General features: G+C 67.1%; 37 protein-coding genes and 1 pseudogene (2 of these 38 only partly in view). 24 read left to right on the forward strand and 14 right to left on the reverse strand.

What is annotated here, in order from left to right:
- On the reverse strand, positions 1-221 hold the 5' end (the start) of the coding sequence (locus tag ULB03_RS21810; RefSeq protein ID WP_322485170.1) for a M24 family metallopeptidase. The gene continues 955 nt to the left of window position 1, outside the view; only the first 221 of its 1176 coding nucleotides appear in the window; the start codon lies at positions 219-221; its stop codon lies off the left edge, out of view.
- Between the two features lie 11 nt (positions 222-232).
- Positions 233-1969: an N-acyl-D-amino-acid deacylase family protein gene (locus ULB03_RS21815; protein ID WP_322485171.1), complete on the reverse strand. Its 1737-nt coding sequence runs from the start codon at positions 1967-1969 to the stop codon at positions 233-235.
- A 483-nt stretch (positions 1970-2452) separates the two neighbouring features.
- Between ULB03_RS21815 and ULB03_RS21820 the strand changes: the two genes are divergently transcribed.
- The 6 genes from ULB03_RS21820 to ULB03_RS21845 all read left to right on the forward strand — a co-directional run bounded on the left by ULB03_RS21820 (position 2453) and on the right by ULB03_RS21845 (position 11936).
- Positions 2453-3805: an LLM class flavin-dependent oxidoreductase gene (locus ULB03_RS21820; RefSeq protein ID WP_322485172.1), complete on the forward strand. Its 1353-nt coding sequence runs from the start codon at positions 2453-2455 to the stop codon at positions 3803-3805.
- Positions 3806-4093: 288 nt separating this feature from the next.
- Positions 4094-4828 (forward strand): hypothetical protein, encoded by a 735-nt coding sequence (locus tag ULB03_RS21825; protein ID WP_322485173.1) that lies wholly within the window; start codon positions 4094-4096, stop codon positions 4826-4828.
- Between the two features lie 230 nt (positions 4829-5058).
- The gene (locus tag ULB03_RS21830) at positions 5059-6228 is read left to right on the forward strand and encodes a porin (protein WP_322485174.1); all 1170 of its coding nucleotides are present in this window, start codon (positions 5059-5061) and stop codon (positions 6226-6228) included.
- Between the two features lie 180 nt (positions 6229-6408).
- On the forward strand, positions 6409-9864 hold the full coding sequence (locus tag ULB03_RS21835) for a hybrid sensor histidine kinase/response regulator (protein ID WP_322485175.1): 3456 nt from the start codon (positions 6409-6411) through the stop codon (positions 9862-9864).
- Entirely contained in the window at positions 9857-10807 is a 951-nt protein-coding gene (locus ULB03_RS21840) for a response regulator transcription factor (RefSeq protein ID WP_322485176.1), read from the forward strand. Before ULB03_RS21835 ends, ULB03_RS21840 begins: the two co-directional genes overlap by 8 nt.
- Positions 10808-11117: 310 nt before the next feature.
- Positions 11118-11936, forward strand: a complete 819-nt coding sequence (locus ULB03_RS21845) for an SDH family Clp fold serine proteinase (RefSeq protein WP_322485247.1) — start codon at positions 11118-11120, stop codon at positions 11934-11936.
- A gap of 263 nt (positions 11937-12199) precedes the next feature.
- Here the strand turns inward: ULB03_RS21845 and urtE are convergent, their stop codons facing one another.
- From urtE to urtA, 6 genes are all read right to left on the reverse strand, one after another.
- Positions 12200-12922, reverse strand: a complete 723-nt coding sequence (urtE, locus tag ULB03_RS21850) for an urea ABC transporter ATP-binding subunit UrtE (RefSeq protein ID WP_322485177.1) — start codon at positions 12920-12922, stop codon at positions 12200-12202.
- Positions 12915-13724, reverse strand: a complete 810-nt coding sequence (gene urtD, locus ULB03_RS21855; RefSeq protein ID WP_322485178.1) for an urea ABC transporter ATP-binding protein UrtD — start codon at positions 13722-13724, stop codon at positions 12915-12917. The genes urtE and urtD overlap by 8 nt, the downstream gene beginning before the upstream one ends.
- Positions 13721-14623, reverse strand: coding sequence for an urea ABC transporter permease subunit UrtC (gene urtC / locus ULB03_RS21860; RefSeq protein WP_322485179.1), 903 nt, complete (start codon positions 14621-14623; stop codon positions 13721-13723). The genes urtD and urtC overlap by 4 nt, the downstream gene beginning before the upstream one ends.
- Positions 14617-14850, reverse strand: coding sequence for a hypothetical protein (locus tag ULB03_RS21865; RefSeq protein ID WP_322485180.1), 234 nt, complete (start codon positions 14848-14850; stop codon positions 14617-14619). The genes urtC and ULB03_RS21865 overlap by 7 nt, the downstream gene beginning before the upstream one ends.
- A 29-nt stretch (positions 14851-14879) precedes the next feature.
- Positions 14880-15788, reverse strand: a complete 909-nt coding sequence (gene urtB / locus ULB03_RS21870; protein WP_322485181.1) for an urea ABC transporter permease subunit UrtB — start codon at positions 15786-15788, stop codon at positions 14880-14882.
- A 153-nt stretch (positions 15789-15941) separates the two neighbouring features.
- Positions 15942-17147: an urea ABC transporter substrate-binding protein gene (gene urtA, locus ULB03_RS21875; protein WP_322485182.1), complete on the reverse strand. Its 1206-nt coding sequence runs from the start codon at positions 17145-17147 to the stop codon at positions 15942-15944.
- A gap of 594 nt (positions 17148-17741) precedes the next feature.
- Between urtA and ULB03_RS21880 the strand changes: the two genes are divergently transcribed.
- The 10 genes from ULB03_RS21880 to ULB03_RS21925 all read left to right on the forward strand — a co-directional run bounded on the left by ULB03_RS21880 (position 17742) and on the right by ULB03_RS21925 (position 39997).
- Positions 17742-28925, forward strand: coding sequence for a beta strand repeat-containing protein (locus ULB03_RS21880; RefSeq protein WP_322485183.1), 11184 nt, complete (start codon positions 17742-17744; stop codon positions 28923-28925).
- 8 nt (positions 28926-28933) lie between these two features.
- Positions 28934-30754, forward strand: a complete 1821-nt coding sequence (locus tag ULB03_RS21885; protein WP_322485184.1) for a ShlB/FhaC/HecB family hemolysin secretion/activation protein — start codon at positions 28934-28936, stop codon at positions 30752-30754.
- 531 nt (positions 30755-31285) lie between these two features.
- Positions 31286-32230, forward strand: coding sequence for a radical SAM/SPASM domain-containing protein (locus ULB03_RS21890; protein ID WP_322485185.1), 945 nt, complete (start codon positions 31286-31288; stop codon positions 32228-32230).
- Positions 32231-32232: 2 nt separating this feature from the next.
- Positions 32233-34248, forward strand: a complete 2016-nt coding sequence (locus ULB03_RS21895; protein WP_322485186.1) for a fatty acyl-AMP ligase — start codon at positions 32233-32235, stop codon at positions 34246-34248.
- The gene (locus tag ULB03_RS21900) at positions 34215-35282 is read left to right on the forward strand and encodes a cytochrome P450 (protein WP_322485187.1); all 1068 of its coding nucleotides are present in this window, start codon (positions 34215-34217) and stop codon (positions 35280-35282) included. Before ULB03_RS21895 ends, ULB03_RS21900 begins: the two co-directional genes overlap by 34 nt.
- A 141-nt stretch (positions 35283-35423) precedes the next feature.
- Positions 35424-35672: an acyl carrier protein gene (locus ULB03_RS21905; protein ID WP_322485188.1), complete on the forward strand. Its 249-nt coding sequence runs from the start codon at positions 35424-35426 to the stop codon at positions 35670-35672.
- On the forward strand, positions 35669-36217 hold the full coding sequence (locus ULB03_RS21910) for a glycosyltransferase family 2 protein (protein ID WP_322485189.1): 549 nt from the start codon (positions 35669-35671) through the stop codon (positions 36215-36217). The genes ULB03_RS21905 and ULB03_RS21910 overlap by 4 nt, the downstream gene beginning before the upstream one ends.
- 139 nt (positions 36218-36356) lie before the next feature.
- Complete coding sequence (locus tag ULB03_RS21915; protein WP_322485190.1) at positions 36357-37433, forward strand: TylF/MycF/NovP-related O-methyltransferase; 1077 nt, start codon at positions 36357-36359, stop codon at positions 37431-37433.
- A gap of 21 nt (positions 37434-37454) precedes the next feature.
- A complete protein-coding gene (locus ULB03_RS21920) occupies positions 37455-38903 on the forward strand; it encodes a CmcI family methyltransferase (RefSeq protein WP_322485191.1) in 1449 nt (482 codons plus the stop codon).
- On the forward strand, positions 38900-39997 hold the full coding sequence (locus tag ULB03_RS21925) for a hypothetical protein (RefSeq protein ID WP_322485192.1): 1098 nt from the start codon (positions 38900-38902) through the stop codon (positions 39995-39997). Before ULB03_RS21920 ends, ULB03_RS21925 begins: the two co-directional genes overlap by 4 nt.
- A 59-nt stretch (positions 39998-40056) precedes the next feature.
- Here the strand turns inward: ULB03_RS21925 and ULB03_RS27525 are convergent, their stop codons facing one another.
- Complete coding sequence (locus ULB03_RS27525) at positions 40057-40206, reverse strand: hypothetical protein (protein ID WP_416211167.1); 150 nt, start codon at positions 40204-40206, stop codon at positions 40057-40059.
- Between the two features lie 1146 nt (positions 40207-41352).
- On the opposite strand from ULB03_RS27525, the gene ULB03_RS21935 reads away from it, so the two are divergent.
- The gene (locus ULB03_RS21935; RefSeq protein WP_322485194.1) at positions 41353-41919 is read left to right on the forward strand and encodes a DUF3833 domain-containing protein; all 567 of its coding nucleotides are present in this window, start codon (positions 41353-41355) and stop codon (positions 41917-41919) included.
- Positions 41920-41979: 60 nt separating this feature from the next.
- Here the strand turns inward: ULB03_RS21935 and ULB03_RS21940 are convergent.
- The 5 genes and pseudogenes from ULB03_RS21940 to ULB03_RS21960 all read right to left on the reverse strand — a co-directional run.
- A pseudogene (locus tag ULB03_RS21940) lies at positions 41980-43641 on the reverse strand (methyl-accepting chemotaxis protein); the annotation flags it as partial.
- A gap of 244 nt (positions 43642-43885) precedes the next feature.
- Positions 43886-44539: a PqiC family protein gene (locus tag ULB03_RS21945; protein ID WP_322485196.1), complete on the reverse strand. Its 654-nt coding sequence runs from the start codon at positions 44537-44539 to the stop codon at positions 43886-43888.
- Positions 44536-46245, reverse strand: a complete 1710-nt coding sequence (locus ULB03_RS21950) for a PqiB family protein (RefSeq protein ID WP_322485197.1) — start codon at positions 46243-46245, stop codon at positions 44536-44538. Before ULB03_RS21950 ends, ULB03_RS21945 begins: the two co-directional genes overlap by 4 nt.
- Positions 46223-46987, reverse strand: a complete 765-nt coding sequence (locus tag ULB03_RS21955; protein ID WP_322485198.1) for a paraquat-inducible protein A — start codon at positions 46985-46987, stop codon at positions 46223-46225. Before ULB03_RS21955 ends, ULB03_RS21950 begins: the two co-directional genes overlap by 23 nt.
- Positions 46984-47634, reverse strand: a complete 651-nt coding sequence (locus ULB03_RS21960; RefSeq protein WP_322485199.1) for a paraquat-inducible protein A — start codon at positions 47632-47634, stop codon at positions 46984-46986. Before ULB03_RS21960 ends, ULB03_RS21955 begins: the two co-directional genes overlap by 4 nt.
- 341 nt (positions 47635-47975) lie before the next feature.
- Between ULB03_RS21960 and ULB03_RS21965 the strand changes: the two genes are divergently transcribed.
- From ULB03_RS21965 to ULB03_RS21995, 7 genes are all read left to right on the forward strand, one after another.
- Positions 47976-50822, forward strand: coding sequence for a M16 family metallopeptidase (locus ULB03_RS21965; protein ID WP_322485200.1), 2847 nt, complete (start codon positions 47976-47978; stop codon positions 50820-50822).
- Positions 50823-51022: 200 nt separating this feature from the next.
- Positions 51023-51610: a hypothetical protein gene (locus tag ULB03_RS21970; protein ID WP_322485201.1), complete on the forward strand. Its 588-nt coding sequence runs from the start codon at positions 51023-51025 to the stop codon at positions 51608-51610.
- 572 nt (positions 51611-52182) lie between these two features.
- Positions 52183-53271, forward strand: coding sequence for an ATP-binding protein (locus ULB03_RS21975; RefSeq protein WP_416211177.1), 1089 nt, complete (start codon positions 52183-52185; stop codon positions 53269-53271).
- 160 nt (positions 53272-53431) lie between these two features.
- Positions 53432-54730 carry a pentapeptide repeat-containing protein gene (locus tag ULB03_RS21980; RefSeq protein WP_322485202.1) on the forward strand — a complete coding sequence of 433 codons (1299 nt, stop codon included), beginning with the start codon at positions 53432-53434 and terminating at the stop codon, positions 54728-54730.
- Positions 54731-54921: 191 nt separating this feature from the next.
- Positions 54922-55164 carry a hypothetical protein gene (locus tag ULB03_RS21985; RefSeq protein ID WP_322485203.1) on the forward strand — a complete coding sequence of 81 codons (243 nt, stop codon included), beginning with the start codon at positions 54922-54924 and terminating at the stop codon, positions 55162-55164.
- A gap of 329 nt (positions 55165-55493) precedes the next feature.
- Positions 55494-57647, forward strand: coding sequence for a response regulator (locus tag ULB03_RS21990; protein WP_322485204.1), 2154 nt, complete (start codon positions 55494-55496; stop codon positions 57645-57647).
- Positions 57602-57671 carry the 5' end (the start) of an Hpt domain-containing protein gene (locus ULB03_RS21995; protein ID WP_322485205.1) on the forward strand. It continues 233 nt past the right edge of the window, so the window shows 70 of its 303 coding nt (coding positions 1-70); it begins with the start codon at positions 57602-57604; its stop codon lies off the right edge, out of view. Before ULB03_RS21990 ends, ULB03_RS21995 begins: the two co-directional genes overlap by 46 nt.

Genomic DNA, 57671 nt, shown 5'->3' on the forward strand with positions numbered 1-57671 from the left:
TGGCCCTGCTGCGGTTGGCCCATGTCCACCTCCACCGTCAGCACGGCGGCGTCGCGGTCATGGTCGCGGGGCAGGATGGCCAGCGCCAGATCACCGAAACCCCAACTGGCGTCCGTCGCCCAACTGCTGAGGTAGTAGGTGTTGATGGGGGTGGAGGCGACAATGGCGTCGACGCCGTCGCGGTCCATCAGGGCATCGGCCCGGTCACGGTTGATCAGCATTCTGCGACTCCTTAAGGGATCGAGGGTGTACCGCGACGGCCGCGCACCAGGCGGCCGGGCAGCGGGCCCGTGGGCTGGTCATCCCGTGCCGTCACGACGCCTGACACGATGGTGGCGGCATAGCCGCGCGCGGCCTGCGTCAGCCGCCGCCCGCCCGCCGGAAGGTCGAAGCTGGCGCGCGGTGGGTACAGGGCCAGGCGGTCGTAATCGATGATGTTAAGGTCGCCCTTGAAATGGGGTGCGATGACGCCGCGGTCGCCGAAGCCGCCGATGGCGGCGGTCCGCCCGGTCATGAGATGCACGGCCTGGGGGATGGACAGGCGGTCGCCCCGGCGATCGCGGGTCCAGTAGCTCAACATGAAGGTCTGCATGCTGCCGTCGCAAATGGCGCCAACGTGGGCACCGCCATCCCCGAGGCCCAGCACCGCGCCTTCGCGTCCCAGCATGTCGTGCACGGTTTCCAGATTGCAGTAGGTGTAGTTGCGGGCTGGGAAATACAGAATGCCCAGGCCGTCCTCGGCCAGCAGGGCATCGTAGGCGACCTCCTCCACGGTGCAACCGCGCCGCCTGGCCACATTGTCGAAGCGCTCGGATTCCGGCGGGGCGTAGTCGGGGTCGGCGCCCATGGCGTAGCACAGGCTGATGTCGCGCATGAACGCCGGGTATTTCCGGGGATCCAGCGGCAGGGTCATTTCCGCCAGGATGGCGGCGCGCACGTCCGGCCGGCGCATCTCCGCGGCACGCTGGGCGACCGGCAGGGGGTCGATGCGCTCATAAGTGGGGCAGCCGCGGAAGGGGTGCAGCGTCAATTGAAGGCCGTACAGCACGCCAACCGGCCGGCCCACAACCTGGCCGTAGATGTCGGCACCGCGCGCGCGCTCGATGGCGCAAGCGTCGGCGATCTCCCGCCAGCGTTCGGGCGCCTCATTGTACTGCAGTAACGGGAAGGTGACGGTCTGGCCCGAGGTCGCGGCGATGCGGGCCAGCATACGGAATTCCGAGGAGAAGCCATTGCCGGTATCGAATTCCGACGCCGACATGAACAGCGACTTGCCATGGGCCTTCATCGCCATGGCGATGGTCATCAACTCATCCTCGCTGGCGGTGGTGACCGGCAACTGGTCGCCACTGGCGGTGCGGTGGCCGATGACCCTGGTGGTGGAAAAGCCGAAGGCCCCGGCTTCCAAGCCGTCGCGCACCAAGGCGGCCATGGCCTGCATGTCGGCGCTGGTGGCGGGTTCGCGGTCGATGGCCCGTTGCCCCATGACGAAGACGCGCACGGGGATGTGGGGAATGGCGACGGCGAAGTCCGCGTCCATGGGGCGCCGTTCGATGGCGTCCAGATAGTCGGGAAAGCTTACCCAGTTCCAGGGCAGTCCTTCAGCCATGACGATGCCGGGGATATCCTCCACCCCCTCCATGACGTCGATCATCTGCGCGCGCTGCTCGGGCCGGCACGGGGCGAAGCCCACGCCGCAATTGCCCAGCAGCACCGTGGTGACGCCGTGGTTGGTGGAGGGCGAGAACCGCGTATCCCAGGTTACCTGGGCGTCGTAGTGGGTATGGATGTCCACGAAACCTGGGGTAACGAGCTTACCACGGGCGTCGATCTCTTCCCGGCCCTTGCCCGTGACCGTGCCGGTGGCGGCGATGCGCCCGCCGGTGATCGCGATGTCGCCGTCCCACAGATTGGCGCCGGTTCCGTCCGCGACAGTGCCGCCACGGATCACAAGATCGTAATCGCTCATCATCATATCCTGGAGGGGGCGGATTTCAGGGGGAGACGCGATCGCATCGAATGCCGGTGTGGCGTGGTGTCGATGCGCGTCAACGCGAAACAAAGGTGTCGCCCTTGTTCTTTGGAACCTTCCCTCTTTGTTTTGGCGTGAAGTAAAAGGGGCGTGCTACGCGCGGACATCGCCCCCTGATGCCGATTGAAATTGAACAGGTATTGAAGAAAGAAGCCCGTCGTTTCTTCCCTCGTTGACCGGCAGCCAATGATGTGCCGGATCAACTATCAACAGGTAACATTGGATATAGTTTTCCTGGAAATAAGTTCGTTTTATCACCCGTTAGGAAATCCTAGATGGTGCCGACGGCGAACTCATGCTGAATGGGGGCGGGTTACGCCGCCTTCAGTCAATGACACCGCCGCCGAAGCGGAAAAGGGGGCCGACGACCACAGGGAATCCCGGCCTAGCGGCCAGACGGAAGGGGGCTTCGATATCATCATGAAGTTGCTTGCGTTTCTCATGCAGACAGGCGGCCACATCGCCGGTTGGCGCCATCCCCGCGCCGCTGACAACGCCTTGTGCGACATTGATTATTTCCGCCACCTCGGTCAAACGGCGGAGCGTGGACTATTCGATGGTGTGTTCTTGGCTGATTACGTCGGCTACCACCCGGTCAAGGGGGCCGACGTTTTCAGCGGGATGGAAACGCCCAAGCTGGACCCGGCCCTGGTGCTGAGTACCATCGCCGCTTGCACCCGCCACGTCGGGCTGATTGGCACCGCGTCCACCACCTATTCCCATCCCTATGATTTGGCCCGGCGCTTCGCCAGCCTTGACCATCTCAGCCGGGGCAGGGCGGGATGGAACATCGTCACCTCGACCATGGAAAACGAGGCGCACAATTACGGTCGTCCGGCGCATATGGAACACGGCGAACGCTATGCCCGCGCCGCCGAGTTCGTGGAGGTGGCGCGCAAGCTGTGGGATAGCTGGCAGGACGGCGCCGTGCGGGCGGACAAGGCCAGCGGCCGCTACACCGATCCGTCGCGCATTTCCGCCGTCAACCATGTCGGTGCGGAATTCCGGGTCGCCGGCCCCCTGACTGTGCCGCGCTCGCCCCAGGGACACCCGGTGCTGGTGCAGGCGGGCGCCTCGGCGACGGGTCAGCGCTTCGCCGCCAGCTGCGCCGAGGTCATCTTTACCTCCCATCCGGGTATCGAGACAGCCAAAACCTTTCGCGCCGCCATGCACGCGCACTTGGCGGAATTCGGGCGTACGCCGGACACGCTGAAGATCATGCCCGCGGTCACCCCGGTCATCGGCCATACCAGGGCGGCGGCCGAGGCGTTGCAGCGGGAACTGGACAGTCTGATCCCCGCCGACATCGCCATAGCCAAATTGGGTTCCCTGCTGGGTAACATCGACCTATCGGCCTGTTCCCCCCACGAGCCGCTGCCCCCACTGCCTCCGAGCGCGCTGGAGGGGCAGAACTCCACCCGTGACCGCGTGCTGGAACTGGCGGCGCGCGAACGCCCGCCGTTGGCGGAACTGGCGCGGCGCGTGGCGGCCGGCCGCACAGGCCGGACTATCGTGGGGACCGCCACCGACGTGGCGGATGAACTGGCCGCTTGGGAGGCAGAGGGGGCGGCCGACGGCTTTGTCATCGCCGCGCCCTTCCTGCCCGGCGGCCTGGAGGACTTCGTTGATCAGGTGGTGCCCATCCTGCAGCAGCGCGGCCTGTTCCGTACCGCCTACGAGGGGAAGACGCTTCGTGAGAACCTGGGTTTGGCCCGGCCCGTGAACCGCTTCGAGGCCGATCCATCCTTGCGGCAGCATCCCGAAATTTGGTAGGCGGTTCTCTCTATGACGGTGGAAAAATAGTTTTATCACCCAAAGGAATTATTGGAATTGTCCAGGTCATGGCCCTGTGACAATTTTCTGTCGGATGGTTCGGGAAGGTGAGTTCCGCCTTCCTGGCGATCCACGGAAGTAATTCCAGTTTTTACTTCAGGAAAAACTTTTCACCGGGGCTGCGGGGAGCGTTGGCGCCGGTGAGAGAGCAGCTGTCCGTGGCTCTGGGCGCCCGTTGCTGCGGGCGGCTGCTCATTTTTTGACGCCAATCCTCAGGGATGGGGCGTCATGGCCAGCGCATGCGCGTCATTCCGGCCAAGCCATGCGCCGGAAGCGGTTCCCCATAATTTTAAAAAAGGGGCCTTTTTATTGCCTATTTTCATTGATCCATTTCGGGTTTTCACCTTTCTGCATGTTGTTCTCTTCGCCTATTGGCTGGGAACGGATCTGGGCGTGTTGATTACGGGCATGGCCGCCAATGCCGCGGACCTGACCGGCAACGCGCGTGAGCGGATACGCAAGGCCAGCGGCCGTATCGACATGGGGCCGCGTACCGCCATGGTGCTGATGGTTCCGGTTGGTCTGACCCTGGCATCAAACTGGGGCTTGCCCATCGGCCCCTTGGCACTGGTGGCGGCATGGGTTGGTGGGCTTGCTTGGCTGTGGCTGGTCTGGATGATCTATCTGCGCCAGGGCACGCGACTGGGTAAGCGGCTGTGGAAGATCGACCTGGGCATACGCATGCTCGCGACCATCGGCTTTGTCGGCACCGGCATCGTCTCACTCGCCACCGGCGCGCCCGTCGACAGCGGTTGGCTGGCCACCAAGATGCTACTGTTCGGCCTCCTTTTGCTGCTGGGCGTCGTCGTTCGCCTTCTGCTGCTGTGGAAGCCCCCGGTTCCCCCCAAGGCTGGCGCGCCTTTCGTGCCCGCGCCTTTTTGGAATCCCTTACGCATCACGGTATTCGCCATTTGGGCCCTGGTTCTGGCCATGGCCTTCCTGGGTGTCACCAAGCCATTTTAAAGGAATCGGTAAATCGGAAGGGATGCTTAAGTATGTCGCCTTGTTGGCCGTCCAATACGAAGGCCAAAATCCACCTCCATGACTTGAACAATAATCGGACACCAGCAAGCAAAGCATACGCAGTTTGACGTATTAGGATTTCCCACCACCGACCCCACCATTCCCCCCGAAACCGATACCGGGGCCTGAAGCCCGGGAAACATCATCGAACGGGATGGGGGAGTGGCATCATGACGGGGATTATCAAGGGTCCGCGGCGGCGGGCGACGGTGGCCTTGCGGGCTGGGTTGCTGGCCACGGCGCTGGTGGTGCCGGCCGCCGGTGCCGCCTGGGCGGGGGAGACCATCGCCGATGGCGACAAGTCCATCACCGTGGGGTTGGGCTTGCGCGCCAGTTTCACCAGCGTCGAGGATGGGGCGCCCGATGGCAAATCCCGCTCCGCCGATTTCAACCTGGACAGTGTGCGTCTGTACATCAGTGGGCAACTGACCCCCATCATCAAGGCCACCTTCAACACCGAGCGGGACAGCAATGGCCATGTCGAGGTGCTGGACGGTTATGCCCAGTTGGAGCCGATGGATGGTGTCAACCTGTGGGTGGGCCGCATGCTGCCACCCAGCGACCGCGCCAACCTGGACGGCCCCTATTACCTCAGCACCTGGAACTACCCGGGCACGGTATCGCAATATCCGGCCAAGTTCGCCGGCCGGGACGATGGCGCCACGGTTTGGGGCAAGCTGTTCGACAAGAAACTGGTCTATTCCGTCGGCGCGTTCGAAGGACACAACCGGATCAGCGGCGCCAGCAACCAGTCCGACAACCTGCTGTACGCCGGCCGTGTCGCCTATAACTTCCTCGATCCCGAGCCCGATCCGGCCTACTACACCAGCAGCACCTATTACGGGTCGGTCGACGTGCTGACCCTGGCCTTCGCCGGCCAGTACCAGAAGGATGGCGTCGGCACCGTGGGCCGCCACGGCGACTACGGCGCCTGGAACGTGGACGGCCTGTTCGAGAAAAAGCTGGAGGGCCTGGGCGTGGTGACGCTGGAAGGGGCCTACTACCAGTACGACACCGGCGGCGTGGCCGACGTCGCCCCCGGCTTCGGCGGGGCCGGCGCCTTCGACAACGTGGGCGGGCTGGTGCAGGGCAAGGCCTACCTGGTCAGCGGCGCCTTCCTGTTCCCGGCCAAGCTGGGCTGGGGCCAGTTGCAGCCGACGGTGCGCCATCAGCATTTCGACGCCGACCTCACCGGCATTTCCACCAGCCAGACGGACGTGGGCCTGAACTACATCATCTCCGGCCACAATGCCCGCGTCAGCGCCGACTACGTCATCACCGACACCACGGGTAAGCCGTCCGGCAACGCCGTCGTCCTGGGTCTTCAGGTCCAGTTCTGACGGCAGCGGCCGCCGGCCTCCCCGCCCGAGGCGCCATACGTCAAACGCCCCCTACGGTGGCGGGCGGCGGCCCGCTACCCTGGCCCTTGATTTGGCCGCCCCATCGTCCACACTTCCGGGCCTGCCACGGGACGGGAAGTGGGGCGGGTGGGGAACCAAGATGGGCGGGACGGCGGGGGCATGAGCGCGCGGCAACGGATCGTCAGGGAACGGCGGCAGTACAACCAACTGGCCGCCAGCCAGACGCTGGAGGACTACGCCCTGCGCTTCACTGCCACGCGGGCGCGGCGCTGGTCGTCGTTCCGCGTGGCCAACACCGCCTTCGGCGCCATCAGCTTCCTGGCGTGCGAGGCCATCGGCGGCAGCGCCACCCTGACCTACGGCTATGCCAACGCCAGCGCCGCCATCCTGGCCGTCGCCGTCCTGATGTTCCTGGTGGGCCTGCCCATCACCTATTACGCCGCCCGCTATGGCGTGGACATCGACCTGCTGACCCGGGGCGCCGGCTTCGGCTATCTCGGCTCCACGCTCACCTCCCTGATCTACGCCAGTTTCACCTTCCTGCTGTTCTCCATCGAGGCCAGCATCATGTCGGCGGCGCTGCAGATGGCGCTGGGCATCCCGCTGTGGCTGGCTCACATCGTCAGTTCCCTGGTGGTCATCCCCATCGCCGTCTACGGCATCCGCCTGATCAGCCGCATGCAGTTGCTGACCCAGCCCATCTGGCTACTGCTGCAACTGGCGCCCCTGGCCTATCTGGCGCTGAACCATAGGGCGGACCTGGCCGCCTGGCGGGAATTCCCCGGCGCGATGGGCCACGCCGACGGCCATATCGACCCGCTGCTGTTCAGCATGGCGGCCAGCATGCTCCTGTCCCTGCTGCCCCAGATCGGGGAGCAGGCGGACTATCTGCGCTTCCTGCCCACCCTGCGCAGGACCGGGCGCTGGGCTTGGTGGACGGCCCTGATCACCACCGGGCCGGGCTGGGTCGCCATGGGCGGTCTGAAGCTGCTGGCCGGGTCCTTCCTGGCGGTGGTGGCCTTGCGCCACGGCCTGTCGGCGGAACAGTCGACCCAGCCGACGGAGGTGTTCTACATCGCCTTCCAGGAGATGCTGTCGTCGCCCACCGCCGCCCTGGTGCTGACCGGCGTCTTTGTCGTCGTCTGCCAGATCAAGATCAACGTCACCAACGCCTATGCCGGGTCCATCGCCTGGTCCAACTTCTTCTCACGCCTGACGCACAGCCATCCCGGCCGCGTCGTCTGGTTGGTGTTCAACGTCATCCTGGCCCTGATGCTGATGGAGCTGGGCATCTTCCGCGTGATCGGCGGCATCCTGGGCCTGTACGCCAACTTCGCCGCCGGCTGGATCGGGGCGCTGACCGCGGACCTGGTGATCAACAAGCCCCTGGGCCTCAGCCCCCCGGGCATCGAGTTCAAGCGCGCCCACCTCTACGACATCAACCCGGTGGGCGTGGGCGCCATGGCCCTGTCGGTCGTGGCCTCCACCCTGGCGTCGCTGGGCGCCTTCGGGCCGCTGCTGGGCCCCTTGCCCCAGGCCATGGCGCCGTTCATCGGCCTGGGCGTGGCCTTCGTCACCGCCCCCCTGATCGCCAAGGCGACCCAGGGCCGCTATTACCTGGCGCGGCCCGACACCGACCTGCCCGCCGATGCGGCGGAGGCCCGCTGCGTCATCTGCGAGAACGTGTTCGAGCGGCGGGACATGGCCCATTGCCCCGCCTATGCCGGGGCCATCTGTTCCCTGTGCTGCACGCTGGACAGCCGCTGTCACGATGTCTGCAAGAAGGAAAGCCGCATCACCGACCAGCTGGCCCGCCTGATGGAGGCCCTGCTGCCCAGCCGCATGGCGGGTGGCGTGCGCACCCGCACCGCCCGTTTCCTGGGCGTCATGGCCGTCTTCACCCTGGTGAACGGCGGCCTGCTGTCCTTCATCGGCATGCAGTATGGCGCCGCCGTGCCGGAAGCGCGCGGCGTGGTCGCCACCACCCTGTGGATCGTCTTCTTCGCCCTGCTGATCGTCTCCGGCGTCGCCGCCTGGCTGCTGGTGCTGGCCCTGGAAAGCCGGCGGGTGGCGGAGGAGGAGACGGCGCGCCAGACCGGCATGCTGATGGAGGAGATCGAGGCGCATGAGCGCACCGACGCCGCCCTGCAAAAGGCCAAGGAGGTGGCGGAGGCCGCCAACGTGGCCAAGAGCCGCTACATCATCGGCATCAGCCATGAGATCCGCACGCCGCTGAACGCCATCTTCGGCTACGCCCAGTTGCTGGAACGCGACGCCAGCATCCGCAACCCGGACGGCGTGCGCGTCATCCGCCGCAGTGCGGAGCACCTGTCCAACCTCGTGGATGGCCTGCTGGACATCAGCAAAATCGAAAGCGGCCTGTTGCGCCTGACCCGCGACAAGGTGCGGCTGGTGGAGTTCCTGGACCAGATCGTGGACATGTTCCGCCTGCAGGCCGCCGCCAAGGGCATCCAATTTCACTACGACCGCCCGGCCTACCTGCCGGCCTTCGTCCATACCGACCAGAAGCGCCTGCGCCAGATCCTGATCAACCTGCTGTCCAACGCCCTGAAGTACACGGCGCAGGGCCATGCCACCCTGCGCGTGCGCTATCGCAGCCAGGTGGCGGAGTTCGAGGTGTCGGACACCGGCTTCGGCATCCTGCCCGAGGATAGGGAGCGCATCTTCGAACCGTTCGAGCGGGGGCGGATGGCCAACGCCCGCGCCGTGCCCGGCACCGGCCTGGGCCTGACCATCACCCGCCTGCTGACCCGCATCATGGGGGGCGAGATCGCGGTCGCCAGCACGCCGGGGCAGGGCAGCACCTTCACCGTGCGCCTGCTGCTGTCGGAAGCGCAGTCCGGCCCGGACGACCCGCCGGCGGCCCGGACCATCCACGGCTATGCCGGCCCGCGCCTGCGCGTGCTGGTGGCCGACGACGACCCCGACCATCTGGCGCTGATCCAGAACCTGCTGCGGCCGCTGGACTTCCTGCTGTTCGCCGCCCGCGACGGGCGGGAATGCGTGGACCTGGCGCGGGAGTGCCGGCCGGACCTGGCCTTGCTGGACATCTCCATGCCCCACATGACGGGGTGGGAGGCGGCGGCGGCCCTGCGCGACCTGGACCTGCCGCGCCTGAAGATCATGATGGTGTCGGCCAACGCCCACGACTACGCCCCCGGCCGCGCCGCCGCGGGCGGGGAGGATGGCGGCAGCGCCGTGCACGACGCCTTCGTCATCAAGCCGGTGGACATGGACGTGCTGCTGGAACGTATCGGCGCGCTGCTGGGCCTGGAATGGCTGTACGCCCCGGCCGCCCCCGCGCCGGCACCGGCCGCGACGTCGGACGCCGCGCCGACCGGGGCGCAGCCCCATCTGGAGGCGCTGTGGCAGTTGGGCCGCATCGGCCATGTGCGGGGCATTGAGGCCAAGCTGCGCGAGCTGGAAACGGAGGACGCGGCCACCGCCGCCTTCGCCGCCCAGCTGCGCACCCTGGTGCGCGCCTTCGATCTGAAGCGCTATATGGCGGTGCTGGAGGCGGCACGGACACAGGCGGGGGGGAATGATGGCGATACAGGCGATGGACAGGGCCGGGGGAAGCACGCCGATGACTGATGCCGTCCAGACCGCTCCCGGGCGCCGCGATACTGTGCTGGTGGTGGACGACACGCCGGAAACCCTGGGCTTCCTGACCGACGCCCTGGACCAGGCGGGCCTGACCGTGCTGGTGGCGACGGACGGCGAAAGCGCCCTGGCGCTGCTGGAGCAGGTGACACCGGACCTGGTGCTGATGGACGCCGTCATGCCCGGGCTGGACGGGTTCGAGACCTGCCGCCGGCTGAAGCGCGACCAGGCCCTGGCCCATTTGCCCGTCATCTTCATGACCGGCCTCAGCGAGACGGAGCACGTGGTGCAGGGCCTGCAGGCCGGCGGCGTCGACTATGTCACCAAGCCCATCGTGGTGGATGAGCTGATGGCCCGTATTCGCGTGCACCTGGCCAACGCCCGCGTGGCCTATGGCGCCCAGGTGGCCCTGGACACCACCGGCCGCTATCTGCTGGCCACCGACGCGCGCGGGCTCTTGCGCTGGTGCACCCCCCAGGCCCAGCGCCTGCTGGCGGCCTTCTTCCCCGATGATGGGTCCGGCGGGAATGTCCCTGACCGCCTGCCCCCGGTAGTGGCGGAGCGCCTGGCCCAGCTGCGCCGCGACGGCACACCCAACCAATCCATCCTGATCGACAGCCCCGATGCGCAGGACAGCCGCCGGCTGGAGGTCGCCTACCTCAGCCAGACGGAACCGGACGAGTTCCTGTTCCGCATCAGCGAATCCGGCGCCGGCCGCGCGGAACGCGCCCTGCAACAGGCCCTAGGCCTGACGGCGCGGGAGGCCGAGGTGCTGGTGTGGATCGCCCACGGCAAATCCAACCGCGACATAAGCGACATCCTGGGCATCAGCCCCCGCACGGTGAACAAGCACCTGGAACAGATCTTCGTAAAGCTGGGGGTGGAGAATAGAGCGTCAGCGGCCGCCGTGGCGGTGCGGGTGATGGCGGGGTGAATTTGCTAGGAAGCAGTGTTAATATATTAAATCAGGCATTAACCGAGTGGAACACGACTTCAATATTAAGTGTTCCCCGCTGTCTCATACTGCTTGACGATGTGTCCGAATCAGATGCACATTTCAGTCATTATACAATTATGCAGGGAGAGCGGTTAATGATTTAAGGTAAGCTAGCCCATAAAATATCTTCAAAAAAATATATATTCCGGAGGATTTATTTTGAGGGCGCCAAAATCTGATGACCTAATTCGTTCACAACTCCAAGTATGCAACCATAAAACTTGGCGAGCATTTTGATGCCGATTCCATTATAATCAGGTCTCCAATAAAGTTCGGATTGGATGACGCTATAAGGCAGGAAATAGAAAATCTGTATGACGATGAGAACGACAGAAAGAATACGCTAGTTGTTATACTAGAGACAACGGGTGGCTACATTGAGGTAGTTGAGCGCATATATAATGTATTTAGGAACCATTATCAACATGTAAGTTTTATTGTGCCAAACTATGCATATTCAGCGGGAACTGTGTTGGTTCTTTCTGGTGACGATATTTATATGGATTATTATTCTGTTCTGGGGCCAATAGACCCTCAAATGGAGTCTGAGAATGATAAGTTCGTATCGGGTCTCGGTTATTTAGCAAAATTTAAAGAGCTGCTAACAACCATTAATGCAGCGCCGAGTCCAGACTTGGCTCGGGCGGAACTCGCTTACCTTTTAAAGAAATTTGACCCAGCAGAGTTATTTGACTTAGAGCAAGCAAAAAATCATTCAGAAGATCTTTTGGAATCTTGGCTGTCTACGCACAAATTCAAAGACTGGGCGGAAACTGAAACCAGCAAAACCCCTGTATCCGAGACTGATCGCAGAGCTCGAGCAAAAAAGATTGCAGAAATATTAGGCAATCCTGAGCGCTGGCACTCTCACGGCCGAGGAATTGGCCTCAAGGAGCTTGTTAGCGATGAAATAAAACTAAAAATTGTAGATTTTGGTGCGCAGCCAGATCTGAATAAACTCGTTAGGTCGTATTACGAATTATTTATTGACTATTGTCGTAAACTTGGCGTAGCCTCAGGGGAGGCTACTGTAATCCACACCAGGAACGGAATAAGGAGAATATAAATGGCAGACCGGGCGCAAATTGACGCTCAGTGGGCCGACCTGTTTCGGCGCCTGAGGTCAGATGAAAAGTTAGCGCGCACCTTGGAATCGATCGAGTATTTGGAGCTTGGGCTCGAGGAGCATGCGCCTAAACAGCGTCTGAAAGTGCCTTATGCTAGCGCCGCCGCGATCGATTCCGATAAGCGGTGGTGTTAAGGTAAACTTACTTTAAAGGTGGCGCGCCACTCAAAAGCTGAATGTCTTTTGGGCTGCGCTTGAGTTGCTCAAATATTCACCAGGTGCGCCACCTCCGCCGCCGTCTCCTCGCGCGTGCTGCCGGCGCGGATGATGCGGCCGCGTTGCATGACGCGGTAGCTGTCGGCGAAGGACCAGGCGAAGTCCAGGTACTGCTCCACGATCAGGACGGTGACGCCCAGGTCGGCGCGGATGCGGCGCAGGGCGTCCTCGATCTGTTGGACGACGGAGGGTTGGATGCCTTCCGTCGGTTCGTCCAGCAGCAGCAGGCTGGGCTGGCCCGCCAGCGCGCGGCCGATGGCCAGTTGCTGTTGTTCGCCGCCGCTGAGCACGCCGCCCTTGCGGTTGATGATCTGCGCCAGCTTGGGGAACAGGTCGAAGATATGGTCGGGCACGCCCGCCTTCATCGCCCCACCGCCGCGGCCGGCCAGGGCGGATAGGCCGGTTTCCAGGTTCTCGCGCACCGTCAGGTGGGGGAAGATGTGGCGACCCTGGGGGACGTAGCCGATGCCGGCGCGGGCGCGCTGGTGGGGGCCCAAGGCGCTGACGTCGCGGCCTTGGAAGGTCATGCGGCCGGCGGTTAGGCGCTGGGCCCCGATGATGGTCTTCAGCAGGGTGGTCTTGCCCACGCCGTTGCGGCCGATCAGCGCCACGGCGCCGCCAGCGGGCACGTCCAGGTCGATGTCCCACAACACCTGGCTCTGGCCATAGGATGTCGCCGCCCCGGTGAGCGTCAGCAACGGTTCAGCCATGATGGGTGTCCTCCTTGGCGCGGCCCAGATAGACGGCGGCGACGTCCGCGTCGGCGCGGATGGCGGCCACGCTGCCTTCCTTCAGGAACTGGCCCTGGTGCATGACGGTGACGCGGGCGTCCAGTTGCTCCAGGAAACTCATGTCATGGTCGATGACCAGCACGGTGTGCTGCCCGACCAGGCGGCGGATCAGGGCCGCCGTCTGGCTGGTTTCCGCCGGGCCCATGCCGGCCGTGGGTTCATCCAGCAGCAGCAGGTCGGCGCGCGTCGCCACCACCATGCCGATCTCCAGCCACTGCTTCTCGCCATGCGCCAGTTGGCCGGCGGGGGCGGCGGCGCGGTCGGCCAGGCCGATGGTTTCCAGAATCTCGGCCACGCGGGCCCTTTCCTCCGCCGCCACGCCGTGGCGGAAGGTCGACCACCAGCGCCGGTCGCGCTGGGCGGCGATCATCAGGTTGTCCACCACCGACAGGCCGGGCAGCACGCCCGGCGTCTGGAACTTGCGGCAGATGCCCCGGCGCACGATCTCCTGCTCCGGCAGGTGGGTGATGTCCTGATCCTTGAAGATCACCCGGCCGCTGGTGGCCCGCACCCGGCCGATGATGGTGTCGCACAGGGTGGACTTGCCCGCCCCGTTGGGGCCGATCAGTACGCGCAGGGTGCCCCGGTCCAAGGTCAGGCTGAAGCCGTTCAGGGCCTTGAACCCGTCGAAGTCCACCGTCACCCCATCCACCGCCAGCAACAGGGGGCTGGCGGGCGCGGTGGTGCCGATGTGGTGGGCCGTGGGCGCCGTCGCGTTCATTTCGATCCTCCAACGACAAAGGATTTCAGGCGCTTTCCCCAGGGTGTGGCGGCGGTGTCGGCCACCAGGCCGGCCAGCCCGCCGGGCAGCAGGGTGACCACCAGCACGAACACCAGGCCCAGGGCGTAGAGCCACAGGTCGGGGAAGGCGCTGCTGACGCCGTCCTTGGCCAGGTTGACGGCCAGGGTGCCGGCGACGGCGCCGGCCAGGCTGTTGCGCCCGCCCACCGCCACCCAGATGACCATTTCGATGGAGGGCACCACGCCCACCAGGGCCGGGGACACCACGCCGGCGTGCAGGGTGAACAGCGCGCCGGCCAGGCCGGCCAGCACGGCGCCGATGGTGAAGGCCACCACCTTGAACGGCGTGGGGTCATAGCCCAGGAAGCGGATGCGGTTCTCCCCATCGCGGATGGCGCGCAGCAGCGTGCCGTAGCGCGACGCCATCAGGGCGCGCAGGGCCACGAACACCCCGACCACCAGGGCCAGGGTCAGCCAGTACAGACCATGGTTCGCCGCCGGCGTCCCCAGTTCCACGCCCGCCAGGGTCTGGAAATCCGTCAGGCCGTTGAAGCCGCCGGTGGAGGGTTGCTGGCTGATCAGCAGGGTGGCGAAGGCCAGCGCCAGCGCCTGGGTGATCAGGGCGAAATAGACGCCGCCCACCCGTCGCCGGAACACCGCCCAGGAGAACAGGGCCGCCACCACGCCCGGCACCAGCACCACGCCCAGGATGGCCACCAGGGGGCTTTTGAACGGCACCCACCACCAGGGCAGGGCGTCCAGGCCGCTCCACACCATGAAGTCGGGCAGGTCGCCGTCGCCCAGCGCCGCCAGCTTCATGTGCATGGCGATGGCATAGCCGCCCAGGCCGAAGAACACCCCCTGGCCCAGGCTCAGCACCCCCCCTGGCCCCACACCAGCACCAGGCCCATGGCCAGCAGCGCCATGGCCAGGAAGCGGGCCAGCAGGTTCAGCTCATAGGCCGAGACCAGCCAGGGGGCCAGCGCGGCCAGGGCCACCACCGCCAGCGACAGGGCCATGGGGACCAGGGGCCGGCCAATGGTGACTCTCGCCAGGGGCCCCGACACCAGGGCCCCCGACAGCGGCGTTTCTTTGCGCATGCTCATATCCATGCCGTCCTCCTTCATCTGGCCCCTCACGCGTCCAGCGCGCGGGACCGCACGGCCACCACCCCCTGGGGACGGAACTGGATGAACCCGATGACGAACAGCAGCAGCAGCACCTGCGCCAGGCTGACGTCGACCAGGATTTGCACCAGGGCCGAGAACAGCCCCACGATCAGCGAGGCGATGGCCGTGCCCTTCAGGCTTCCCAGGCCGCCCAGCACCACCACCAGGAAGGCCGGCACGACATAGCTTTGCCCGACATTGGGGGTGACGGGGCCCAGCAGGGCCAGCACCACGCCCGCCAGGCCGGCGATGCCGGTGCCCAGGCAGAACACCGAGAGGTCCACAGCCCGCACGTTGATACCCGCCGCCGCCGCCATGCCCCGATCCTGGTTCACCGCGCGGACCAGCAGGCCGATGCGCGTGCGCGCCAGCAGCAGGCTGAGCGCGCCCATGACGGCGAAGGCCACGGCCAGGATGAACAGGCGGGTGGCGGGGATGGTCAGGCCGGCGAACTGGCCAGAGGAAACCGTGTAGGCATGGTTCAGCCACTCCGGCGCCCGCACGTCCACGCCGATGGCGCCGAAGATGTTGCGGGCGGCCTGCTGCAGGATCAGGCTGACGCCCCAGGTGGCCAGCAGCGTGTCCAGCGGCCGGGCCGACAGCCGCTTGATCAGTGCCGTCTCCAGCACCGCGCCCACGGCGGCGGCACCCAGGAAGGCCACGGGCATGGCCGCCAGGATGCCCAGCGGCCCCGGCACCACCTGCAAGGTCAGGTAGGCGAGATAGCCGCCCAGCATCAGCATCTCGCCATGCGCCATGTTGATGACGCGCATAAGGCCGAAACTCAGCGCCAGGCCCAGGGCCGCCAGCACGTAAAGCGAGGCGACGCTGAACCCGTTGAAGACTTGGCCGGCGATCAAAGGCCAGTGGCTCATGGTTTTTGTTCCCTCAAACGCCGGGCGGCCACGTCCGTGGCCTTGGCTATCCTCGATTTCCAGTCCGCTGACGCTCCCCGGAAATCTCCGGCGGACGCGGTCGCGTCCTATAACGGCAAGGGGCAAGGCCCCTTGCCGTTGGCGCCGTCTGCATCAACTCGCTGGGCACTTCTTGCCCGGGAACACCAGCGGATCATAGGGATCGGGGTCGATGGTGCCCTTGGACTGCCAGATGATCTTGAACTGGCCGGTGGGGTCCAACTGGCCGATGTAGCCGGTCTGCACCAGGCTCTGGTTGGCGGCGAACTTCACCTTGCCCATGGCGGTGTCGAGATAGTCCAGCGTCACCGCCGCCGCGCGCACCTTCTCCGGATCGAAGCTGCCGGCCTTTTCCACCGCCGCCTTCCAGGCGTAGACGTCGACATAGCCATGGACCATGGGGTCGGTGACGGCCGCACCCGCCCCGAACTTGGCCTGGTAGGCGGTCACGAACTTCTTGTTGGCGGCGCTGTCCAGGCTCTGGAAGTAGTTCCAGGCGGCGTAGCTGCCCTCCACCAGGCTGGGGCCCATGGCCACGGCCTCCTGCTCGCCAATGCTGAAGGACATGACGGGCAGCTTGGCCGAGGGCAGGCCGGCGGCGGCCATCTGCTTGAAGAAGCTGACATTGCTGTCGCCGTTCAGGGTGCTGAAGATGATGTCCGGCTTGGCCGCCTGCACCTTGGCGATGACGGCGCTGAAATCGGTGCCGCCCAGGGGCACGTATTCCTCGCCCGCCACCTTCAGCTTATCGGCGTCGATATGCTTCTTCAGGATCAGGTTGGCGGTGCGGGGGAAGACATAGTCCGACCCGATCAGGAAATAGCTTTTGTAGCCCTTCTCCACCGCCCACTGCAGGGCCGGCAGGATCTGCTGGTTGGGCTGGGCGCCGGAATACATGATGTTGGGCGAGCACTCGTTGCCCTCGAACTGCACCGGATACCACAGCAGGCTCTTCAGCTTCTGAAACACCGGCAGCATGGCCTTGCGGCTGGCCGAGGTCCAACCGCCGAACACGGTGACCACGCCGCCGTCCTGTACCAGCTTTGTCGCCTTCTGGGCGAAGATGGCGGGGTCGGACGCCCCGTCCTCCACCACCGGCTCGATCTTCTTGCCCAGCACGCCGCCGCTGGCGTTGATCTCCTCGATGGCCAGGATCTCGGCGTTCTTCACCGTGACCTCGCTGATGGCCATGGTGCCGGTCAGCGATTGCAGCACGCCCACCTTCACCGTGTCGGCGGCCCGGGCCGTCACCGGCACCGACAGGCAGGTCGTCGCCAAGAGCACCGCCGCAACCCCGGCCAACGGGTACATCCCCCTCATCGCCATCCCCTTTTTCTCTCGCTGCGTTCCCGCGCCGCCCGGCGGGCGGCAGTCACGGAGGGCAGGCTAGGGCGGGGCGCCGGGGTGGGGTATGGGGTGTTTGACGTAGGGGGCAGGGGGGCGGCTTGGCCGCGGCGGTTCAGGCGCCGCACCTGCCCAGGTTGCATAGCCTTTAAGATATCAGGCCATTATCCTATGGGTGTGCGCCGCTAATCGCATCTACTACTTAGATATATTTACAGCATAACTGCCGTACACTTCTGATGTTTTCTATCAGCTGCGCGCGCAGGTTGCGTTATGGTCGCGCTGCCGGTTGATCCACCTAGTGTTGTCGGCCGGCGGCGTGGTCGCAACCGGGGCGGGCCGGGGTGCAGCGGACGCTTCGTCCCCTGCGTCTTGGCCCGGTGACGCTGAACCCCATGTTTCGACACGCCCAGGATAAAGCCATAGGTTCCAGGGGCATGCAGCATGGGTTCTCGGGTTGGGGCGGGGGTGCGGGGACGGGTCTTGCCGGATGGCGCGGCTCACTTCGAAGGGCGCGCTGATTCCGCACCGGGACCATCGCGGTATGCGCGGCGCGGCGGCCGGACGCTGTTGCTGGCCGGCACCGCCATGGCCCTGTTGGCCGCGACTGGAACGGTCCGCGCCGGTAATGGTCCCGCGCTGCCCACGGGCGGCACCTTCCAGGCGGGTTCGGGCAGCATCACCAGCGGCCCCGGCAGCCTGACCGTCAACCAGTCCAGCCAGCGCGCGATCATCGACTGGAAAAGCTTTTCCATCGGCCAGGGCGGCACCGTCAGCTTCAACAATGGCAGCGGGGCCACGCTGAACCGCGTCACCGGCGGCAACCTGTCCACCATCCTGGGTACGCTGAAGGCCACGGGCACGCTGTACGTCATCAACCCGGCGGGCGTGGTGGTGGGGGCCAGCGGCGTGGTGGTCACGGGCGGCAGCTTCACCGCCAGCACCCTGGACATCGCCAACGACGCCTTCATGGCCGGCGGCACCCTGCTGTTCAAGGGCGACACCGATGCCGAGGTCAAGAACCTGGGGAAGATTTCCGCCACCGGCGGTGACGTCTTCCTGATCGCGCGTAGCGTCACCAACGACGGCACCATCACCGCCCCCAACGGCACCGTGGGCCTGGCCGCCGGCCAGCAGGTGCTGCTGAAGGATGGCGATGCGGGTGAGCGGGTCTACGTCCAGGTCGGCGGCGGGGATGTCACGAACACGGGCGCCATCGCGGCGGCGCAGGCGGAGCTGAAGGCCGCCGGCGGCAACATCTATGCCCTGGCCGGTAACGGCGGCGGCGCCATCCGTGCCACCGGCACCACGGTGAAGGACGGGCATATCTGGCTGTCGGCCAGCGGGTCGACCGAGACGGCCACGGACCAGGGCGGCACCGTCACCGTCGCTGGCACGGTGGCCGCGACCAACGCCGACGGCACGGGCGGCACCGTCATCGCCACGGCCAAGTCGGTGGCCGTGCAGGCCGGAGCCGTGGTCGACGCCAGCGGCACCACCGGCGCCGGCGGCACCATCCTGCTGGGGGGCGACCGCCAGGGCGGCGCCGATGCCGCCACCAAGCTGGTCAAGCAAACGGTCGCCACGGCGGCGACCACCACCGTCGCGGCGGGCGCTACGCTGAAGGCCGACGCGGGTGCCACCGGCACCGGCGGCAGCGTCATCGTCTGGTCGGATCAGGAAACGCGTTTCGCCGGCGCGCTCAGCGCCAAGGGCGGGCCGCGGGCCGGCAAGGGCGGCTTTGCCGAAGTGTCCAGCCATAAGCTGCTGGACTTCATCGGCACGGTGGACCTGACCGCCCCGCTGGGCCAGGTCGGCCAATTGCTGCTGGACCCGGAAAACGTCACCATCAGCACCGGCAGCAATCTCAACAGCAGTCAGTCCGGCGGCACCTTCACCCCCACGGGCGCCAGCTCCGTCATCAACACCACGACGCTGCAGAACGCCCTGTCCACGGCCGACGTCACCATCACCACCGGCACCATCGGCAGCCAGGCGGGTGACATCACCATCGCCAACAACGTCACCTGGTCCGCCAGCCACAGCCTGACGCTGTCGGCCTATCGCAACATCGTCTTCAACGGCGGCACGCTGAGCCACACGGCCGGGTCCGGCGACGTCAGCCTGCGGGCCGACAACACCGGCACGGGCAGTGGCACCGTCACCTTCACCAGTGGCGGCGTCACCATGACCGGCAGCAGCGGGTCGGTGAACCTGTACTACAACCCCAGCGGCTACGCCTCGCCCACCAGCTATACCGGCAACGTCACGCTGGGCTCCGGCAGCCTGACCGCCTACATGCTGGTGAACAGCGCCAGCAATCTGCAGAATCTGTCGTCCAACCTGACGGGCACCTATGCCCTGGGCCGGGACATCGACGCCAGTATCACCAGGACGTGGAACAGCGGCGCCGGGTTCATTCCCATCAACAGCTTCGCCGGCACCCTGAATGGCCTGGGACATACCGTCACCGGGCTTACCATCAATCGCCCCACCACGGTCGCGGTCGGGCTGTTCGGCGACACAGCCACAGGCACCGGCCCCAAGGTCAGCAACCTGGGGCTGGAGAATGTCAACATCACCGGTTCCAACCGGGTGGGCGGTGTGGTTGGGCGCGCCAACGGCGGCGGTTCCCTCGACAACGTCTATGTCACCGGCTCGATCACCGGCTATGGCGACTTCGTCGGTGGCTTGATCGGCCAGGACGACCAGCAGTCGATCAGCAACAGCTGGACCGACGTCGCCATCACCGTTCCCAAGGGCTATAGCGGCTTCGGCGTCGGCGGCCTGGTCGGTTGGCAGCGTTTGGGCGCCCTGACCAACGTCTACGCCCTGGGCGACGTCTACGCCCCCGATTCCAGCCGGGTGGGCGGTCTGGTGGGAATCAACGGCTTCATCGGTGCCGGCCAGGGGGCCAGCGTCACCAACGCCTACGCCTCGGGCAAGGTCACCGGCAACGATTCCGTCGGCGGCCTGATCGGCATCTCCGAGGGCGGCAGCATCGCCACCAGCTACGCCACCGGCGCCGTCATCGGTGTCACCAGCGTGGGCGGCTTGGTCGGCATCAACGCCAACCCCATCACGACCAGTTGGGCCAGTGGCGCCGTCAGCCTCAGCAGCGGCAGCGCCACCAGCGTGGGCGGCCTGGTGGGCACCAACGGCGACAGCGTCAGCGCCGGCAGCATCGCCACCAGCTATTGGGACAGCTACAGCACGGGGCAGTCGACGGCCGTGGGCGCCGTGGTGGGCGCCAGCACGGCCAGCGCCACGGCCGTGACCAGCGACCCAGCACAAGCGGCCGCCGCCAACTACGCCTTCAAGGCTGGCGCCTATGGTTCCCTGAACTTCTCCACGGGCTGGACCACCGTCGGCGACGTCACCCGCCCCATGGGCCAGTGGGAATATTCCACCAGCATCAGCAGCCCGCACCAGCTGCAGCTCATGGCCATGGACACCACGGCGGCCTACACGCTGGCGCGGGACATCACGATGCCCACCAACAGTGTGTCCAGCGTCTGGGGTACCGCTGGCTTCTTCCCCATCGCCAGCGGTGGCAGCGGGTTCACCGGCAGCCTGGACGGCCAGCAACACACCGTCACCAACCTGACCATCAGCCGGTCGACACAAAACCAAGTCGGCCTGATCGGCTATCTAAGATCGGGCGGGACGGTCAGCAACCTGGGCTTGGTCAACGCCAGCGTCACCGGCCAGAACGACGTCGGCGCCCTGGCCGGCATCAGCGATGGCGCCATCAGCGGCAGTTACAGCACCGGCAGCGTCACCGGCGCCAGCCTGGTGGGCGGCCTGGTCGGTCTTCTAGGCAGCATCGGCACCCCCAGCCTGACCACCTCCTACAGCGGGGCCACCGTGTCCGTCGGCAGCGGGCTGACGGCCGGCGGCCTCGCCGGGTCCCTGCAGCATGGGTCCATCAGCGACAGCTACGCCACCGGTGCCGTCAGCGGCGCCGGCTATATCGGCGGCCTGGTCGGCGTGACGGGCAGCGCCATCAGCATTTCGAGCTCCTATGCCTCGGGCGCTGTGACCAGCGGGATCACCACCATGGGCGGCGGTCTCATCGGGGTGAATGCCGGCGGCACTTTCACCGATCTGTATTGGGACATCGGCACCACGGGGCAGGCCGCCGCGGCGGGCAGCGCCGGCACCGCCCCCAGCGGTGTCACCGGGCTGGCGACCTCCGCCGCCCGCACCCAGGGCAGCTACAACGGCTTCGACTTCACCAACACCTGGTACATCGTGGCGGGCAGCACCCGCCCCTTCCTGCGCAGCGAATATTCCACCACCATCCATACCGCGCATCAGTTGCAGCTGATCGCCACGGCGCTGACCGCCAACTATACGCTGGCCAATGACATCGACCTGTCGTCGCTGACCACCACCCCCAGTGACATATGGGCCGGCGGCACCTTCAGCCCCATCGGCAGCTTCAGCGGCAGCTTCAGCGGCGGAAACCACACCATCAGCGGCTTGACCCTCACGGGCTCGGCGAACAACCGGGGGCTGTTCAGCCAGACCAGCGGCGGCAGCCTGTCCGACCTGACGCTCAGCAACGTCTCCGTCTCCGGCGGCAACAACGTCGGCGGCCTGGTGGGGGCCGCCAGCGGCACCACCATCACCGACGTCACCGTTTCCGGCACGGTCAGCGGCGCCAGCCAGGTGGGCGGCGTCGTGGGCAGCGCCACTGCGGGAGCCATCCGCTTCTCCGGCATGTCGGGCACGATCAGCGCCACCGCCGACAGCATCGGCGGCGTGGTCGGTTTCACCAATGGCGCCATCTCGGACAGTTGGTCCACCGCCACGGTCAGCAGTTCGGGCACCAGCAGCCACGGCCTGTACGTGGGGGGACTGGCGGGGCAAAGCGCCGGTACCATCGACCGGTCCTGGGCATCGGGCGCCGTCAGCGGCTGGACCGACGTCGGCGGCTTGGTGGGCCTTGCCGCCGGCAACATCACCACCTCGGGCGCCAGCGGCACCGTCACCGGCGGCGGCAGCGTGATCGGCGGGCTGGTGGGCAACCTGTTTGGCGCCAACCTGACCAACACCTACGCCACCGGCGCCGTCTCCGGCTACCAGGAAGAGGGTGGTCTGGTCGGCATCATCCAGGCGGTGGGTAGCACCATCGCCAACAGCTACGCCAGCGGCCCGGTCAGCAGCACCAGCGGCAGCCCTTACACCGCTGGCCTGGTGGGCCTGACCGCCGTGTCGTTCACCGCCAGCAATTCGTTCTGGGACGTCACCACCACGGGGCAGAGCTACGGCTCGGTAACCGGCGGCGCCGGCCAGATCGTTCCTGGTTTCACCGGCATCACCGGCACCCAAGGGTTCACCAGCACCACGTTCAGCAACGCCGGCTGGGACCTGACCAACACCTGGTACATGGTCGACGGCGCCACCAGGCCGATGCTGAGGTCGGAGGCGTCGGTCACCCTGCGATCGGCACACCAGCTTCAGCTGGTGAACCTGAATCCCAATACGGGCTACACCCTGGCCAACGATATCGACCTGGGCGGTGCCCTGTCCGTCACCGGCGGGGTGTGGGGCAGCGGCGGTTTCTCCCCCATCGACAGCTTCGGCGGCACGTTCAATGGCGGCGGCCATACCATCAGCGGCCTGACCATCAACACCCCCAGCAGCACCGAGGTCGGCCTGTTCGGCGCCCTGGGCACGTCCTATGTGCATGACCTTACGCTCAGCAACGTCTCCATCACCGGCGGCAGCGACGTGGGCGCCCTGGCCGGCAACATCGGTGGCGGCGCCGTCAGCCATGTCACGGTGACCGGCAGCATCACGGGCGGCAGCACCCTGGGCGGCTTGATCGGCAGCGTCACCGGCGGCGCCCTGCTGCAGGACGCCAAGGCGGACATCCTGATCACCGCCAGCGGCGGCGATGTCGGTGGGCTGGTTGGCAACAGCAACGGCACCCTCCAGGACAGCTACGCCTTGGGCGGCATCCGCCTGACCGCCGCCGGCGGCGCCCAGTCCGTGGGCGGGCTGGTGGGCACGAATAGCGGCACCCTCACCGACGATTATGCGCAGGTGGCCCTGCTGGGCGCGGTCAGAAGCGGGTCCGCCGCCGGCGGTCTGGTGGGCACCAACAATGGCACGGTGGCCCGGACCTACAGCATCGGCGCCTTGACCCTGACCGGCACCACCATCCGGGGCGGCCTGGTGGGCACGAATATCGGCACCGTCAGCAGCAGCTTCTATGACACCGAAACCTCCGGCCTGTCGGTCGGCGTGGGGGGCGGCACCACCTCGGGCGTCACGGGCAAGACGACCGCCCAGATGCAGACGCGCAGCACCTTCACCGGTGCGGGCTGGGACTACACCACCCCCGTGTGGGGCATGATCGACGGCACCACGCTGCCCTATTTCACCTGGGAACATTCGGGCGGCGTCCAGATCGTCACCGGCACCGCCTACAGCGACGCCGCCGGCAGCAGTGCCGCCGCCGCTAACCGCGTCACGGCGCTGGCCAACGGCACCAACCTGGGCAGCGGCTTCGCCGGGGCCAACGGCTATTACTACATCCTGGCCGACGGCAGCCCCATCACCGGCGGCACCTTGCTTGCCTATCTGAACCCGGCGCTGGGCAACACCACGCTGGGCAACGCCGTCCACCTGACCACCAGCGGCGGCACCACCACCGGCCTGTCGGTGCTGGGCAATACCGTGCAGATGACCAGCGATGGCCCGGCCGCCAGCATCAGCGCCCTGGCCAGCGCCCGGCCGTCCGGCATCGATTCCAGCCTGCTCTACACCGTGTCGGGCGGCGCCATCACGCTGTCCGCCAACGCCAACCTGGATATCGAGGCCGGCAGCGCCGCGATCGCCATCGACAATGCCGTGACGCTGAGCGGCACGGGCACCCTGACGCTGGCCAGCACCGGTACCAGCACGCAGACGGCCGCCATCACCACGCCCAGCCTGCTGCTCACGGGCAGCGGCGGCGTCTGGCAGCTGGGCAGCCTGTCCGGTGGCAACAGCATCAACAGCATCGGCACGCTGGCGGCCAACACCGGCTCTATCCTCATCGGGTCCGGCAGCGCCCTGGCGGTGGGCACCGTGGGAACCACCAACGGCATCACCCTGACCGGTGGCCTGGGCTTCACCGGCGCCAGCACCAGCGTCACCCAGACCCAGGCGATCAGTGCCGGCGGCCTGGCGTTGGAGGGCGGCAGCTACACCCTGACCAACGCCGGCAACGCCTTCACCCATTTCACCGCCAACGGCGCCACGTTCAGCGTCGCGACCGCCGGTGCCGTCACCGTGGACACTGTGACCGCCGGCGGCGGCAGCTACGACGGCCTGACCTTGAGCGGCACGGGCGGCAACAGTCTGACGGCCGGCGGCAACCTGACGGTGGCGACCCCCACTAACACCGCCACCCTGGCGGCCGGTGGCACCCTGACCCTGACGGCCGGTGGCGACCTGACCGTCACCGACACCAGCCTGGCCGTCGGCTCCGGCAGCGGCACCAGCACCCTGACGCTGGTGGCCGGCAACAACGTCACCTTGCAGGGCACCTCCAGCGCCATCACGCTCAACGGCATCGTCGGCGCCGGGCTGAACCTGTCCCTCTATGCCGACAGCGACAACAGCGGTGCCGGCGGCATCACCCTCAGCCGCGTCAACGTCCTGACCAAGGGCGGCACCCTGGCCCTGGTGGGGGGTGCCGTCGTCAGCGACCCCACGACCGCGGGCAACGCCCACAGCACCGGCGCGAGTGCCACCGACGATACCGCCATCAGCATCACCAACAGCGCCCTCAGCCTGGAAGGCGGCACCGCCGTCCTGAAGGGCGACGGGCAGGCCAGCGTCACCGGCACCTCTTCCGGCATCGTGCTGACCAACAGCAGCCTCACCACGACCGGTACCGGCACCCTGGCGCTGACCGGCAGCGCCACGACCAGCACGGCCGCCGGCACGCATGCCGGCATCCAACTGGTGGGCAGCACGCTGCAGACGGCGGCCGGGGACATCACCCTGACCGGCACGGCGGCGGCCGGCCCCGGCGGCAATACCGGCCTGCTGGTCAACGGTGGCGGCGTGACCGCCACCACCGGCGGCATCACCCTGACTGGCACGGGCACGGGCGGCACCGGCCTGCGGATCTATGGCGAAACGCTCAGCACCACCAGCGGTGCCATCGCCCTGACGGGCAGCGGCACCACCGGCGCCGGCCTGGTGCTGGGCGACGGCGCCAGCACGGCTGCCAGCATCGGCAGTGGCACGCAGACCGGCGCCATCACGCTGACCAGCGACGATTTCGCCCTGTCCAGCGGTGCGGCGCCCACCATCACCACCACGGGCACCGTGACCCTGCGCCAGCAGTCAGCTGACCGCGCCCTGGCCCTGGGTGGCAGCGTGACGGGCGCCGATGTGCTGAGCGCCGCCGGCATCAACGGCGTCAGCGCCGGCACCCTGGTCATCGGCCGCACGGACATCAGCGAGACGGCCGGCTACACCATCGCCGGGGCCATCGCCCCCACCGCCGTCACCACCTTGTCGCTGGCGACGGGGGGCGCCATCACCCAGTCCAGCGGCGCCACCATCACCGCCACCAACCTAGCCGTGCGCGCCGCCGGCGCCATCGGCCTGGCCACAGCCACCAACAGCGTCGGCACCCTGGCGGCCAGCACCAGCGCCGGCAGCGTCAGCTTCAAGGACAGCGGCGCCCTGACCGTGGGCACGGTCGACGGTCTGAGCGGTGTCACCGCCACCACCACGGTGCAGCTGACGGCTGGGACCGGCGGCCTGCTAACGGCAAGCCAGGCGGTCAGCGGCGGCACCGGCGTCACGCTGACGGCCGACCGCATGGCCCTGGCCAGCACCGTCAGCGCCACCAGCAGCGGCACCGTCCAGTTAGGCACCGCCACCACCAGCGGCTGGAACGTTGACCTGGGCAGCACCAGCGATGCCACGGCCAGCACCCTGGAATTGTCCTCGGCTGAACTGAACCGCATCACCGCCAGCAGCCTGACGATTTCCGGTGCCGGCATCACCGCGAGCGGGGCCATCGCGCCCACCACCGTCGGCACGCTGACCCTGACGGCCACCGGCACCATCGGGCAGACCAGCGGCAGCACCCTGACGGTTACCAACCTGGGGCTCAGCGCCGGCGGCGCCGTCACCCTGGACCAGGCCAACAGCGTCGGCACCCTGGCCGCCAGCGCCACCGGTGCCGTGACCTTCAGCAACGGCGGCGCCCTGACCATCGGCACGGTGGGCGGCGTCACCGGGGTCAGCGGCACCACCATCGCCCTGACGTCGGGCGCCGGCAGCCTCATGACCATCTCCAGCGGGGTTTCCGGCACCGGTGTTACCCTGACCGCCGATCGCGTGAACCTGACCAGCAGTGTGACCGCGACCGGCACCGTCACCCTGGCCCCTGTCACCAGCGGCTGGTCCGTCAACCTGGGCAGCACCAGCGATGCCACCAGCGGCACGCTGGAGCTGTCGGCGGCGGAGTTGGACCGCGTCACCGCCGGCACCCTGGTGGTGGACCCGCCCGTGTCCGGTGACATCGTCATCAGCGCGGCCATCGCCCCGGCCCATGCCAGCACCCTGGTGCTGGAGGCCGGCGGCACCATCACCCAGGCCAGCGGCGCCACCATCACGGTGGGCAGCCTGGGACTGAACGCCGGCGGCGCCATCACCCTGAACGAGGCCAACAGCGTCGGCTCCCTGGCGGCCACCGCCGGCGGCGCCCTGGCCTTCACCAACGCCGGCGCCCTGACCATCGGCACCGTTGGCGGCATCAACGGCATCACCGCCACCGGTGGCGTGACCATCACCACCAGCGGAACGCTGACCTTGGCCAACGCGGTGACCAGCCAGGCCACCGGCGACGCCGTCACCCTGTCGACCACCGGCGCCTTTATCAACACGGCCGGGTCTGGCGCCATCACCGCGGCCAGTGGCCGTTGGCTGGTCTATTCGGCCACGTCGGCCGGCGACACCTTCGGTAATCTGGACAGCGGCAACACCGCCCTGTGGAACCGCACCCTGGCCTCCAGCGCCGTCACATCCAGTGGCAACCGGTATATCTTCGCGGAACAGCCCACCGTGGTAGTCACGGCTGACGACCTGGCCAAAACCTATGGTCAGGATGTCAGCGGCACGCTGACCTACACCGTGTCCGGTGGCGCCGCCGGTGTCACGCATGCCTATCTCGGGGGCGCCAGCCTCGGCACCGCCCCCACGCTCACCTCCACCGGGGCCGGCAGCGGCGCCACCGTTGGCGGCTACACCATCACGGCCAGCGGCGCCGCCACCACCGACGGCTCGGCCATCAGCTATGCCGCCGGCACGCTGACGGTGAACAAGGCGCCCCTGACCGTCACGGCCAACGACGCCACGGTGACCTATGGCCAGACGCCCAGCCTGGGCGCCAGCTACAGTGGCTTCGTCAACGGCGAGACCGCGTCCATCCTGGGCGGCAGCCTGACCATCGGTGGGGCGGGCACCAACGCCGGCAGCTACACCCTGACCCCGGCTGGCCTGACCAGCGGCAACTACGCCATCAACTATGTCGCGGGCACGTTGACGGTGAACAAGGCGGCGCTGACCGTCACGGCCAACGACGCCACGGTGACCTATGGCCAGAGCCCCAGCCTGGGCGCCAGCTATAGCGGCTTCGTCAATGGCGAGACCGCGTCCGTCCTGGGCGGCAGCCTGGCCATCGGCGGGGCGGGCACCAACGCCGGTAGCTACACCCTGACCCCGGCCGGCCTGACCAGCGGCAACTACGCTATCAACTATGTCGCGGGCACGTTGACGGTGAACAAGGCGGCCCTGACCGTCACGGCCAACGACGCCACGGTGACCTATGGCCAGAGCCCCAGCCTGGGCGCCAGCTATAGCGGCTTCGTCAATGGCGAGACCGCGTCCGTCCTGGGCGGAAGCCTGGCCATCGGCGGGGCTGGCACCAACGCCGGTAGCTACACCCTGACTCCTGGTGGTCTCACTAGCGCCAACTACGCCATCAGCTATGTCGCGGGCACGTTGACGGTGAACAAGGCGGCCCTGACCGTCACGGCCAACGACGCCACGGTGACCTATGGCCAGAGCCCCAGCCTGGGCGCCAGCTACAGCGGCTTCGTCAATGGCGAGACCGCGTCCGTCCTGGGCGGCAGCCTGACCATTGGCGGGGCAGGGACCAACGCCGGCAGCTACACCCTGACCCCCGGTGGCCTGAGCAGTGCCAACTACGCCATCAGCTATGCCGCCGGCACCCTGACCGTGAACCGGGCGCCCCTGACCGTCACCGCCAATGACGTCACGGTCGCCTTTGGCGGCACCCCCGCCTACGGTGCCACCTACACCGGCTTTGTGAACGGCGAAACCAGTGCCGTCCTGGGGGGCGGCCTGGTCTACAGCGGCGCCGGCACGGCCAGCGGCACCTACACGATCACGCCGGGCGGGCTGACCTCCAGCAACTATCTCATCACGTACGTTGCCGGAACGCTGACGGTGCAGGCCGATACCACGCCGGTCGTGATGCCCCAGGTGCCGTCGTCCACCCATTTCGTGGATCAGCCCTCTGGCAAGGTACCCTTCACCCCCACCCAGCCGCTGGTGGGCTCCGACTACTCCCAGGGTAGTTATCGCGTCATTTACCTGGCGCCCCCGGACACGGCCGGCAGCACCATCACCAACAGCTCGACCTTCTCCGCCGCCCATCAGGATGGGACGGATGAGACGGAGTTCGAGATCGCCAAGCGGTGGCGCTGACACCCGCCATGACCACCCCCTCCCAGCCGTCCGCCAACGCCTCCATGACCAGGAATTCCATGTCCGTTTCACCGGCTCGCGTCCTCTCGGCCCTGCTCTTGGCCGGCCTGTCCCTGACCGCCGTGCGGGCGCAGGCCCAAAGCTATGAGCGCATCGCGCCCAAGGAGCCGCCAGCCAAGGCGCCGGTGGACCAGGCGCCGCAACCGCCCATGCCCCCGGCGCCCGCACCCGAGTCAGACCGGGTGATCCTGCCCCAGCTTAAGGGGCTGGTCTTCGTACCCACGCCGGCGGCCATTGAACCCCGTGGCCGCGCGATTACCGGCGTGGACACCGGCCACATCGATATCCTGGACCGGCCCGGCTTCCGCCCCATCGCGGAGGCTTACATCGGCAAGCCGCTGCGCTTGGCCGACCTGAACGAACTGGCCCGCCAGATCGTCACCTTCTACCGCGACAACGACCATCCGCTGGTCGACGTGCTGGTGCCGGAGCAGGACATCGACAACGGCACCGTCCAGGTGGTGGTGCGCGAGTTCACCGTGGGCCAGGTGGCGGCCGAGGGTAATGAATGGTTCGATAGCGCCCTGCTGACCCGGCGCATCAGCGCCGGCCCGGGCGACCGGGTGGAGGGCGAGCGCCTGCTGCGCGAGGTCAACGGCCTGAACGAGAATCCCTTCCGCCAGGTGGACCTGGTCTACCGCCCGGGTACTGCCCCGGGCACCACAGACCTGGTCCTGTCCACCCGCGACCGTTTCCCCCTGCGCGTCTACGCCGGCTATGACAACAGCGGCGCGCCCAGCACGGGCCGTGATCGTTGGAACCTGGGTTTCAACTGGGGCAACGCCTTCTGGCAGGATGAGCAGCTGTCCTACCAGCTGACCACCAGCAACGATTTCTGGCACGATCGGCCGGGTGGGCGGAACGCGTCCTTCGTGGGCCATTCCCTCAGTTGGCTGGCGCCCTTGCCCTGGCAGGACCGCCTGATGATCTTCGGCAGCTATGAGGAAAGCGTGCCCAACGTGGGCAACGATTTCGGCCTGGTGGGCAAGAGCGGCCAGGCCAGCCTGCGCTATCAGATCCCGCTGAAGCGCACCGAGCAGTTCGCCCACCAGCTGGAATTCGGCTACGACTTCAAGACCACCAACAACAACCTGGCCTTCGGTGGCGTCCAGATCTCGCGCACGGCGACTGAGATCAACCAGTTCTCCGCCAACTACAACGCCACCCTGGGGGACAGCTGGGGCAGCACGGGGTGGAGCAATACCCTGGTGTGGAGCCCCGGCGGCCTGACCGGTGACAACACCAATGCCGCCTTCCAACCGGGGGACAACCAGTCCGGCCGGTTGGGCGCCAAGGCCAACTACCTCTATGTCCGCAGTGAACTGAACCGCTTGGTCAAGCTGCCGGAGGACGCGGTCTGGGCCACCCGCGTGGTGGGGCAGCTGAGCAACCGCGCCCTGCTGGACACCGAACAGCTGGGGGCCGGTGGCGCCGACATCCTGCGCGGCTATGATGAGCGCGCGGTGAACGGCGACCAGGGCGTGCTGATCAGCACGGAACTGCGCAGCCGCGCGTTCAAGCTGATACAGCGCGGCCCCGATGACGCCCTGCAGTTGCTGGCCTTCTTCGACTACGGCAGCCTGTGGAATCGCAACACCCCGGCGGGCGAAAGCGACAACGTCAATCTGGCCAGCACCGGCGTGGGCCTGGGCTACACCTACGGCACCTACCTGACCGTGAAGTTCGCCTACGGCTGGCAGTTGCGCAAGCTGCCCGGTGCTGCGGAAAAAGGCGAACTCAGCCACGTTTCCGTGACGCTGAGCTATTGACGCCGCGCCTCTCCTGCGATGGGCGCCCTCGCGGGATATGCGTTCTCGCGGGGACCCTCGCTCACAGGGGGGCCCCCTTTGGTTGCTGCGCTATGCCATCGCGTCAAGCCACCGGGCGTATTCTCCCTCAGGGCGTCTCAGGAATGAGATAAATTTAGGAGCTCTGTCCTATTTCGCCCTGGGCCCATGGCGGCCACCATTGCCCAAATTGATGTGCTTCCCGCAACAGCAGCGATTGTCACATTCAATCACAAAAAGCCACGCTGCATCGGTCGTCCCTAAATGCCTGGCGGGCGGACCTGATCCGCTAAATCCCAACTATTTCCCCGGGGACTGGCGATCACTTCATCAGATCGGGATGGTGGTCGAAGGATGACCATCTCTGCGCGTGCTTGACGCCTTCCGACGGCCTACAGTATTTAAATCCATGGCTTTTTATGAATGCACACGTGGTCAGAAAGGCCCGGTGATTCGATCAAGCCAGCTTCTGGCGACCCCAGGGAGCTTCATCTTTAGCGAGTGCGAAGGCCCATGCCAGAGTTGCCGAAATGGCCGTCAAATCATTCAGAGCTCAATCGGCTGCGGCAACGGCTTACCACGGTTCATTTTGATGTCGTCGGCGGCTGCCAACTGCGCTGCGTGGGCTGTCCCAATTCAGGTCTTGATCCCCGGCCCGAATTCATTGCGCCGGAACTGTTCCAGCGCTGTCTTGCGAACATAGATGTGCAGAAGATTACCTTGCTGCGCCTGTTCAACTATGGGGAACCGCTGCTGCACCCTCGGCTTGCAGAGCTTGGGCGCATCCTGCTCGACAGCCCGATCAGGATCCACTGGACGGAAATTTCCACCAACGCCCAGTGCAACGCGGAGGACAGGCTTGAGGCGCTGGTGGCCATGGGGGCGATCAATCTGCTGACCATCAGTTGCGACGGCGATGGCACCCCCGCCCAGTACGAGGCCCTGCGGCCACCGGCCAAATGGTCCAAGCTGATGTCCTTCCTATCTTTCGCCCGAGATTTGGCCGCCCGATATCCGAGACTTCGGTTGCAGGCGCGGTGCGTCATCGACAGCCCTGAGGATGAGGGACGCTGGCGTGAGGTGCTCAAGCCCTACGGCGTGCATCCGGAATTTCGCGGCTGGATTCAACTGCCCGACAGTCTCCGAGACCGATCCCGGGACACCGTTCCCATGGGCCAGGGGGTCTGCGCGATGGTCGCGGACCCAGGCAACCTGTATGTGGATCATCGGGGGAATATCGTTCCGTGTTGCTTCCACCCTGGCGCCGGTCTCTTGGGGAACCTCGGGGAAAGCCGGTACAGCGCCCTTTTCGCCGGTCCCAAGCGCGCCGACTTTCTTGAAAGCTTGGCCCTGCGCCGTGCCGAAATGAGGGTGTGCAGCCGCTGCGACGTGGGGGCTGACCCGGCCCTCAGCCCCTCGACCGAAGCGGTGGCGCGCTTCCAGCGCGGGGGGCTTTAACGGTGGACGCGAGCCTATCCGACGCCCGACCGGAACGCTCCGTCGGGAAACGACATGCCAGCCTGGGCCAGGTTCTGCGCCACCATGCGGACGCCGCTCCGGACAAGATCGCCTTGCGCTTCTTGGAGCGGGGCGAGGGCGATGGGGCCTGCCTGACGTATGCGGAGCTGGACCGCCAGGTCCAGGCCTTGGCGGCCCGACTGGTCCGCAAGGGGGCCCAGGGGCGGACCGTGCTGTTGGTCTATCCCGCCGGCATTTCGTTCATCGTCGGCTTTTACGCCTGCCTTTACGCTGGTGCCATCGCCGTTCCGACACCCTTCATCACCCCGTCCCGCTCGGCACACCGGATCGCGGCCATCGCCACCGACGCCAGCCCCTGCCTGGTTCTGACATGCGCCGCGCTGGCCGCCGATGAAGCGATTCGCGGCGCCTTTCCGGCGGGGCTGTCGGACATTCCCTGGATGGTGACCGATGGGGAAGAAAGTCCGGATGATACGCACCCCTGGACGCCGGTAGCCGTCCAGGCCGGGGACCCGGCGTTCCTGCAGTACACCTCCGGCTCGACCGCCAATCCCCGGGGCGTGGTCGTGACCCACGGCAATCTGTTGGCCACTATGGAGATGATCCGCGTCGCCTTTGGCCATGACGCCGACACGCGCATGGTGAGCTGGCTGCCCCTGTTCCATGACATGGGCCTGGTGGGCGGGCTGCTTCAGCCCTTGTACGTGGGTGGCCTGGCGGTGCTGATGTCGCCGCTTGATTTCATCCAACGGCCGTTGCGCTGGCTGCAGGCTATCGCCCGCCACGGCGCAACCAGCAGCGGCGGCCCCAATTTCGCCTATGCCCTGTGTGCCGACCGTATCCGGCCCGAGCAGGTGCGCGGGCTGGATTTGCGGTCCTGGCGCGTCGCCTTTTGCGGCGCCGAACCGGTACGGGCGGATGACCTGCGCCGCTTCGCCGAGGGGGTGGCCCCCGCCGGGTTTGATCCCAAGGCGCTTTTCCCATGCTATGGGCTGGCCGAAGCGACGCTGTTCGTCTCCGGCGGGCCTGTGGGCAGGGGGCTGGCCTGTGCGGCGGCCCCTGGCGCCTATCCACAGGCTGATGGGGCGGCCAATGGGATGGCCAAAGGGATAGGGCGTGTGATCTGTGGGCAGGGGGCCGATGGGCAGGTTTTGGCCATCGTCGATCCGGACAGCCGCCGCCGTGTGCCTGAAGGCCAGGTGGGCGAGGTTTGGGTGGCCGGTCCCCATGTGGGTGCGGGATACTGGCGGCAGTGGGACCAGTCCCAGGCGACGTTCCGGGCCCGCCTTTCCGATGATGCCGATGCCGGGCCGTTCCTGCGCACGGGGGACCTGGGGCTGATGCGGGGCCGCGACCTGGTCATCGTGGGGCGCCTCAAAGAGGTGGTCATCGTCCGGGGTGCCAAGCACCATCCGGAAGATATGGAGGCCGCCGCCTGCCGCGCCCATCCGGCCCTGGCGGGGACGGCCGCCGCCTTCGCCGTCGAGCATGGCGGGGCGGATGGGCTGGTCGTCCTTCAGGAGGTGAAGCGCGGCCATCTTGCCGATCCGGATCTGGAGCGCGCCCTGCAGGCCGTGTCGGCGGCGATTTGCGAGACCTTCGGCATGCGGCCCTTGGATGTCGTGCTGCTACGGCCGGGTGCCTTGCCCCGCACCACCAGCAACAAAATCCGCCGTGGCGCCTGCCGCGAGGCCTATCTCGCTGGTGATCTCGCGCCATTCCGCCTCGACCCGCCGCCGCGACCGGGAAATCCCGGGGGACTCCATCCAGGCCGCCGGTCCAGGGCGCACGCTCACTTCCCTCCTGCCTGCGGACGGGGCCAATGGTTGATCTTGCCTCCTTCAACAGCCTGGCGCCGATCCTGCGGGACGACCCCTATCCGGTCTATGCCACCCTGCGGGAGCGGGCGCCCATTTTCTGGACCGATACGGAGCAGGCCTGGGTCCTGCTGCGCCGCCGCGAGGTGGCGGAGGCTTTTGCCAATTCCGATCTCCTGACCCTTGATTTTGGGCAGTTCGTCGGGGATGTGTCCCGGGCCCTGGGGGACGAGCCGGTTGAGCTGCTTCGTCTTCTGGATATGGTCCTGTTCTTCCGCAACCCGCCCTCGCACGGGCCGTTGCGGTCCCTCGTCGCGCGCCTTATGGCCTTTCGCTCCCAAGCCAGTTGCGCCGCCGCGGTGGAGCGCATCGCCGACCGTCTCATCGCCCCGCTGATCCGCGACGGCGGCCTCGACCTGATGGCCGATTACGCCGACCCGTTGCCGCCGCTTTTCATGGGGTGGCTCTTCGGCTTTGCCGATGATGAGGCGCGCTGGCTTGCCGCCACGCTGGCCGGCGTGCCCATCATCCTCAACCGGGGATGCTCAATTCGAGACTACCGGTCGGCCAATGCCAGCCTGGAGAAAGCGCACGCCTTCCTGCGGGATCGCATCGCCGAGCGCCGGCGCAAACCGGCGGATGACGGCCTGTCGTTGCTGGTCGGTCTGAATGGCGACGCGGAGCTGCCCTTGGATGACGACCGGCTGGCCGCCCTGGCCAGCTTTGTGTTCATGGCCGGTTTTGAAACCACGGCGGCATTGATCGGCAATGGGCTGTGGCTGCTTCTACGCCATCCCGAACAGTATGACCGCCTTCTGGCCCATCCGGATTTGATCCCCGGCGCCGTGGACGAGGCGTTGCGGCTGGAGAGCCCCATCCAACAGGTTCGACGCCGGGCGATGGGGGACCAGGTGATCGCGGAGTGCACGATCAAGGCGGGCCAGCACGTCATCCTGATGATCGCCGCCGCCAACCGGGACCCCCGCGCCTATCCAGAACCCGACCGGTTCCTGCCGGGGCGGGCGGGTCAGCCGGTGTTGTCCTTCGGCGGCGGCTTGCATCACTGTTTGGGGGGATGGGTCGCCCGTATGGAGGCGGCGATCGCCCTGGGTGCCGTTCTCAAGGGACCGCGTCCCATCGTTGGATTGGAAAAGCCCGAGTGGCGCCCCCATCACAATCAGCGGCGCATGAGAAACCTTCCCGTGCGCCTTTAGAGCGGAACGCGATCAGGTGGAGCCATCTGGTCGTGTAAATCCGCTCTATCATGAGCAAGCTTAAGGGCAGGATTCGGTCATGACTGATCGCATCTTGCTCTAATCACCAATCGGTTTCCAAGATCATCAAGGCAGGGACTTATGTTGAAGTCAGATGCGGTCAGAACGTGGATCGTCGGTTTTCTTGTCTCCCTTCTCGACGTCAATGAATCCGAGATCAAAGGGGACACCCTGTTTCATGTCATGGGGTTGGATTCCGTGGACGCGGTCGTGATGGCGGGTGCTTTGGAAGAGCACTTCAACGTCGAGATCGAGGCCGCGCTGTTCCTGCGCAACTCCACCATCGATGGTCTGATCGCCGACTTGCAGGCCAACGGTATCGTCGAATGAGCGTCAAAAGTCCCGAACTGAGCTTGATCGTCATCAGTTACGAGATGGCGCGGGAACTGCCGCGCACGCTGTACAGCCTGTCGCCGCGCTACCAGCAGGGCATCGCGGCCGCGGATTACGAAGTCATCGTCATCGACAACGGGTCCCGCACTCCGCCCAAGGCTGAGGACTTCGCCGACCTGGGCATGAACCTGCGGATCCATTCCTTCCCCAACCCGACCCCGTCACCGGTGCGGGCCATCAATCACGGCCTGACCCTGGCGGCGGCCCCCCTGGTGGGGGTCAATATCGACGGCGCCCGAATGGCCAGTCCGGGACTGCTGGACGCCTGCCGGCGCGCGGCGCGTACCGATCCCGCCGCGGTGGTGACCACCCTGTCTTTCCAGCTGGGGCCGGGCCCGCAGTGGCTCAGCATACAGCAAGGCTACGATGTCGCCTGGGAAGACCGGCTGCTGGACGGGATCGACTGGCGAAACAACGGCTATCGCCTGTTCGATATCAGCCCCTTCGCCGAGAATATCTCCGGGGCTGGTTCGGCCCCCTGAGCGAAAGCAATCTCCTGTTCATGGGCCGCGATCTTTGGCGTGACCTGGGGGGTACGATCCGGCCTTCGAAAGTCCGGGCGGTGGCGCCGCCAATGCCGATCTCCTGGTACGGGCCCTGGAACATCCCGGGACGCATCAGGTGACGGTGCTGGGGGAGGGGGTGTTCCACCAAATTCATGGGGGGACCCACACCAACGCCACCTCGTTGGATGTCTACAAGAACGCGGCCCGGGAATATTACCGCCTGCGGGGACGGATCCGGGTGGTGGATGCGGAGCGTAGTTATTTCGGTCCGGTGTCACGGGCCGCGGCCGAAGCGTATCGACGCCAAATCGCGTCCGGCAACGCCGCCCCGTCCGAAGTTGCGACGGCCGTCCGGCTGGGCCCTAATGCGGGCGAGCGGTATCTGGGGCTTTTGAAGGCCGTTCTGCTGAATGAGACCGGCCTTGAAACCGAGGTCGCCCTCGACGCGGTGCGCGGCATGAAGGATATTCCGGCCGCGTTCTGGACGGACACCTTGTACGATGTGCCGGGCCAGTTGGCGCAGGCGCTGGAAGAAAAACGCCGTGTCCGTGCGCTGGGCGGCGACACGATGAGTGCCAGTGCCTCTCCTCCGCTTAGCTATACGATGATCGGGCGGCGGCGTCTGGACCATCTGGAATGGTGCGTGACCACCGCCCTGGCCGATGGCGTGGCCGGCGACCTGATGGAATGCGGGGTCTGGCGTGGGGGCGCCTGCCTGTTGATGAAGGCCATTCTGGACCTGAGTGGGGACCGGGACCGCAATGTCTGGGTTGCGGATTCATTCGCGGGCCTGCCCCCACCCTCGCAGCCGGAAGACCAGGACATGGATCTCTCCCGCGCGCACTACCCGTCGCTAGCCGTATCCCAGCAACGGGTGGAGCGGGCGTTCGCCGATTTCGGTCTGCTGGATGCCCGCGTACGCTTTCTGCCGGGGTTCTTCGCCGACACCCTGGCCGGCTGCGCTGTCGAACGGTTGGCGGTGCTGCGCCTGGATGGCGACCTTTACAGTTCCACGATGCAGGCCTTGGAAGCGCTTTACGACCGTGTTTCTCCCGGTGGTTTCATCATCATCGACGACTACGGCGGCTTAGGCCAATGCGCCCAGGCCGTGGACGCGTTCAGGTCCGCACGCGGCATCAGCACCCCCATCACCATGATCGACTGGACCGGCGCCTTTTGGCGCAAGTCTTGAGTTTTCGTTGGAGAAGCACCCGTGTTTCAATTCTGGCCCAGCGTCGTCAAACCTCTCCTTCAAGCGATGGGTGCCCGGCGCGTCATCGAAATCGGCGCGGGCGACGGCCGTAACTCCCGCCAACTGGCTTCTTGGGCTCAGCCGGCCGGTGTGCGGCTGGAGATCATCGATCCCGAACCCGACTTCGACATGGAACGTCTGCGGGACCGCTTCCCCGACGCCGTCCGCCTCCACCGCCGTCCCAGCCTGGAGGTCATTCGGGATTTGCTGCCCGCCGACGCGGTGCTGATCGACGGCGATCACAATTGGTACACCGTCTATCATGAACTGGTGGCGATTTACGGCGACGGCGGACCGGTGGACGCCGGCGCGCCCATCGCGATATGCCACGATGTGGAATGGCCATACGGACGGCGGGATCTTTATTACTGTCCCGACCGTATCCCCCTGGAATATCGCCAAGCAGCCCGCATCGGGGGCGTCCTGCCGCATGAACGCGGATTGTCGCCGGGGGGCTATAACCCGACCTTGTGCCATGCCGAGTACGAAGGCGGCCCGCGTAACGGCGTGAAGACGGCCATCGACGATTTTCTGGCGAACCGTGGCGAGGAGTTCAGGGTCGTCTGGCTGCCCATGCTTTTCGGTCTGGCGGTGATCGTACCCCGGGCCCGGCTCGAAACATCGGATGCGCTTGAGGCGGTGCTCGACTCACTCGAACTCAGCCGCCCGCTGCGCAGCCTCTGCAAGATGGCGGAATTGGAACGGGTCCGCGCCAGCCGGCCGCAACTGGCGCCCGTCGGTTCGGGACAGAGGCAGGGAACGACGGCACGAAGCTTCTCCAGCGCCCTGCCGGATGACGTGCTGTTCGCTTTGCTGAAAGGCAGCCTGGGGTATCGCTACAAAGGCAGGGCGATGCTCCTGAACCCGCTGGACATGGCCAATTATCTGGCTTTGATCGGGCAGCTCAGACCGGCGGCCGTGATCGAGATTGGCAGCCTGGAAGGTGGCCGGACCTTGTGGTTGGCCGACACCATGGCCGCCCTGGGCCTTGAGGTCCGGGTCATCAGCGTTGACCTCTTGCCGCGCCCCCCCAGCGACCATCCGGGGATCGACGCGCGCGTGGGCGATGCCCGGAATCTGGCCGACGTGCTGCCGGCGGAGGAGATACGAAGCCTGGGGCACCCGCTGCTGGTCATTGAGGATTCCGCCCATGACGAGGAAACCTGCGCCGCCGTGCTCGACTATTTCGATCCGCTTCTGGCGGCAGGGGACTATGTGATTGTCGAGGATGGGGCCTTTCGCAGTGACGGTGACATTCAGCCGGGTTCCGGCACCTTGTCGCCGCCGTCCCGCGCGATCGACGCCTTCCTGGCCCGGCGGGGCCCGGACTATGAGATTGACGAGGCGCTGTGCGACCGTTTTGGCTATAACGCCACCTTCAATATCAATGGTTGGTTGCGGCGGCGATGATCGAGCACAATAAACCGGACCAACGCGAAATGGGGGGTGCCGCGCTTCGGTCACCGGCGCTGATCGATGTCGCCTTGCTTGATCAACTCCGTAAGACCCTTGTCTCCGTCACCCAGCCGTGGTGGCGGGGCGAGCGGATCAGCGAGAACGGGTTGATTTATGGCGTCAACATCGCCGGCTCCCGCCCGCCTCTCGTGTGGTGTTTCCAGGGCTACGAGGAATTCGCCGCCTTGGCCAGAGCCCTGGGGTCGGATCAACCCCTGTACGGCATGCGGTCGGGGCATTTGGTGGTGGGGACCAGCGCCGAGGCCCATACCCATATGGCGGTGGTCTACGCGGCGGAAGTCCACTCCCTGGGCCTGTCCGGCCCGCTTTTCCTGGGCGGCAATTGCCAGGGCGCCTTGCTGGCCCAGAAGATGGCCCAGATCCTGATGGTGTCCGGCCATGCCGTTTCATTGCTGTTCGGCCTCAATCCCTTTCTCTTCACGCCTTATCCCGGGCGGGCGGCCATCATCGTCGGGCGGTATGACTGCACCAATCCGTTCCACCGGTTGCACGACGCCGATGCCCTGTTGCGCGCCAACATGCCCCATGCCACGGTCGATACCCTTCCGTCTGAACACGGCAAGTTATTCAACGGCCGGGTCCTCGACCTGTTGAGCGATATCTTGCGGCGACGCATGGATGAAGCGTTGGGAACATTCCCGGGTTCTTTCCCGGATTGGTCCCTGCGGGCGGAGGTCACGGCGCCGTCCGTGATGACCATGCCCCCCGGCGGCGTGTGCGAAGTGCCCATCACCTTGCGCAATACATCGGATGTCATCTGGGTGCCCAGCCGGCAGAGTGGGCTTGCGGTTGGCAACCATTGGCGCCACGCCGACGGAGAAGTCCTGCAATGGTTGGACGGCCGCCAATCTTTTGAGTGTTATCTGCGGCGCGGGGGCTCCGTGGATTTGGTCCTGCTCGTTCGCGCGCCCAGCAAGGAAGGGGAATATCTGCTGGAGGTCGACGTCGAACAAGCCGGGGTCATGTGGTTGAGTGAAATCGGCGTCCAAACCGCCCTATGCCGGGTTACCGTTGGTCCCCCTTCCTGATCTCGCCGGGCCTCGGCCTTCATGGAAAGCGCGTTCCCAGGCAGCCTGATACCCGGCCGTCAGCGCAATACCGCGCCGGTATCGGCCAGGCGCACGTCGTGCATCTGGTTCAGGTAGGCCTCGTAATATCCCTTGTGCGAGGCGCCGACGATGGCGAGCAGGCGGCTGCCGGGGTGCTGGCCCAGGACGTCGCGGATGTTCGCGACCATGCGCAGGTTCCGCGTTTCCCAATACCCGACGTAATTCCGGCCGTATCCCTGGGGGAGGGTTCGCGCAGGGCGGCACCGAAGTCGGCTTGATAGGCTTGTAGTGCCGCCTGCGGCGCGTTGTAGGCGCGGTACAGGGTCATCAGGCCGCCGGGCTGGGCGACGCCGGCCTCCAGCCGTTCATCCGCCGCCCGGCGGGCCTTGGCGACGGGATTATCCCACGCGTGCGTGATGGCGGCGGCATAGGCGTTGGCGTCCGGCGGATCGGGAAAATCAGCGCTGTGGTCGTCCACGCTCCACAACCGCTCCAGGCCCAGGCGCGCGGCCAGCACGGCCGAGATAAGGTTGGTTTCGTTACGGCGACCCTTGGCGCGGTCCAGCGCCGCCACCAGGTCGGGCGTCAGCCCGTCGCCGTCGTGCCGCTCTTCCGCCGGCAGGCGCAGCCATTGCACCAGGGCGGAGCCCCGCTCCCCCGCCGCCAGGAAGAGGGCGGCCAGGTGCCGCCGGTCGGCGGCGGTGGGGGCCGCCGGCCAGGCCGCCAGCAGCCGTTCCACCTCCGCGTTGGCGGCGGGCACGTCCAATCCCGTGGCCTGCCCGGCGGGGCCGGGGTCCGGGCAGTAGTCGGCGATGGTCGAGGCGTAGCGGGTGGGATAGCGGCGCAGGCTGTCGCACTGCAGGCCGGACATGTCCTCGGTCGCGATGGCGTCTGGATGCCAGGCTGCCAGGCGGGCCAGCAGGGGTTCCAGCATGTCTGGCCTCAGTTCGCCCTTGAGCCCCGACAGATGCGGTGTCCCCAGGACCAGCACCTCATTGGCCTTGCCCGCCGGCGGCCCCTTCAACTGGTCGGGCTTGAATGACGGGTGGTAGTCCGTGGGCCCGGCCTGGGCATCCGCCGGGATGGCCTGGGCGAATGCCAGGACGCCGAGCAGCAGGGCCACGCCCAGGCTGGCTGAGCGGCGGTGGACGCGGTTCATGATCCCCCCAAAGGACTTACAGCGAGGCCGCCATCATCTGGATCGTCCCGGCGTCGGAAAAGGGCCGCTTTGGCGCCCATCGCCCGGTCCGGTCATGATCCGCAGCGCGTCCGTCACCGTATCGACCAGTGCCGGGGACAGTGGGCCCTGGGGCACGCCTGGAAAGGGTTTTGAGATGTGGAGACGGATTTGCGCCGCGCTGCTGTGCGCGCCCCTGCTCAGCAGTTGCGCCGGCATGGCGCCCAAGGATTTCGCGGGCGGGACGCCTCCCTTGGTCCTGGAGGATTATTTCACCGGGCACACCAAGGCCTGGGGGCTGTTCGAGGACCGCTTCGGCAAGGTGCGGCGGCAATTCACCGTCGATATCGAGGGCACCCGACAGGATGGCGCCCTGATCCTGCACGAACGCTTTCTATATAACGACGGCGAACGGGAGGAGCGGACCTGGACCGTGCGGCAGGTGGCGCCGGACCGCTATGAGGGGACGGCCGGCGATGTCGTGGGGGTGGCCCGGGGCGTGGCATCGGGCAACGCCTTCAACTGGGCCTACCGCCTGGACTTGAAGGTCGGCGACGGCACGATGCGCGTCGCCTTCGACGACTGGATGTTCCTGCAGCCCGGCGGCGTCATGTTGAACCGCGCCCATGTCACCAAATGGGGCGTTGAAATCGGATCGGTCAGCATCTTCTTCCAGAAGGCGCCACCGGGCGACGGTGCCGCAATGGCCCCATCCCAGCAGTAAAGCAATGGCCGGGGGCGGCGGCGTTTCCACCGCGCGCCTCCCGGCCGTTGGCGGACGAGATCAGGCGGCCCGCAGCTTGGAGAAGAAGTCGGCCACCGCCTCCTGCAGGCGGGCGGACTCCTTCGCCAGGCTCTGCGAGGCGCCCAGCACCTGGACGGAGGCGGCGGCGGTCTCCTCCGAAGCCTCGGCCACGGCGCCGATGTTGTTGGACACCATCACCGTGCCCTTGGACGCCTCGGTCACGTTGCGGGTGATCTCCCGCGTGGCCGCCCCCTGTTCCTCCACCGCCGCCGCGATGACGGAGGTTCCGGCACCGATGTCGCGGATGGTGGACTGGATTTGGCGGATGGCGCTGACGGCGTCCGTCGTCTCCTGTTGGATGGCCGCCACCTGGGCGCCGATGTCCTCGGTCGCCTTGGATGTCTGGTTAGCCAGCGCCTTCACTTCGGTGGCGACGACGGCGAAGCCCTTGCCGGCCTCACCCGCCCGCGCGGCCTCGATGGTGGCGTTCAGCGCCAGCAGGTTGGTCTGGCTGGCGATCTCCCGGATCAGGCCGATCACCGCCTCGATGCGCTGGGCGCCCTCGGCCAGGCCATTGACGGTGGCGTCGGTCTGCTCCGCCTGCCGCACGGCCTGGTCCGCCACCGTGGCCGACTGCATGGCCTGGCGGCTGATCTCCCCGATGGAGGCGGTCAGCTCCTCCGTCGCGGCGGCCACGGTCTGGACGTTGGAGGCGGCTTCTTCGGCGCCCGAGGCCACGGCCTGGACCTGGCGGCGGTTGCCGTCAACGATCTGGGTCAGGCGGCTGGCCGTCTGGCCCAATTCCTCCGCCGCGTGGGCGACGAAGTTGACCAGCTCTGTGGAAACCTTGTCGAATTCCTCGATGTGCTGTTCGCGCAGGCGCACACGCGCCTCACGCCGCAGCTGTTCCTGCCGGGCCTCCTCCGCCAATTCGTCGGCCCGGATCATGCTGTCGCGGAAGACGGCGACGGCGGCGGCCATGCGGCCGATCTCGTCCTGGCGGTCGGCGCCGGGGATATCAACCATCAGGTCATGGTCGGCCAGTCGACCCATGGCGCCGGTCATGTCGTTCAGGGGCTTGGACACCAGGCGGATCAAGGCGTAGCCGGCGGCACCGCCCAAGGCCAGCGCCAGGACCAGGGCGCCGAAGACCGCGGCCTTCGCGGTTTCATAACTGTCCCGGTTGGTCTTGGCCGCCTGGTCGGCGCCCTTCATGTTGACCTCGGCGTCCGTCTTCAGCGCTTGGCGCAGCTTGGTGAAATTGTCGATCATGTCGCCGCGGAAGAAGGCGACGGCCTCATCCATCTTGCCGTCGTGGGCGGTGGCCAGCAGCTTCTGGTGCATGTCCAGATAGGACTTCCAGATGCGTTGGATATCATGGGCCGCCGCGCGTTCCTCACCGGCGCCGATCAGCGGCTGGTATGCGGTCCAGGCCTTGTCATAGTCGGACAGGGTGGCGGCGAAGCGCTTTTCCACCTCATCCCGCATGGCCGGTTCCTTGACCAGCAGGTAGGAGCCCTCCAGCGACCGGAAGCGCTCCGTCGCCTGCACCAACTGTCCCACCGCGCGGGTGGAGGGCAGCCAGTCGTCGCGGATGTCCATCGCCGAGGCGTTCATGCGGCCCGCCTGCAGCAGGGCGACCAGGCCCAAGACCAGCGTGATGCACAGCACCGCGCTGAATGCCAGGATCACCTTGGCGCGAATGGACAAGTTCTTCATGGTTCAAGGCTCCTCACCCAGGTTGGAACCGCTCTGCCGTCGGTTCCGAAGACGGGGCGCCATAGCCTCTATCCTGGCGGCAACCAAAACGGCCACCGGCCTTGTGAAGATAAAGGCGGAGATAAGGCGCCAACACGCCAAATACTCCGCCCAGTCTATTAACTATTGGTGAACCACGAAGCCTATGCTGGCGGTTAGGTTGCCGGCCCGTTCCCCATCCTTTGGGTCACATCCCGTCCGGGCACGGCGCGGATGAGGTTCCTGGCGGTGCCTGGTCCAGCCGGGCCAGGCTCTCGGCCACCGCGGACGCCAGCTTGGCCGCGCCGCTGGACAGGGCGACCGCGGCGGCATCGGGGGTGGTGGCGGCCAGCGGCAGGGTGAAACCCATCCGACAGGTGAAGGCCGCGCCCTGCGGCAGGCGCCGCATGGTCCAACTGCCGTCCACCACGGCGCTGCCCCCCGGTGTGGCGTCGAACCGCTCGATACGCAGTGCCAGGCGATACTGCGGCGGACCGTTGGGGGCGGGTATCACGGGGGCCTGATAGATGTCGGTGGCGCGCAGGCGCTGCCACAGGGCGTTGGCCAGCGCCAACCGCATCTCATCCGCCACCGGGGCGGCCCAGCGGTCGTCATCGCGCACGTCCAGCCGGCCGCCGGCGTCGGTCAGCACCAGTTGCGTGCGGTTCAGCCGCTCCGGCACCGACACGGGCAGAACCTCCACCAGCACGTTGGCGCTGCCGGACACCGGCGCTTCGCCGGGTTGCGGCGCCAGCGCGTGATAGCGGATGGGCGTGGAGCCGCCGCAGCCGGTCAGCAGCAGGGCCAGGCCGGCCGCGGCGGCCAGGAAGGGGAGGGGGCGGGGGAACGGTATCGCGGTCATTCGTCCTTGTCCTTCCGGCCGCGCACCAGGGATTCCGGGTGGCGTTCCAGGCTGTCGCTCAGCGCTTTCAGCGAGCGGGTGGCATCCATCACGCCCTTCAGGGCTTGGCGGGTATCTTGTTGCAGCGGGGCGTCGGGGGCGACGCTGGCCTGGGTGGCGGCCAGCGTCTGCTGCATCTGTTGCAGGCTGTCGTGGATTTCCGGCAGCACGTCGTGGTCGGCATGCCGGACCAGATCGTCGATATGCCGCGTGGCGCTGTCCACGCTGGCGAGCGCCTTGCGGGCGTTCTCGCCGATGGCGTCGAAGGGGATCTTGTCCAGCTTGGCCACGATCTCCTGCACCTTCTGGTACAGTTCTTCCAGGTCGCCCGGCACGGTCGGCAGTTCCAATGGGTCGGCGTCCGGGTTGAACGCCACGGGCGGCGCCTTGGGCATGAAGTCCAGCGCCACATACAACTGCCCTGTCAGGATACTGCCGGTGCGCAATTGGGCGCGCAGGCCCCGCTCCACCAGGTCGCGCATGCGGGCGGTGCGGAGATGCCGGTCGCCGTTCCACGGCAGCGTCTTCTCGAAAGAGGCCAGCCTGTCGGGGAAGATGGTGACCATGACGCGACCCGTGAAATCGTGCGTTTTCGGGTCATAGTCGATGCCGGTGGCGGTGACGTTGCCAAGTTCCACGCCACGGAAGTCCACCGGCGCCCCCACGGTCAGGCCACGGATGGTCTGGTTGAAATGCAGCACCACGGGCACGCTGGGGCCGTCCGGCGCCTTCAAGGCATCGGCGTGGTTTGCGGCCAGCCAGAAGTGGTCCCCGGCTGGGGCGGGGGTCAGGGACGTGCCGGCCGGATCCTCAAAGGCGATGCCGCCCATCAGAATGGTGGCCAGCGCCTGGGTGTCGATCTTCAGGCCCCCGCCGTCGATGCGCACGTCCACGCCGCTGGCGTGCCAGAACTTGCTGTCCTTGGTGACGAAATGGTCGTAAGGCGACTTGACGAAGACGTGCAGCGTGATGTTGCGGCCATCCTCGTCCAGGGTGTAGCGCTCGACATGTCCCACGGGGATGCGCTTGTAATAAACCGGTGAGCCGGCGGCCAGGGACCCGATGTCGTCGGTGTGCAGGACATAGCGCTGGCCCGGCACGTCGGAGGCGACCACCGGCGGATCCTCCAGCCCAGTGAACTCCTTGCGCGGATTGGTGGATTTTCCGGCGTCTACGCCAATGTAGGAACCTGACAACAGGGTGTTCAGGCCCGAGACGCCGGTTTCGGCGAAGCGGGGGCGCACCACCCAGAAGCGGCTGTCGTCCACCGCGAAGTTCCCCGCCTCCTTGCTCAGCTCCACCGTCACCATGACACGGGCATGGTCATCGCTGAGGGTGACGGACTTGACCTCGCCAATGTCCACATCCTTGAACTTGACCTTGGTCTTGCCCGGCTCGATGCCGTCGGCGGTCAGGAAGCTGATGGTGATGCTCGGACCCTTCATCCACACCGTCTTGACGACCAGGGTCAGGCCGATGAGGGCGGCGATGGCCGGGATCAGCCAGACCAGGGATGGAATCCAGCGGCGGCCCGCGTCCACCACGGGTTCCGGCAGGTCCCGGTCGTGGATGGCCCTGTCGGGGGTTGTCCCGGGCGTAGGCCCAGTGGCTGCCCCAGGGGTGGCCGGGGCATCGGGCCTGTCGTTACGGGGCGGGGTGTCGGCCATGGCGGATTCCGGAGGCTGGGCGGTTTGATTCTTGACGGGTCGCGGACGCACGGCGGGCGCGATCCCAGATCATGCGGGGGTCGAAGCTGTGGGCGGCCAGCATGGTCAACACCACCACGCCGCCGAAGGCGGCCGCCCCCGGCCCGGCCTGGATGACGGCCAGGCCCTGGAAATGGACCAGGCCCACCATCAAGGCGACGACGAACACGTCCAGCATGGACCAGCGGCCCACGAACTCGACGATGCGGTAAAGGCGGGCGCGCTGGTCGGCGCGGCTTCGGGCGCCCCGGTGGATGGAAACGGCCAGCGTGCTGAGTGTCGCCAGTTTCAACAGCGGCACCAGGATGCTGACGGTGAAGATCAAGGTGGCCAGCTCGGGCGAGCCGCTGGTCCAAAAATAGAGGATGCCCGACAGGATGGTGTCGTTCTGGGTGCCCAGCAGTGTCGATGTCTGCATCACCGGGAACACATTGGCGGGAATGTAGAGGATGGCGGCGGCGATCAGCAGCGCCCAGGTGCGCGACAGGCTGTCCGTCTTGCGCTGGTGCAGGCGTCCGGCGCAACGGGGACATCGCAGATGGCCCGCAGTCCGTCCGTCACGGGGCCTGCCGTGGGGCCCGCCATGGAAGATGGGCTCGCGGCAGACCAGGTGGCAATGGGGACAGGAAACCAGGCCGGCCTGCGCCGCCGTGGTCACGGCGGGCTCTGGCGCCGGGCGCCGGCCGTGTCGCTTGCCCCTCATGGGTGCGCGGTCCGGCGGCCGGGGGCGGGCGGGGCGTCGGGCCTGACGATCACCCCCTGGCCCGCATGCCATAAGCTGCGCAGGTCCAGGGACAGGATGACGGCAAAAAGGATGGTCAGCAGGCCGAAGGCCCATAGCGCGATGCCGGGCACCACCGTCGACATGTTGGACAGCTTCACCAGCGACACGACGATGCCCAGCATGAACACCTCGATCATGCCCCAGGGGCGCAGGGCCTGAAGAAAGCGCAGGGTGGGGGCGAAGGCCGCCGTCGGACGACCCCGGCGGATCAGCAGCAGCAAGGCGAACAGCGCCCCCAGGTCCACCAGGGGAAACAATTGGGTAGTGGCGAAGACCAGCACGGCCACGATCTCCCGCCCTTCCTGCCACAGGGACAGCACGCTGCCGATCAGCGTGGCGCTGTTGCTGCGCCCCTGGATTTCCAGGTCCACGATGGGGAAGCAATTGGCGATCAGATAGACCACGATGGCCGCCGTCACCAGGGCCAGTTGGTGCTCCGCCTCCAGGTAGGAGCGGCGGTACAGCACGGCCTGGCAGCGCACGCACCGGGCCTTGGTGCCGGGCGGCAAGGGGCGCCGTTCGTGCAGGGCGTCGCATTCGGGGCAGGCGACCAGGGTTTCGGTCAAAGGGATGCCAGTTCGTCGTGATGGTCCGGCCTCGGTACATGGCCGGGGCCGCGTTACCCGCCATGGTGGGCAGGATCAGGCCATTACGATAGCCCAGCTTCCTGAATAGCACCATCGGGGAAGGCTGTCGGTGATTGGGGGAAGCCGGTCGACCTAGCGGTCCTGCAACGATTAGGCCGCTTCTCCCGTGGCCAACGTCATCCGGGGCGTGGTTGGGGTGGGCTTGGGGTGCGCCATTTAATTCCCTGCCCAGACGATGCCGCCTCGTGCACACTGCGGCGGGGCTTCCCCTCCTGCACGGTAGGGCGCGACGGTATGGTGTGTGAAAGAAAGGGACGACGTTGACTTCTGGTAAGACCTTACTGGCCGCGGCGCTTGCCACCGGCTGCGCCCTGTCCGCGTTGATGGCGCCTGGCCTTCTTCCAGCGGCGGCCTTTGCTGCCGAACAGTCCGGGGCGGCGGTCCCGGCCAAGACGGCCCCGGCCAAGACAGTCAAGGCCACAACGCTCAAGGACACCCCACCAGTCAAGATTCCCGCCCCGGTACAGGTCGCCAGCGTCGAGGGCATCACCGAATACCGCCTGGCGAACGGCCTGCGCGTGGTGCTGTTCCCCAGCGAGGCCAAGTCCACCGTCACCGTCAATGTCGTCTATCGCGTCGGCTCGCGCATGGAAAGCTACGGTGAGACGGGGATGGCGCATCTGCTGGAACATCTGATGTTCAAGGGGACGCCCAGCCACCAGTCCATTCCGCAGGAAACGCAGAAGCGGGGCTTCCAAAACAACGCCACCACGGCGGAGGACCGTACGAATTATTACGAGACCTTCGACGCTCGTCAGGACTACCTGGACTGGGCCTTGGCTCTCGAGGCGGACCGCATGGTCAATTCCTTCATCGCCCGCAAGGATCTCGACAGCGAGATGACCGTGGTGCGCAATGAGATGGAGATGCGGGAGAACAACCCCGTCGGCATCCTGATGGAGCGCATGCACTCCACCGCCTATCTCTGGCACCACTACGGCCACTCCACCATCGGCGCCCGGTCCGATGTGGAGAATGTGGACATCGGCCACCTGCAGGCCTTCTACCACCGCTATTACCGGCCGGATAACGCGACCCTGGTCATCGCCGGCAAGTTCGACCCCGCCAAGGCCCTGGCCAGCGTGCAGGTGGCCTTCGGTCCGCTGAAGAACCCGGCCGAGGCGCTGCCGCGCGAATACACGGTGGAACCGGCGCAGGACGGTGAGCGGTCCGTTACCCTGCGGCGCGTGGGGGACACAGGCTATGAGGGGTTAGCCTATCACATACCGGCGGCCACCCACCCCGACAGCGCCGCCCTGTCCGTCCTGGCCTTCGTGCTGGGCAACACCCCGTCCGGGCGCCTGCACAAGGCGCTGGTGGAGCAGAAGCTGGCCACGGGTGTTTCGGCTTCTGCCGAGAAGCACGTGGATCCTGGGCTGGCGCTGACGCTGGCGGAGGTGCCGAAGGGCGGCGACGCCGCCAAGGTGCTGTCGATCATGACCGAGGTCGTGGAAGGCGTCCACGACCATCCCATCACCGAGGAGGAGGTGGACCGCGCCAAGACCCGCATGCTGAAGAACTACGACCAGTTGATGGACAATCCCAACGGCGTGGCGCTCAGCCTGACGGATCCCATCGCCCAGGGCGATTGGCGCCTGCTGTTCGTCGGGCGTGACCGCATCGCGGCCGTGACCGTCGCCGATGTGCAGCGCGTGGCGGAAACCTACTTCCGCCAGGCCAACCGCACCGTCGGCCACTTCATTCCCACGGCGACGCCGGAGCGGGTGGACATCCCCGCCGCCCCGGCCGTGGCCACGCTGGTCGACGGGTACAAGGGGCGGGCAGCGGCGGTGGCGGACGCGGTGTTCGACACCAGCCCCGCCAACATCGACGCCCATACCCAGCGCCTGGATCTGCCGGATGGCGGCAAGTTGGCCTTGCTGGTCAAGCCGGCCCGGGGACAGGCGGTCAACCTGGTCATCCGCCTGCGCTTCGGTGATGACGCCAGCCTGACCGGCAAGGACGCCGCGTCCGAGGCCGTGGCCAACATGCTGCTGAAGGGCACGGCCAAGCATGACCGACAACAGATCGCCGACCTGCTGGACAAGCTGAAGGCCAACTTGGCCATTTCTTCCGGCACCCAGCAGACCACCGTGGCCGTGCGGACCGACCGGGCCCATATCGCCGACGTGCTGGCCTTGGTGGGTGAGGTGCTGCGTGAGCCGTCCTTCCCGGCGGATGAGTTCGAACAGTGGCGCGCCGCCACCATCGCCGACCTGGAATCCTCCCGCACTGATCCGCAGTCCCTGGCCAGCAACGCCTTCAGCCGCGCCTTCGACACGACGCAACCGGACCATCCGGGCCATATCGACACGATTGACGACTGGATCGCCAAGATCAAGGCGCTGAAACTGGACGAGGTGAAGGCCTTCCACCATGCCTTCTATGGCGCCCGCGCGGCCCAGGTGGCGGTCGTCGGCGACTTCGACGCCGCCGCGATGCCGCAACTGGTGCAGTCGGCGCTGGGCGGTTTCGTGGCGCCGCAGCCCTTCACCCGCATTCCCGACACGCCAGCCCAGGTGGCCGGCCTGGACCAGGTGATCCAAACCCCGGACAAGGCCAATGGCATCCTGCTGGCGGGCCTGCCCCTGGCCCTGAACGAGGATGATGCCGACTATCCCGCCCTGCTGATGGCCAACCGCATCCTGGGCGGCAGCACCTTGCATTCCCGCCTGGGGGACCGCGTCCGCCAGAAGGAAGGCCTGTCCTATGGCGCCGGTTCCGCCCTGTCGGCCGGGGCCATCGACAAAGTCGGCCGCCTGACCCTGCAGGCCATCGCGGCCCCCCAGAACGTGGCCAAGGTCAAGACGGCCTTCGGCGAGGAACTGGCCCGGCTGGTCAATGACGGTGTGACCGAGCAGGAACTGGCGGAGGCCAAAAGCGGTTTCCTGGATCAGTTCCGCATGGGCCGCACCGAGGATGCGCGCCTGGCCAGCCTGTTGGCGGGCAACCTCTACCTGGGCCGCACCATGGCATGGTCGGCCGAGATGGAGGCCAAGGTGGCGGCGGTGACGCCGGCGCAAATCTCACAGGCCCTGCGCGCCCGCATCGACCCCGCCAAGCTCTCCTATTTCCGGGCGGGGGATTTCGCCAAGGCGACGAACTGAGGTCTATCGAAAGGGGTGTCGGGCGGCGGGCGATTACCTCCTCTAGCCAGGCACGCACGGGCGCGTTAGCTTGACGCCCCTTGGAATGCTGGGGATGGTGGGCCGGAAGGTTCGCCCCCCTGGCGAGGGGGCATGACGTGGCCGATTGTCAGGATGTGACGGGAGCAGGGGGGACGGCGGCGGCCAGGCCGCCACGGGTCGTGTCGCGGCCCCACCCCGCCGGAAAGCCTGGCGCCACCGCCACCTCTCTGGGGGTGCGGGGCCGGCTGCTGCTGGCGGCCGTGGCCTTGTTGCTGCCGCCGCTGTTGGGGGGCGCGCTGCTGCTGGGCGGCGCCTACACCCGCGAGCGCCGGGTGGCGGAGCGTCATCTGGACGAAACCGCCCATATGCTGGCCCTGGCCGTGGACCAGCAGTTGGGGCAGAGCCAAGCCTATCTGCGGGCCCTGGTCGCGTCCCCCGCCATGGCCGCGGGCGACATCGCCGCCGTGGAGGCTCAGGCCAGGGCCATCGACCTGCCCAAGGGCTATTGGTTCCGGCTGGCCTCGGCCATCGACGGGCATGTGCTGATGAACACCGCCTTGCCGCCGGGGGCGCCGCTTTCGGGGGGCAATTGGGCCCCAACCTCAAGGCGGCCCTGGACAGCGGCCATAGCCGGGTCGGCACCCTGTTCAACAGCACCCTCACCAACCAGCAGGCCATCGCCTTGCATGAGCCGGTGTACCGGGACGGCGCCCCCGCCTATGTCCTGTCGCTGGTCATGCCGTCGACGGAATTCACCCAACTGCTGACGGACCAGCAACTGCGCGCGGGCTGGATCGGTGCGGTCGTCGACCGGTCCGGCGGCATCATCGCGCGAACCCGTGATCCGGATCGCTATGTCGGGCAGAAGGCGCGGCCGGAATTCATCGAGGCGTTCAACAAGATGGCGTCCGGCCGCATGCCCGGCCTTTCGCTGGAGGGCGTGCCCATCGTCATCTCCTTCCGCCGGACGCCCAGCCAGGATCTGGTCGTGTCGGTGGCCGCCCCCCGCGATGAGCTGGCGCGGGAGGCTTGGCGCGGCTTGCTGGTGGCCATGGCGGGGGCCGTGGCCTTGTTCGCGGTGGCCATGGGCCTGGCCCTGCGCCTGGCCCGGGGCATCACCTACCCGGTGGAACAGTTGGCGGCGCGGGCCGCCAGCCTGGGCCGGGGCGCGCCGGTTTCCACCGAGACCTTGGGTCTGGCCGAGGCCGATGCCGTGGCCAAGGTGCTGGCCGATGCCGGCCAGCGCCTGGCCCGCTCCAGCGCCGAGCAGGAGGAGAAGGTGCGCGCGGCGGTGGCCGAGGCGGAAAGCGCCAACACCGCGCTTTTCCAGGCCCACCGCATGGAGGCCGTGGGCCGGTTGACCGGCGGCATCGCCCATGACTTCAACAACCTCTTGCAGGCCGTGTCCGGCTGCCTGGACATGCTGATGCGCCGGGCGGCGGACGACCGCAGCCGCGACCTGATCCGCGCCGGCATGCAGGCCATCGATCGCGGGGCCGGATTGACGCGCCAGCTCATGGCTTTCGCGCGCCGTCAGGCCCTGCGGCCTGAGCCGGTGGACGTGGCCGACCTGGTGCGCACCATGCGCCAGTTGCTGATGCACGCGCTCAGGGCCGACATCGTGCTGGAAATGGTCCTGCCGCAAAACCTGTGGCCGGCCATGGCCGACCCCGCCCAGTTGGAACTGGCGCTGCTGAACGTCGCCGTGAACGCGCGCGATGCCATGCCCAACGGCGGCGTCCTGCGTTTCGTCGCCGAGAACGTGACCCTGGCGCCCAACCATACGGAGGAGGGGTTGAAGGGCCAGTTCGTGCGCTTGGCCGTCACCGATACGGGATCGGGCATCGACCCCGCCGTCCTTCCCCATGTCTTCGAACCCTTCTTCACCACCAAGGAGGTGGGGAAGGGGTCCGGCCTGGGTCTGTCCCAGGTGTATGGCTTCGCCCGCCAGTCGGGTGGCACCGTCCATCTGGACAGCGTGCCCGGCGTGGGCACCACCGTCACCCTGTTCCTGCCCCGCGCCGCCGACGCCCCCCGCCGACCCGCGCCCGCGGTCGAGGCGCGCCCCGCCGACCGGGTGGAAACACGCACCGTGCTGGTGGTGGAGGATGACGCCACCGTTGCCGCCACGGTGGCCGCCGGCCTGACGGAGCGGGGCTTCGCCGTGCTCCAGGCGTCCCGCGCCGATCAGGCCTTGGCCCTGCTGCAGAACGGCGACACCATCGACATCCTGTTTTCCGACATCGTCATGCCGGGTGGCATGAACGGGGTGGATCTGGCGAAGGTCGCCCTGGTGCTGCGGCCCGACTTGGCCGTCCTGCTGACCACCGGATATGCCGAAAACCTGCCGCCGCTGGAGGGCATGCGCCTGCTGCCCAAGCCCTATCGGATGGAGCAGCTGTTGGAGGCGCTGGACGCCCTGCGGTGACCCCGGCCTTTTGGTCTAGGCGGATTTTCCAGGCCGGCTTTCAGCTTCCATTAACCCCAGCGCACCCATACTCGCCACCGGCGGCGCGGCCCGCCTTTCAGGGATGGGGCCGGGCCCCGTTCCGCCTTGTCCTTGGACCAGGCCGCGAGCGGATGGTTGCATGTTCGGCGCCCAGCTGGCCCAGATTTTGGACGATCATGAACGCTGGCTGGCGGCAAAGCCGGGCGGCCGACGCGCCAATCTGGTGATGCACGTCCTGCGTGGCGTCAACCTGTCAAACCGTGACCTGTCCCGCGCCCTATTGACCGGGGCCGATCTAACCGGTGCCGCTTTGGACAATTGCCGGCTGGAAGGCGCCGATCTTTGCGGCGCGGGCTTGTTCGATGCCAACCTGACCCAGACCTGCCTGGTGTCGGCCGACCTGCGCGGCTGTGATCTGCGGGGCGCCGTGCTGGACCGGACGGATTTGCGCGGGGCCGACCTTCGCCCCAGCGATATGTTGATCGCCCTGCCACCCGCCGGCACGGGGCAGGGGGCGTTGACCGGGCAAGGCGTCGTCTTCCGGCACGCGCGGCTGGGCCGCGCCCTTCTGGTCGGGGTCCGTTTGGCGGGGGTGTCGATGCTGGATTGCGACCTCACGGGTGCCCTGCTGCGGGGGGCGGATTTGCGGGGGGCCGACTTCACGGGCTCCCAGCTGCGGGACGTGGACTTGGCGGGCGCCGATCTCAGTGACGCCAGCCTGAGCGGAAGCCGCCTGAGCGGCGCCCTGCTGGCCGGCGCGCGTCTGCAGGGTACTCAGTTCGCCCACGCAGACCTCATGGGGGTGGAGCTGGACCGGTGCGATCTGAGCGGCGCGCTGTTGGATGAGGCCCGCTTTTCACGGCCACTCGATTCGTTGGCCCTGGACATGCGCCACCGGGTGCATGAGCACGAGCGCTGGGTCGACAGTGGCGGTGCCCGCGGCGCCCGGGCGGAGTTGGAGGGCGCCAACCTGGAGGGCGCCGATCTGCGGGGCGCGCGCCTCTCCGGTGCGATGCTGCGGGGCGCCCGGCTGCGCGGGGCCCTTCTGGCGGGTGCCGATCTGACACTGGCGGACCTCTCAGGGGCCGACCTGACGGAGGCCAGCCTGCGCGGTGCCGTGTTACGCGGCACGGCACTGGTGCATGCGCGGCTTGTGGCGGCGGACCTGGCCGACGCGCGATTGGATCCGGCCGATATCCTGAACGCCGACAGCCTTCCCAGCGGCCGCTCCTGGCCCGCCGACCTGTCTGGCGCCGACCTTGCCGGGGCCAGCCTTTGGCGTGCCCAAGTACAGTATGCGAATTTCACCGGCGCCAGCCTGCGCGGTGCCGACCTCGCGTCAGCCGACACGACGGGCGTCCGCTTCGCCGATGCCCACCTGCAAGGGGCGGTGGGCCTGGATCGGCCGTCGCCCTCCGCGTCCGCCCGGGCGGGTTGACCCGCCCCGATCCCATCCGGCCGATTCCGCATGGTGTCTACACCAGTCCTGCCGATTCGCACTCTGGTCAGTACACACGGTCCGCAATACTCATCCGAACCGCATAGACCGAATGAAAGGGCGCTAAATTAAGCGTCTTTGATTACGGTCCTTTCTACCAAGTGTCCATGAGAAGCGGGTGGGAGCGGTAGATGAACGATCGACTAAGGCCGGAATTGCGGGAACTGGCGGTCAAGATCGCAACGTCCTACGCCCGGTCCAACCCTGTCAGCGTCGAGGCCTTGCCCTCGGTGATTGTGCTGGCGTACCAGGGGCTTGAAGCCTGCATCGCGCCGCCGCCGCCCCCGCCGCCGGAGCCGGTGAAGCGCGGACGCCGCACCGCCAAGGCCGCTGCCAAGCCGCGTGGGCGCGGGCGTCCCGCCGCCAGCCGTTAACTTACGGCTTTACTCTCGATTCCTTGCGGGCGCCGATTCGGCCTTCGGACGTTACACACCCGTATCGATCCCGGGGTTGTGCGTGGCTGGATTGGCGCGTGCCGCTCATGTACAGTGCCCGGAGCACAGGGGTAGGACGCGGGCGGCGTTCTGCGTCCTTGCTGTTCGTCCGGCCTGCCGGATGCCGACATGCGTCGGCGTCTCGCGGATCGATGTGGGGCCCTATCATCAAGCGGCATAAAGGTGCCGACGCGTCTATCCATGGCTGTGACCAGCGGTTCCAAACGACAGCAGGTCGTCACTGCCCGCCGCCGTGAAAACGGTCGGCCATGACGTCCGACCTCGATTCCCTGTTCCTGGTTGAGGATGCCCCCGCGACTCCGGCGCGGGAGCTGCCGCCATGGCCCATCCTTGTCGTCGACGACGATGAGGAGGTGCACATCATGACCCGGCTGGTGCTCAGCCGCCTGACCTACAAGGGGCGGCCGCTGGAGTTGCTGACCGCCCGGTCCGCAGTGGAAGCCGCCGGTGTCCTGACCAAGCGCGACGACATCGCCGTCGCCCTGCTGGACATCGTCATGGAGACGGACGACGCCGGCTTGGTGCTGGCGCGGCGCATCCGCGAGGAATTCGACAACCACGATGTGCGCATCGTGTTGCGCACGGGCCAGCCCGGCCAGGCGCCGGTGCGCGACGTCATCGTCAATTACGACATCAACGACTACAAGGCGAAGACCGAGCTCACCTCGGAAAAACTGTTCATCACCATCATCACGGCGCTGCGGTCCTACGACAACATCCGCACGGCGCGCGAGGCGCAAAGCGCCAGCCGGCTGAAGTCCAGCTTCCTGGCGACCATGAGCCATGAAATCCGCACGCCCATGAACGCGGTGCTGGGCATGCTGGAACTCATGTCCCACACCGGGCTGGACGATGAACAGATGGAGATGCTGTTCACCGCCCGGGATGCGGCCGGCACGCTGTTGCGCATCATCGACGACATCCTCGATTTCTCGAAGATCGAGGCCGGACGCATGGACATCGAATGCCATCCGGTGGCGCTGGGCCCGTTGGTGGAGGGGGTGGCGGACATGCTGGCGGCCCAGGCGCGCAAGCGCGCGCTGGACCTGCACGTTCACATCGACCCCGCCATTCCCGACCTGCTGATGGGCGACCCCCTGCGCCTGCGCCAGGTGCTGTACAACCTGACCGGCAACGCCATCAAGTTTACGGAGAAGGGGGGCGTCACCCTGTCGATGCGCTGCTTGCCGGGGGCGGAGCCCGGCCGCTGCCGGGTGAAGGTGGCGGTGCAGGACACCGGCATCGGCATTGCCGAAGACGTGCAGAAGCAGCTGTTCCAGCCCTTCACCCAGGCCGAAAGTTCCACCAGCCGCCGTTTCGGCGGCACCGGTCTGGGCCTGTCCATCAGTCGGCGCCTCATCGACCTCATGCAGGGGCGCATCGGTTTGGAAAGCGCGCCGGGGCAGGGCTCGACCTTCTGGTTCGAGATCGACTTGGCCATCGCGCAGGAGCAGCCCGCCGCGGCGCCGCAGCCGGCCTTGCCCTCGTTGTCGGGGATCGACGTGCTGGTCGTGGCCGAAACCCCGGCGCTGCGCGACACCGTCGCCTGCTATATCGAGGCCGCCGGGGGCCGCGTGACGGAGCCGGGGCAGGCGTGGACGGTGGCGGTGGTCATTCCCCGCCCCGGCGACGTATGGCCGGATTTGCCCGACGGCCGGCCGGCGGTGCTGGTGGCGGCCGCGGACTCTGTCCGGCCGGCCGGCCTGCCCTCCGGCACGGTGCAGATCGGCCGGCCGGTGCGACGGGTGCCCCTCATTCGCGCCATCGCCTCCGCCGCGGGGCAGGAGATGGCGGCGCGTTCCGCCACCGCCTCCCGGCGTCAGGGGCGGGGCGAACCGCCCCCGGTCGAGGTGGCGATCGCCCAAGGCCGGCTGGTCCTGGTGGCGGAGGACCAGCCCGTCAACCAAATGGTCATCCGCCGGCAACTGAGCCTGTTGGGTATCGCGGCGGAGATCACGGAAGACGGGCGCCAGGCCCTGGCGGCGTGGCGCTCGGGCCGTTTCGGCCTGGTCCTGACCGATTGCAACATGCCGGAAATGGATGGCTTCGAGCTGACCGCCGCCATCCGCGAGGCTGAGACGGGCACGGGCCTGCGGACCCCCATCATCGCCTTGACCGCGAACGCCATGGCCGGTGAATCCCAGCGCTGCCTGGCGGCGGGTATGGACGGGTTCCTGGCGAAGCCCCTGGAACTGGACCGGCTGGACCGTTGCCTGACGCAATGGCTGCCCCCCTGTCGGACGGGGCTTCGGCCGGGGCTGCCCCATCGCCGCAATCCGGGTCCCGATCGGGCCTCCGATCCGGGATATCGACCAACGGCGTCGCGGCGACGCCGGTTCTTAATCTGGCGCGCACGTTGGAGTTGTTCAGCGCGCTGGATGACGAGGCGCGCACCTTCCTGAACGATTTCCTGGACGCGGCCGGCC

It is taken from the genome of Nitrospirillum goiasense, from assembly GCF_034427435.1.
In the GTDB taxonomy this organism is placed as follows: domain Bacteria; phylum Pseudomonadota; class Alphaproteobacteria; order Azospirillales; family Azospirillaceae; genus Nitrospirillum.

What these genes read in the sequence shown, in the direction of transcription:
- ULB03_RS21815 (WP_322485171.1), bottom strand. Translation starts at nt 1,969, where the DNA reads ATGAGCGATTACGATCTTGTGATCCGTGGCGGCACTGTCGCGGACGGA.
- ULB03_RS21820 (WP_322485172.1), top strand. Translation starts at nt 2,453, where the DNA reads ATGAAGTTGCTTGCGTTTCTCATGCAGACAGGCGGCCACATCGCCGGT.
- ULB03_RS21825 (WP_322485173.1), top strand. Translation starts at nt 4,094, where the DNA reads ATGGCCAGCGCATGCGCGTCATTCCGGCCAAGCCATGCGCCGGAAGCG.
- ULB03_RS21830 (WP_322485174.1), top strand. Translation starts at nt 5,059, where the DNA reads ATGACGGGGATTATCAAGGGTCCGCGGCGGCGGGCGACGGTGGCCTTG.
- ULB03_RS21835 (WP_322485175.1), top strand. Translation starts at nt 6,409, where the DNA reads ATGAGCGCGCGGCAACGGATCGTCAGGGAACGGCGGCAGTACAACCAA.
- ULB03_RS21840 (WP_322485176.1), top strand. Translation starts at nt 9,857, where the DNA reads ATGACTGATGCCGTCCAGACCGCTCCCGGGCGCCGCGATACTGTGCTG.
- urtE (WP_322485177.1), bottom strand. Translation starts at nt 12,922, where the DNA reads ATGGCTGAACCGTTGCTGACGCTCACCGGGGCGGCGACATCCTATGGC.
- urtD (WP_322485178.1), bottom strand. Translation starts at nt 13,724, where the DNA reads ATGAACGCGACGGCGCCCACGGCCCACCACATCGGCACCACCGCGCCC.
- ULB03_RS21865 (WP_322485180.1), bottom strand. Translation starts at nt 14,850, where the DNA reads ATGAGCATGCGCAAAGAAACGCCGCTGTCGGGGGCCCTGGTGTCGGGG.
- urtB (WP_322485181.1), bottom strand. Translation starts at nt 15,788, where the DNA reads ATGAGCCACTGGCCTTTGATCGCCGGCCAAGTCTTCAACGGGTTCAGC.
- urtA (WP_322485182.1), bottom strand. Translation starts at nt 17,147, where the DNA reads ATGAGGGGGATGTACCCGTTGGCCGGGGTTGCGGCGGTGCTCTTGGCG.
- ULB03_RS21885 (WP_322485184.1), top strand. Translation starts at nt 28,934, where the DNA reads ATGACCACCCCCTCCCAGCCGTCCGCCAACGCCTCCATGACCAGGAAT.
- ULB03_RS21890 (WP_322485185.1), top strand. Translation starts at nt 31,286, where the DNA reads ATGCCAGAGTTGCCGAAATGGCCGTCAAATCATTCAGAGCTCAATCGG.
- ULB03_RS21905 (WP_322485188.1), top strand. Translation starts at nt 35,424, where the DNA reads ATGTTGAAGTCAGATGCGGTCAGAACGTGGATCGTCGGTTTTCTTGTC.
- ULB03_RS21910 (WP_322485189.1), top strand. Translation starts at nt 35,669, where the DNA reads ATGAGCGTCAAAAGTCCCGAACTGAGCTTGATCGTCATCAGTTACGAG.
- ULB03_RS21925 (WP_322485192.1), top strand. Translation starts at nt 38,900, where the DNA reads ATGATCGAGCACAATAAACCGGACCAACGCGAAATGGGGGGTGCCGCG.
- ULB03_RS27525 (WP_416211167.1), bottom strand. Translation starts at nt 40,206, where the DNA reads ATGGTCGCGAACATCCGCGACGTCCTGGGCCAGCACCCCGGCAGCCGC.
- ULB03_RS21935 (WP_322485194.1), top strand. Translation starts at nt 41,353, where the DNA reads ATGTGGAGACGGATTTGCGCCGCGCTGCTGTGCGCGCCCCTGCTCAGC.
- ULB03_RS21945 (WP_322485196.1), bottom strand. Translation starts at nt 44,539, where the DNA reads ATGACCGCGATACCGTTCCCCCGCCCCCTCCCCTTCCTGGCCGCCGCG.
- ULB03_RS21950 (WP_322485197.1), bottom strand. Translation starts at nt 46,245, where the DNA reads ATGGCCGACACCCCGCCCCGTAACGACAGGCCCGATGCCCCGGCCACC.
- ULB03_RS21955 (WP_322485198.1), bottom strand. Translation starts at nt 46,987, where the DNA reads ATGAGGGGCAAGCGACACGGCCGGCGCCCGGCGCCAGAGCCCGCCGTG.
- ULB03_RS21975 (WP_416211177.1), top strand. Translation starts at nt 52,183, where the DNA reads ATGGAGGCCGTGGGCCGGTTGACCGGCGGCATCGCCCATGACTTCAAC.
- ULB03_RS21980 (WP_322485202.1), top strand. Translation starts at nt 53,432, where the DNA reads ATGTTCGGCGCCCAGCTGGCCCAGATTTTGGACGATCATGAACGCTGG.
- ULB03_RS21985 (WP_322485203.1), top strand. Translation starts at nt 54,922, where the DNA reads ATGAACGATCGACTAAGGCCGGAATTGCGGGAACTGGCGGTCAAGATC.
- ULB03_RS21990 (WP_322485204.1), top strand. Translation starts at nt 55,494, where the DNA reads ATGACGTCCGACCTCGATTCCCTGTTCCTGGTTGAGGATGCCCCCGCG.